Origin of the sequence: Marinomonas sp. 5E14-1, from assembly GCF_039939215.1 — a bacterium.
In the GTDB taxonomy this organism is placed as follows: domain Bacteria; phylum Pseudomonadota; class Gammaproteobacteria; order Pseudomonadales; family Marinomonadaceae; genus Marinomonas.
In genome coordinates, this window is record NZ_JBDXMW010000003.1 from 173,015 (window position 1) to 230,685 (window position 57,671).

The following is a 57,671-nucleotide window of genomic DNA, read 5'->3' on the forward strand; positions in this document are numbered from 1 at the left end:
AAAGCCTCTAGTGTGTAGAGGCTTTTCTTTTAAATCTGAGCATCTAACCTAACCCTTTCAAGCATCTAAAATCTACTTTTGCGTTATTTCAAAAATACACTAAGGCCAGAAGCATCGAACCTAATATTAGTCGATATATAAAAAATGGAAAAAAGCCAACTTTGTTAAGCCATTTTAAGAAAAGATAAATACACAAGTAAGCACTGATCGCAGACAAAATCACACCAGAGCTAATACTCACCCATTCAACTTCCGCCCCCAACGACAATAACTCAAGCAACTTCATACTTCCGGCCGCGAGAATCAAAGGTATCGATAATAGAAAAGAAAAACGTGCCGAGCATTCTCGACTAAAGCCAAGAAAGCGAGCGGCTGTCATAGTGATACCGGAACGAGACGTACCTGGAATCAGAGCCAATGCTTGAGCCAAACCTATGTATATTACACTCTTAAGGCAAAAGTCATGCTCTACTTTATTACTTGAGCCATAACTGTCAGAAAGCCATAGAAGAGCACCAAATCCAATCGTGGTATAACCAATGACTTCAACTGAGCGTAAATGCTGACTAATAAAATCACCGAATATCAATCCAGCCAAACAAGCAGGTATTGTTGCAAGAACAACCCACCAAGCCAAACGACTATCCAATGTAGATGTCCCGCTCTTAATAGACAAACACCATGCAATCGTAATTTGCACTAGGTCTTTCCGAAAGTACGCAACAATCGCAATAAGAGTTCCAACATGCACAGCCACATCAAAAGCCAGACCTTGGTCTTGCCAGTTCAGTAACTGGGCTGGAAGAATCAAATGAGCAGAACTTGAGATAGGCAAAAACTCAGTAAGACCCTGAATTAATGATAAAAAGACAATTTGATACCACAACATAAAGCTATCGTTTCCCGATACGAGGCGCCTGCTTTTCCCAAGTGATTTCATCCCTTAGGTAGGTTGGAATAGCGTCATAAGAAGACACTGTTTCACCGTTTTGGAAGGCCATCATCCCAAGTTCAGCAATACAAGCTGCACGAGGCGAAAAGTCTGTCAGTATATGCTCTGGAGCTTTAGGCAATCGCTTACTTAAAGTCTCCTCATAACACCAACCAGACCCCACACCATTAAATTCCATTTCAAACTCTGACAACAAATCAGGCTTTACTACCTGTTCGTTAACTCGAGTTTCTAATTGATACTGCCCATCCGTTTTATTAACGAAATAACCACCTAAATAAATTTCACCCATTCGAGCATCCAGAGCAGCAAGCCAATGGTTTTGACCTGTTTTCTGGAAAGCTTCTAACGATAAAGCCGCAAGGGTAGAGACAGGTATGGCAGGTAAATCCGCACCAAAAGCGAGCCCTTGCACCACTCCGGCACTTATTCGAAGTCCAGTGAATGATCCTGGACCACGACCAAAAGCAATGCCATCCAGATCAGACAAAGACATTCCAGCTTGGGAAAGAATCTGATCCACCATAGGTAAGATCAAATCATTATGAAGGCGAGGTGCCATGCGAAAATCTTCTAACACAACACCATCAATATTCAACGCCACAGAACAAGCTGGCGTTGACGTATCTAATGCTAAAATCGCCGTCATTGAATGGTTAAGCCTTTAAAGAGGTTAGCAAACTTTGTTTGATCTCATTTAAATCACCCACACCGTTTACTTTCACAAATTTAGGTGCTGTTGCACTGTCTGCTTTTAGCCAGTCTTGATAGTAACCAATCAATGGTGCCGTTTGGTCATGATAAACACCTAGGCGCTTACGAACCGTTTCTTCAGTGTCATCAACACGTTGAACAAGTTCATCTCCTGTTACATCATCTTTGCCTTCTACTTTAGGTGGATTGTAGATGACATGATAAGTACGTCCAGATGCTTCATGAACTCGACGACCACTCATACGTTTTACAATTTCTTCATCTGCAACATCAATCTCAACAACGTAATCGATACTTACGCCTGCTTCTTTCAACGCATCGGCTTGCGGAATTGTGCGAGGAAAGCCATCAAATAAGGCACCTTTTGCACAGTCATCTTGAGTCAAGCGCTCTTTTACCAAACCAATAATAATATCATCGGAAACAAGTTGACCTGCATCCATAACTGCTTTGGCTTTCAAGCCCATTTCGCTTCCTGCTTTTACCGCTGCACGCAACATATCTCCTGTAGAGATTTGCGGAATACCAAACTCTTCTGTAATGAATTGAGCTTGAGTACCTTTACCAGCGCCTGGCGCACCTAATAATATTACTCGCATAAAAAGTCTCCAAAGACAGCATAAACTGATTTGCAACTATGATTGATTCGTCACTTTAAAGCTAAAAAAGCGTCAAAGTGACGTGCTCAAGCCAATAATTGCATACTAAAAATTGAATGGCCGACAAGCATACCCAAGCAGCCCTTCAATATGCAAATTTACGCGTCGTTTTTTATTGTTTTATTACTCATATTGAGTGTTTCTCGAACAAATATAACCTTTAACCCGTGTTTTGCATTCCACTGGCAATACCTGCCATAGTAATCATTAGAGCCTTGTTTACCTCAGCGTTGTTGTCATCTTTGCGGCTGCGATACAAAAGCTCTGCTTGCAAATAATGCAGCGGATCAATGTAAGGGTTTCGTACATCAATAGATTGACGAATGGTTTTGTTATCTTCGATCAGTCTTTCTTGCTTCTTCAGCATTTTCACAAGCTCACTAACCTGCTTCAGTTTGCCTCGCAATAAACGACCTAAACCTTGTAACTCTTCATTCACCAAACGCTTCTCATAGTACTCAGCTATTTCAGGCTCAGCTTTCGCTAGAACCATATCTAACATGTCCAAATACGCACCAAAGAAAGGCCATTTCTGATGCATCTCACGCAGTTTCTCTAAGTTGCCAGATTCAACCACTTGTTGAATAGCGCTTTCAGCCCCCAACCAAGCAGGTAGCATCAATCGAATCTGCATCCATGCGAAAATCCAAGGAATCGCACGTAGACTCTCCACACCGCCATCGGAACGACGACGAGCAGGGCGTGAACCTAAAGGAAGCTTAGCCAATTCTTGTTCTGGTGTTGTTGCTCTGAAATATGGAACAAAATCTTCATGGCCGCGAATAATAGAACGATATTGGTTCATCCCCACTTCCGCCATTTCATCCATAATCGCACGCCACTCATCTTTTGGTGGCTCAGCTGGAATCAAAGACGCTTCCATTACTGCAGAGCAATACAGCTCTAAAGAACGTACAGCGATATCAGGAATACCGAATTTGAAACGAATCATTTCACCTTGTTCAGTCACGCGAATCGCACCATTAACAGAACCTGGAGGTTGGGACAGAATCGCCACATGTGCTGGGCCACCGCCACGACCAACGGTACCACCGCGACCATGGAACAAGGTCAAATGGACATCATGCTTTTTGCAAAGCTTAGTCAACGCTTCTTGTGCTCTGTACTGTCCCCACGTCGCCGCAATCTGGCCTGCATCTTTTGCTGAGTCTGAATAGCCAATCATAACTTCTTGATGACCGTTAATATAAGACTTGTACCAAGGGATCGAGAACAGCTGCTCAATAGTTGGCTCTGCATTGTCTAAATCCGCCAAAGTCTCAAACAAAGGCACAATCCGCATCGGGAAAGTCACACCCGACTCTTTCAGCATTAGCGCAACGGCCAACACATCAGACGGTGAACTCGCCATAGAAATAACATAGGAACCAAAGGAATTTTGCTGACCTTGGGCAATCATCTTGAAAGTATCAAGAACCTCTTTCACCTCATCTGTCGTAGCCCAATCCATCGGCAACAATGGGCGCTTAGAATTTAACTCTGTTAACAGAAAAGCTTGGCGTGATGCTTCATCCCATTCAGCATAGTCGCCAAGCCCATAAAAACGAGTGATCGCAGATAAAGCGTCAATATGTCGTCCAGCGTCTTGACGAACATCAAGTCGAACCAAAGTAGCGCCAAAAGTCGCTGCGCAACGAATCAAATCTAACAATGAGCCGTTAGCAATCACCTTCATGCCACAATCTAAAAGAGACTGATAACATAGAGTCAAATCATCAACCACTTCCTGAATATCAAGGAAAACATCGTCATCAGTAACAGGCTGCCCATCTAAACACGCTTTCGCCCAGTTTTTGGTTGCTATCATCTTGTTTTCTAGATAGCGAATCACTTCACGATATGGCTGAGTACTGTCGCCCACTCGTGCACGCAATGCATCGCTGCACTGAGTCATGGAAAATTCAGCACGCAATACCGCTAAGTCTTTAATGTAAAGATCCGCAGCCATCCAACGCGCCAACAAAGCCACTTCTCTCGTCACTTTATGGGTCACATTTGGGTTACCGTCTCTGTCGCCCCCCATCCAAGTAGCAAAATGAATAGGCGCTAAATCAAGGGGTAAATTGTTTTTTGAGACCGCACTAAATTGTTCGTCAAGCTGCCTAAAGAAGCGTGGCACCGCTTGCCACAAAGACTGCTCAATAACGGCAAAACCCCATTTCGCTTCATCTACTGGAGTTGGTCGTTCTTCACGGATTTCATCTGTGTGCCAAGCTTGAGTAATGATTTCTTTAAGGCGTCGAATATGCTTCGTTTCTTCTAAAGGTAAGATATTATCTTTGTCTAATGCTTCCAATTCGCTTGAAATATTATCGTATTTACGGATCAAGGAACGGCGCACAACTTCAGTAGGGTGTGCCGTTAAAACCAATTCAATGGATTGAGATTTTAACGATTCGAGCATTTGCTCTGGTGTGAAGTTTTTATCAGAAAGTCGTTTGAGCAGGTCGCCTATTGGGTTCTGATAAACTCCTAAACTTTCATTGGTTCTACGGCGGTGAACACGATGGTATTGTTCAGCAATATTGGATAAGTTTAAGAATTGGTTAAACGCCCTAGCAACAGGCACAATTTCTTCATCATCTAATGCTTCTAACGCTCCAATTAGGGCTGCGGAGTCACCTGATTGACGGCCATCTTTAGACAGCATTCGAATGTTTTCTACTTTTTTCAGAAAGTCATCACCCAGGTGATTGCTCATGCTCTCGCCAAGACAATCTCCTAGCAACCTAACATTCTCACGTAATGACGCTTGTCGATCACTCACTTCACCCTCCTAAACAGTACTGATAGTGCCTGTAATTAAAGTATTTCCTGTACATAGTACGATAAGCAAGTCTATAAACCTTCTCTTTTCGCTTGCTCCCAATAACGGTCTAATTCTTCTAAAGAAAATTCCGTTAAATTTTTATTCTGTGCGGACACAATGTCTTCTATTCTGCTAAAACGGCGGCGGAATTTAACATTCGTTTTATTTAATGCTACATCGGGTGAAACATTAAGGTGTCGTGCTAAGTTACTGACAGCAAACAACACATCACCCATTTCTTCTTCCGTATGTGATTTATCATTTTCTCGGATGGCCTCTTCTAACTCATCCAATTCTTCGCGAATTTTCTCAAAAACAGGCGTTATATTGGGCCAATCAAAACCAAAGCCAGCCACTTTCTTCTGTATTTTTACCGCTTGCATTAAGGCTGGCATGGAAGCCGGAATATCATCTAATATTGAATTTGGAACGTCTTTGTTTGGTGATTGCTGCTTTTCTCGAACTTTAATTTGTTGCCATTGCTGTGCAATTTCGTGCTCTGTTAATGTTGTTTTTTCACCAAAGCGCGACATATCACCATCAGGAAAAATATGAGGGTGACGTCTTACCATTTTTTGAGTAATCCCATCCGCAATATCATCGAAGGTAAATCGTCCCTCCTCATTACCTATTTGCCCATAAAAAATTACTTGAAATAATAGGTCACCTAATTCTTCTTTGAGGTGGTCAAAGTCTTCTCTTTCTATAGCGTCTAACACCTCATACGCTTCTTCTAATGTATAAGGTGCCAGACTTTTGTAGTTCTGCTTTTTATCCCAATCACAACCAAATTCAGGATCTCTAAGACAAACCATCAAATGCTGAAGTCGTGCAAGTGCGTCGCTCAAAAATCCCTCTCCCTAAACACATCCAATACGTTAGGTAATTGATTAATACGGTGCAACAAGCGGCTTAAAGCACTCAGCTCACTTACTTCGATAGTGAATCGAATTTGGGCTGTATGGCTCTCTTTTGTTGATAGTGTATTCATCGAAAGCAAGTTAACTTTCTCATTCGCCAATAAGCTTGTGATGTCATTCAACAAACCCGTTCTATCATAAGCTTCCACCTGAATATTAACAGGGTACTGGTTACCTAGTTCTTCGCCCCAACTCACATTAACAATACGTTCTGGCTCATCCAAACCAAGCTGAACGATATTGATACAGTCTTGACGATGCACAGAAGCGCCTCGCCCTTGGGTAATGTATCCGATCACATCGTCACCAGGTATTGGTGTACAACATTTTGCCATGTGAGTCAGTAACTTACCGACACCTAGAATGTGTATATCATTATCTGAAGATTTATGAAGGCTTTTCTTCAATCGAATCGGGCGAACTGGCGCAACATCACCATCAATGCCATAGAGTTCATCAATTGCTCTAAGCACGCGAGCCAATTGAATATCACCAGCCCCCAAAGAAACAAACACATCGCTAGCACTTGAGAAGCTAAAACGAGAAGCAATTTTTTGGAAATCAATGCGACTGTCGTCTATTCCAAGTCGTTTCAGTTGCTTGTCTAGCAACAACTTACCTGCTTCTAGATTTTTCTCTCTGTCTTCTTTTCTAAACCAGTTTTGAATATTGGCTCTGGCACGGCTTGTTTGAACATAACCTAAAGTTGGATGTAACCAATCTCGACTTGGCCCACCTTCTTTAGTGGTTAAAATTTCAACCTTGTCGCCTGTTTTAAGATGGGTAACTAAGGTAATGATTTTGCCGTTCACCTTGGCGCCACGACAACGATGACCAATCTCAGTATGAACTCGATATGCAAAATCCACTGGCGTCGAATTAACAGGCAAGTCAACCACATGGCCATCTGGAGTAAATACATAGATACGATCTTGCTCAATGTCGCTGCGAACCTGCTCAGATAAAGACTCTAAATCGTTCTGAACTTCATGGAAGTCCAAGATGGTTCTTAGCCACTGCAGCTTCTCTTCATAGCTGCTGCTATTGGAGCTTAAATCCGTCCCTTTATATTTCCAATGAGCACACACACCAAGTTCGGCGTCTTCATGCATTTTGTGGGTACGAATTTGAATTTCTAACGCTCGACCTTGAGGACCAACAACAGCAGTGTGTAACGACTGGTAACCATTAGTCTTTGGATTACTAATGTAGTCGTCAAATTCTTGTGGAATAGGACGCCATAAGTTATGAACGACCCCTAAAACCCCATAACATTGCATTGGTTCATCGACCAAAATACGCACAGCCCGCACATCATAAACTTCATCGAAGCCAATATTCTTACGCTTCATTTTGCGCCAAATACTGTAAATATGCTTTGCTCTCCCCATTAGGTCCGCATGGATATTAATGCCTTTTAAACGCTCATCTAACATATTAATCACGTCATCTATGTATTGCTGACGGTCTAAGCGTTTCTCATCTAGCCAAGAGGCAATGCGTTTGTAATCAGAAGGGTACAGGTAACGAAAAGAAAGGTCTTCAAGCTCCCATTTAATATGACCAATTCCCAAACGATGAGCCAAAGGTGCATAAACACTCTGAACTTCTAAAGCAACGGCAACTCGGCGTTCTTCATCTTGATGCTTTGCCTCTTTGATTGCACAGGCACGCTCTGCCAATTTGATGAGCACAACACGCACATCATCAATAATCGACACAAGCATTTTACGTAAAGATTCTAATTGGTTTTCACTACTACCGAGGACTTCTGCAGCGGTATCTGCAGTAAGGTTTTTAGACACTTCCCCCATGCGTATAACGCCTTCAACAAGAGAAGCCACCTTACGACCAAACATTTCTGTAACTCGAGTCAAAGGAAGCTGGTCTTCTCGAACGGCACGATATAAAGCGGCAGCGACTAAGGAGTCTTGATCAGCACGAAAACCAGAGAGGATTTCAACCATCTCAAGCCCCGCGCGAAAAGTGCTTGCCTGTGGCCCCCAATATGAAGGTCGAGAGGCTTGTGACTCAGCTTGACGAGCTAACTCACAAGCCATGCGTAACGGCACTCGTGTACTGTCGTCAATTAAATGGGAAAAGTGCCCCATCCAAGCATCAATATCTACATTACCATCATCTAAAACAGGGTGATCTTTTCTTACCGTAACCATGTATCCGCCCCTCGAATTACTTCTTTCTTTGCAGTAACATCATCGTCTCAACGTGCGAGGTCTGAGGAAACATATCCATTAAACTAACACGCAATACACGATATCCCTTCGTAACTAAGTATTCTGCATCTCTCGCTAAAGTGGAAGCATTGCAAGAAACATACAATATTTGCATAGGTTTAATTTTTATTATCGTATCTAAAAATTCAAAGGCACCAGCACGAGGCGGGTCCAATAAAATTTTTGTCACCTTATCTTTAATAAACTTTTTAGCGATCGGTTGAGTTAAATCCGCTGCCACAAATGACACATTATCCAAGCCATTAAGCTCAGCATTATTTTGCGCCGCTTGTACCATAGCCTCTTGTACCTCAACACCAATCACGGATTTAGCTCGTTTCGCTAAAGGCAAAGAAAAATTCCCCACACCACAAAACAGATCTAAAATCACATCTTCTTGAGTAAGATTAAGCCATTCTATCGCCTGCGCTACCATTTTCTGGTTCATCATCGTATTCACTTGAATAAAGTCCTGAGGATGATAATTAAAGCGCATGCTATCTAAATCGTAATAACGCATGTCTTCTAATTCAACACACGCTTTGGTCTCTTTTGGTGCTTGCCAATATAAAACAATATCTTCAGATTTTGCCCAGGTTTGCCATTGAGCGGTTAGCGAGTCAGCAATTGCAATCGTGAGTCGAAACAATACCGACACACCTTTTGAGTCTTCTAATAACTCTATATGACCTAGTGATTTTACCAACTCATTATTAGGCAAAGTCGCTGTCAATGAAGAAAATACAGCCTGTAAAGGCTCTGTGAGGACGACACATTGTTCAATAGCGATAATTTCTTTTGAGGCTTTAGCGCGGAACCCTAACCCACCACTTTTATAATCGATGGCGATCCTGGCGCGACGTCTATAGCCCTCTCCTTTATCCACCAAAATATGCATATCTTCATCAGACATAACATTACGCAACTGGCCTTTAAGCCAAGTCGACTTAGCAGAAACTTGCTCTTGCCAAGATAAATGTTGAAAACTGCATCCACCACATTCAAAAAAATGCTGACAAGAAGGGTCTATTCTGTATTGGCTAGGCTCAATTACTTCAGATAATTTAGCTTCGTCGAAGTGTCGACCAGTTTTTGTGATTTGAGCACTCACCGCTTCACCTGGTAAAGCGCCATCAATAAAAACGACCTTACCATTCAAACGAGCAACACCTTTGGCTTCATGGGTTAAACCATCAATATGAAAGGTTTGGAGTGGCCCTATTGGCTGGGCTTTTGGTTGGCGGCGTGAATGTGTTCTTCTTCTCAAAGGAGACTCTCTTTTTCAGAGGTTACGATTTATTGCGGGACATTCTATCGCATCTGTCTGTAGATCAACATGCTTACAGTTGCCCTCAATTCATTCCTGCAGAGTGAGGGCAAAGCAAGTTAACTCTTTGATTCGAAAACACCTGTTGATAAATATCGATCACCTCGATCGCATATAATCGCAACAATAACCGCATTATTCACTTTCTCTGATAACGCCAACGCCATAGCGACAGAGCCACCAGAAGACACACCACAGAAAACCCCTTCCTCTGTTGCTAAGCGGCGCATAGTTATTTCCGCATCACTTTGAGCAACATCCATAACAGTATCAACCCGGGTTTCGTCAAAAATAGCCGGCAAATAATCCTTATTCCAACGACGAATACCAGGAATACTGGCGCCATCTTGTGGTTGCAAACCAACAATTTGAATGTCTTTATTTTGTTCTTTAAGGTACTTCGAAACTCCCATGATGGTGCCAGTAGTTCCCATAGAACTAACAAAGTGTGTCACTGTACCTTGTGTTTGCTGCCAAATTTCAGGACCTGTTGTAAGGTAGTGAGCGCTGGGATTATCTTGGTTCGCAAACTGATTCAACACAATACCAACGCCTTGGTCTTGCATCTCTTGAGCAAGGTCTCTCGCTCGTTCCATGCCTTCTTCTTTGCTAACCAAATGTAAAACCGCACCATAAGCCGACATCGCAGACTTGCGCTCCTGACTCATATTATCAGGCATAATCAAATGCATTTTATAACCTTTAATCGCAGCCACCATTGCCAGAGCAATCCCTGTGTTTCCGCTTGTAGCTTCAATCAAACTGTCTCCTGGCTTAATATCGCCTCGTAATTCAGCCTGATAAATCATATTTAAAGCAGGTCGATCTTTTACTGAACCTGCTGGGTTTTGCCCTTCCAACTTTAAAAGAATAGTATTGCTCGAGTTCGGGTTAATACGCTGCAAACGAACCAAAGGAGTCTGTCCGATTAAGGACTCAATAGTAGGATATTCGATCATAAAAAAACTTCATTGACATTGATGACATAGGGAATGACACTTAACACATGCTACCTATTTAAAAACACTTATGCCAAACAGTACAATAAGAAAGCGTTATAAACTTAGTGTTTAATTCGTATTTAAGATAAAAAACATGAATATCACGGTTTTCTCTATCTTGGTGCGGTTAGTCTTCATACAAAACACCTATGATTAATTCATCACACAGATTCTTGATATTATGAAATTATCAGCTCAACTAAGTGTAAGTAACAAACTATTTTGGGCACTGTTCACTCCTGCGTTTGTTGTCTCTCTACTTGCCTGTTTCTTCCTACTCTCCTCACGCTTTAGTGACTTAGATCAAAACTTATATGAACGCACAGAACACATAACAGAGCAGGTTGCCACCACCAGTGAATATGCTATCGTTTTTTCCGATGAAAGAATGATTCATAGAACCCTACAAAACGCTTTGAGTCATGAAGATATTAGCAGTATTCAAATATTTGACAGTGAACAACACATCATCGCTGAATTAGGTAAATCACCCACTTTACAAGACAGTGCGTTTTCAGCCGAAGCTGATCGCATAACCGAATACGGTGAATATCTAGAATCCATAAGACAGATTTACTACTCCAATAATACACTGGATAGCACCTTACCTTCCCAAGCGACTCTTTTTGAGCCTCAAAATCAGCGAAACTTAATCGGCTGGGTGAGAATTGAAGCAAGCAAATCCGTTGCCCAAATCAAGAAATACCAATACGCAAGCATCATTATCTTTATCCTAATCGCCTACAACATTCTGATGGCTGTAGGCGCTTTTCGAATTTCAAGAAAACTATCTCAACCAATCAATAAGCTTTCTAGTGCCTTAAACCGATTAGTCAAAGGGCAGTTTTCTACTGTGAAACTAATAAAACTTCCTGCTGAATACAGTGACCTTCAAAAAGACTTATTAGATTTAACAGAACGTTTAGAAAACCACACAGAAGAACTAATTACAGGCATAGATCAAGCAACAGAAGACATCCGCCGCAGCATGGACAGCATGGAAGAAAAAAGCGCTCAACTTCATATTGCTAACCGTGAAGCCACCGAATCCAACCGTTTAAAATCACAGTTTCTTGCAAATATCAGCCATGAAGTACGCACCCCTCTAAACGCTATTTTGGGCTACACAAAGACATTACAGAAAGAAATAAGAGAACCTCAACAAAAGCTGTATGTGGATACAATCCAACAATCTACTAACAGTCTGCTCGCTATTATTGGGGATATTTTAGACTTCTCAAAAATTGAAGCTGGCAAGCTGAGTTTAGAAAGCAATCATTTCAACCTTAAATCCTTAATTGACGAGATATATCAAACACTTAGCATCAATGTGCTTTCCAAAGAAAAACACATTGATCTTGTACCTGAGTTCGGTGAAAACATACCTGAATGGTTTATCGGCGATAGAATAAGAGTCCGACAGATTCTGACAAACCTCATTGGTAACGCCATCAAGTTTACCCATCAAGGATCCATTCGCACAAAAGTATCTCTTCTGTCTGAGCACGAAGAAAACATGATGCTGTCCTTTCAAGTCATTGATACCGGAATAGGTATACCTGAGCAAAAAATAAACCGCTTATTCAAGCCATTTTCTCAGATAGATACTAGCACCACTCGACAATTTGGTGGCACAGGTTTGGGATTGGTCATTACGAAAAAACTTGTAGAGCAGATGAATGGAAGAATCGAAGTCAGTAGCGACCCAAGAATAGGCTCTACATTCCGCTTTACCTTGTGCTTAAAGGTATCACCCAAAGCCACAATCACTTATGAACCGCTGAACCGCCATGTCATCTTATTAGAACCTAGCACAACTTATCGTGGCTATATCAACAAATACCTCCAAGATATTGGTGTAGGCTGCTCTTCTTGCTCAGATCTAGAACAAGTCATTACTCTCATCAACAAACAGCACGATCAAACAGACGCCATTTTATTAAGTGTCACATCAGACGCCCAAAGCATTGCAGAGGCAAAAGAATTAATCCTTTATTCTTCTCAACAATATGGCATTCCTTGCATATTGATGATTCAACCGCCAGGCCAAATTTCTCATTACACAGACCTAAAAAACGTCTGCAAAGACATTTTACTCAAACCTGTCAGCCAAAGCAGACTGTATACTGTACTGCAAAATGTGGATCACACAGTCCTCATAGAAGCACCTGCTCCAGAAGTGCAAATGGAGAAACTGGAAGGCATAAAGATTTTGGCTGTGGACGACAGTCCAATTAACCTTCAATTACTAAAGCATTGGCTCACTCCAAAAGGATTGGAAGTATCAATTGCTTACAGTGGCCATCAAGCTATCGAAATGGCAACACAAGATAAATACGACATTATTTTCATGGACATTCAAATGCCGGAAATGGATGGTATGGAAACTACTCAACAATTACGCCTTTTAGAAAGCTATAAAGACACACCGATCATCGCTTTAACCGCTCACGCTTTAGAATCAGAACAACAGCAAATCCTTGCTAGTGGTATGAATGCCTATTTGACCAAGCCAGTTGACGAAGAAGTCTTACTCAACACCATTGAAACATGGCATACAAATACAGACTCATTCCAAGATCAAGTCGATGAAAAAATGCAAAACATCTTCTCCCTAGAGAAAGCCCTTAATATTGTGGATGGCAGAGCAGACATCGCAAAAGAAATGTTCGACATGCTGGCCAACTCATTGGAGGCTGAGAAAAAGCTCATCAAGCATCATCTAGAAAATCAAGACACCGGCAAACTGATTGAAGTGATCCACCGAATACATGGCGCATCAAAATACACAGGAACGATTAACTTAGCGCGCCATGCAGGCTTTTTAGAAACACACTTAAAGGAATTAGGGCTCGAAGAAATAGAGGGCGTTGTGGAAGATTTCATGGAAGCGATAGAAGAACTGGTCAGCCATCGCAAACTCATTGCTTGGCCTCAGCCTTTAGACTCTAATATCACAAACGCTTGAGCGTAGGCTTTCTCATCCGTCAAACTCAAATGCCAAGTAACAGGGAAATCGAAGCGGGCAAGTATACTGTCATCAACCATCAAAACCGGCTGACCTGAAGGCAAATTATTGATAGAAAAATGTTGAAAACTAACGCCTGAGCCTATACCTGTACCTAACGCTTTTACTGCCGCCTCTTTTGCTGCGAAGCGTTTGGCAACAAAGGCATTCGCTTGGTCTACATGATGAATACCAGACCAACGCTGCTTTTCCTCTTCCGTTAAAATACGGTCAATAAAACGCTCTCCCAAACGCTCAACAGATTGAGCAATTCGAGCAATATCAACCAAGTCTGTTCCAATACCAATAATCAAACTGACTCTCCTTTAAAGGTCAAAAGTGCTCATAGGGACCGAAAGATGGGCACGCCTAAATGACGTTCACCTTGAAAAGGCTGTTGAGGCAATAAACGCCTAGATGTGATAGGTTTCCCATTTAACAGGCCATCAAGCCAGTTGCGATGCAACTCTTTCGCAAGACTTAACACTTGTTTGTCTGTCCACTGACCTGAATGATAATTCAATGCGACCTGTCCTTCGACAAACAACACAGGAGTTTGCTTAGGTATATCGCCATAATAGGGTCGCAGGCCAAGCTTATAATTAAACTGGTACATTTGCCCAGCCTCTACCGCTTCCCCTCTTCCAGTAGAAGACATATCAATGGCCATGCCAAGATCTGAAAACAGTCCGACCTCAAAACGCCGTAGCAAAGGCGCAATGGGCGCTCCTGTGTGCAAACTCTCAATCAGCCAACGATAAAGCGTAAACACATCTGGCAACGGCAAATTAAGCGGTAAAAGCTTTACCAATAATTCATGAGCATAAAACGCCGCATACAAAGGTAAACCCTCAAGAGAAAACGCCGATTTAACCGCTTCTAAGCTTTTGATGGTTTTCAGGTCACTGCGGCCAACATAATCCATTTCGTAACACAAAAAAGACCCAGGAATCACCCGAGCCTCTTTTTTTGGTAAACGCCATACTCCTCGAACTAACCCTTGTTCATAAGTAAGCACATCCAACAAAATCTTGCTGTCTTGGAATGGGCGAGTATGAATCACATACGCAGCAGCGCGCATCGCAATTACTCTTCCTGATAACCTAAGCTTGCTAATGCACGAGTATCATCAGACCAACCAGCTCTCACCTTGATCCAAAGGTTCAGCATGACTTTATGCTGAAACAAGTTCTCCATATCAATGCGCGCCTCTTTGCCAATCAATTTAATTTTCTCGCCACGCTCACCAATAATAATGCGTTTTTGGCCATTACGCTCAACAAGAATCAAAGCACTGATATGTATCGCTGACTCTTCGTAAGTAAACTCTTCAATTTGAACGGCTACTTCGTAAGGCACTTCTTGCCCAAGTTGACGAGTGATTTTTTCACGCACGATTTCCGCAGCCAAAAAGCGAGAGCTTCGATTAGTAATCTGATCTTCTGGGTAAAACTGAGTACCTTCTGGTATGTAGCCTTCCACCAATCGTTCTAGTCTGTCGAGGTTATCATTACGCAACGCTGAAATCGGTACAATTTGAGCAAAGTTCATGCGGTCTGATAAATTTGCCAAACGAGGTAATAAGTCTTCTTTCTGATCCAGTTGATCGACTTTATTTACCACCAAGACCACAGGGCATCGAGCATTTTTTACCTTCTGGAGAACAGATTCATCTTCTTCAGTCCAGCGGTCTGCATCAATTACAAACAACACCACATCTACATCTTTTAATGCGGCCGCAGCGGTTTTGTTCATAATGCGGTTGATGGTTTTGCTTTCGCCTAGGTGTAATCCAGGTGTATCTACGTAGATGGCTTGAACATGCCCTTCTGTTTTTACACCTAAAATTTGATCTCGTGTTGTCTGCGGCTTACGCGAAGTAATAGATAACTTTTGACCTAAAATATGGTTCAATAAAGTAGACTTACCAACATTAGGACGCCCAACAATGGCAATGTACCCACAATGGGTAATCTCAACTTCAACCTCAGACATCTTTCTTTTCCAGTTTTTTTAAGGCTTTGGCTGCAGCATTTTGCTCTGCAATTCTTCGGCTATTACCTTTACCTTCGATAACGCCCTCGTAGGCTTCAATCTGACAATTAACATAAAATGTTTGGTCATGAGGCTCTCCATCAATCTTCACCACCTCATACTGAGGCAAACCATATTTACGTGCCTGTAAATACTCTTGAAGACGGGTTTTTGCATCTTTGGTGACAACCTTTAATGACGTTGCATCTAGACGCTCTTTATACCAATCCAAAATATGTTGACGACAAACGTCCATTCCCGCGTCCAGATAAATAGCACCTATGATGCCTTCCACTGCATCAGCAAGAATCGAATCCCGTCTGAAACCACCGCTTTTTAATTCACCTGCTCCCAGCTTCAAAAAGTCACCCAATTGAAACTCTCGCGCTAACTCAGCCAGTGTATCTCCTTTTACCAGAGAGGCACGTAAGCGGCTAAGCTCCCCTTCTTTCGCTTTTGGGAAGCGATGAAAAAGGTCTTCTGCAATAACGTAATTAAGAATAGAGTCACCTAAGAACTCGAGGCGTTCATTATTCTTCCCACCAAAGCTACGGTGTGTAAGTGCTAATTCTAGCAATCCAAGATCCGCAAAAAAGTAACCTATGCGGCGACTCAACTTCTGATACAGTGAGCTCAAAATTTCTCCAAAAAATACTTATTCAATCAAACCATTGTTTTTAAAGCTTGGAATACTGAAAAAGTCATCCCAATGCAGCCACACATAAAAAGCACGGCCTTTCATATTTTCTTCTGGTACAAATCCCCAAAATCGACTGTCAGCACTATTGTCTCTGTTATCACCCATCACAAAGTAATGACCTTCAGGCACAACCCATTCACCTTCATGAGGCGTAAAGCGATAACTATTGTATATCTTATGTTGCGCATCACTCAGGGTTTCATCAAACACTTCAACCGGCTCTCCGCTTGAGTTCAAAGAAACAGATAATTTGGCCAATAGAGTCTTACTGATCTTTTCGCCGTTTACTGTTAATTCTTTATTTCGGTAAGCGACTTTATCACCAGGTAAACCAACTAATCGTTTAATATAATTCAAGCTTGGGTCTTGTGGGTATTTAAAAACCACAACATCTCCACGCTCAGGCTCATTAGTAGGAAGGATTGTAGAATTCAGTACAGGTAACCTGACACCGTATTCGAATTTATTCACAAGAATGAAGTCACCTATTTTCAATGTCGGCAGCATAGAGCCAGATGGAATCTGAAAAGGCTCCACCACGAAAGAACGCAGACCAAAAATAACAGCAATAATAACAAAGTAGGATTTAACTTCTGTTACAAGCTTAGGCGTCTGAGCCAGTGTTTGTTTAACGTCTTTACTAATCGCATTACGAACTTCCTGTGTCATTTCCGCTAATGCCAATTTACGCTTCGGCAAATAAACAATTCTATCGTAAACCCAAACCGCACCAGTCACCAAAAAAGCAATGACTAAAATTAGTTCGAAATCAAAACCCATTACATCTCTCCATCACGGGACAAAACAAACTTGTGCCGGCGTCACTATTAATATCTAGTTATCAATTTGCAAAGCAGCCAAGAAAGCGGATTGAGGCACTTCCACATTACCCACCTGCTTCATTCGCTTTTTACCTTCTTTCTGCTTCTGCAAAAGCTTCTTCTTACGACTCACATCACCGCCGTAACACTTAGCGATAACGTTTTTACGTAAAGCCTTTACTGTAGTACGTGAAATAATTTTAGCACCCACTGCACCTTGTATAGCTACATCAAACATTTGACGAGGAATTAAGTCTTTCATTTTTTCACATAAAGCACGCCCTTTATATTGCACGTTATCTTTATGCATAATAAGAGCAAGCGCATCAACACGCTCACCATTGATAAGAATATCCAAACGACATAAAGGCGCTGGACTAAAGTGACTAAAGCTGTAATCCAAAGACGCAAAACCGCGGCTACAAGATTTAAGCTTATCGAAGAAGTCCATAACCACTTCATTCATTGGCAATTCATAGCGCAATTGAACTTGCTGACCTACGTACTGCATGTCTTTTTGCAATCCGCGTTTTTCTACACACAAGGTAATCACATTACCAAGGTATTCTTGCGGAACCAGAATATTAGCTTCAACAATTGGCTCACGCATTTCTCTGATACTGCCGGGATCTGGCATTTTTGAAGGGCTATCAACGTTAATAACATCACCATTGTTCATCTCAACTTCAAACACTACCGTTGGCGCAGTTGTAATCAGATCTAAATCGTATTCACGTTCCAGGCGCTCTTGTATAATCTCCATGTGTAACATACCTAAGAAACCACAACGGAAACCAAAACCTAACGCATCTGAACTTTCTGGTTCAAAAAACAGAGATGCATCATTCAAAGTAAGCTTATCAAGAGCAACACGAAAATCTTCGTAGTCATCAGAACTTACAGGAAATAAACCTGCATATACCTGAGGCTTTACCTTTTGGAAACCAGCAAGCTGCTCTACATCAGGCGTAGAAGAGTGAGTAATGGTGTCACCCACTGGCGCACCATGAATATCTTTAATACCAGCAACAACATAACCCACTTCGCCGGCTTTCAAGATACCCGTTTCTTTACGTTTTGGTGTGAATATGCCAGCCATATCAACAGGGTGAATCTGTTTCGTGGATTTGATAAAAATCTTATCTTTCTTGCGTAAAGTACCTTGTTTAATTCGCACCAGAGACACAACACCAAGGTAATTATCAAACCATGAGTCGATAATCAAAGCTTGTAAAGGTGCATCTACGTCACCTTCTGGTGGTGGGATCGTAGCAACTAATCGTTCTAATACATCATCTACGCCCATACCTGTTTTGGCAGAACAGGTCACCGCGTCCATTGCATCGATACCAATGATTTCTTCAATTTCTTCACAAACACGTTCTGGCTCGGCCTGAGGTAAATCGATCTTATTCAATACTGGCATAACCTCAAGACCTTGCTCGATCGCCGTATAACAGTTCGCAACAGACTGAGCTTCAACACCCTGGGCTGCATCGACCACCAGCAAAGCGCCCTCACAAGCAGCAAGAGAACGAGACACCTCATAAGAGAAATCCACATGTCCAGGAGTGTCGATGAAGTTTAACTGATAAGTTTGACCGTCTTTTGCGTGATAATCCAAAGTCACACTTTGTGCTTTGATAGTAATGCCTCGTTCACGCTCTATATCCATAGAGTCAAGAACCTGAGCAGACATCTCACGCTCACTCAAGCCTTCACACGTTTGAATAAAACGGTCTGCTAAAGTGGATTTACCATGGTCAATGTGTGCAATAATTGAGAAGTTGCGTATGTGCTTGAGATTGTTAGACATTTTTTACTCTAAATATGTCGTTCTAAGAAGCCACGCACCCATAAATGTACCGACTTTTAGAAAAGACTAAGAAAACAGTGAAAATAATTTTCGGGATTATACAGGGAGTTCGAAGGAGTTGATAGACTAGAAAGTTCTTAAGAAAATGTAAAAAAGCCCCTTTATTCTTGAGGCTTTGTAGAAAGTCTAGAAGCATAGCAAAACTTAAGGAAGAATGACCCCTTTCTCTTTCAACACTCGCTCGACCGTATCCACCGTTGCTTGAGTATGAGCGTCGATTTCCAAGTTCACTCTGCTACCCAATGAAAGATGGCCAAAGGTTGTCAATCGTAGGGTTTCTGGTATCAAAGACACTTCAATCCAATCATCACCAATATCACTGATAGTTAGACTGGAGCCATTCAATCCAACATACCCTTTATTGAATAAATAACGTCGAGCGTCCACTTCTTTTTGACGATCTGTAGTAAAACGAATATGAACCGTCTCTTCCACTTTTTCGATACAAGAAACACTAACCGTCGTCATAATATGACCAGACATAACATGCCCGCCTACTTCATCCCCCATTTTAGCAGCGCGTTCAAAATTAACGCTATCACCAACCTGCAAAAGACCAATATTAGTCAAGGCCAATGTTGTATCAATAACATCAAAAGTAAGCACATCATGAGCGATTTCAGAAACAGTCAAACACACGCCATTAATAGCAACACTCGCTCCCAGCTGTTGCCCTAACATGACGTCAGCAGGAAATGTGACTTCTAAGCGTTTATTACGTCCAAGACTCTGAATGGCTTGAACTGTTGCTGTACCTTGTACAATACCCGTAAACATGAAAACCTCATTTATAGATCAAAATATGAGCTAGGTTAGCCAAATAAAATATGGAAAAACAAAGAGAGAAGAAGAATTAACCAATCTTACGCAAAAGGACAGGATACCTAGCTTAGCGAAAGTTATCACACTTCCACCAATAGGGTTATCCACAAGTTGCGGGGATAACAATACAAAAATAGAAGCTCATAAAGTAAACACTCAAATTAATCTAGTTTATAAAGGTATTGACGTCGCTGTGGTTATCCCATTCTTGTATCCCATCGAGCAATGCTTGCTCCATAAAGCCATCTTGCTTCATTTCCTGTAAAGCGCTGGCAATATGGTACTTCAGCGCCCCTTGATTACAAGGCGACTGCTTTGAAATCGTTAAATATAAACCTTCACTGCTAACATAAGGTTCAACAGAAATCAGTAAATTTGCCAACTTCATTTGATTTGCATAGGCCATAGCAGGGCTTTTTTCGTAAAGAACATAATCAACACGGTGAGCAGCCAACATCTCTAAAGCTTGCGATAAGCTCGCCACAGTCAATATATTCAAATGACGCAAAGCGTATTTATCAAACTCCTGACCAAAGCTGTTATTAATAACAGTCACACCCCATTTCCCTTCTAAATCTTCTTTTTTATTGAAGGGAAATCTCTTGTCCATATGCTGCCAAACAACACTCGTTGTATTCAGCATTACAGGCGTAAAATAATCCATATAATTGGCGCGCTCGTTGGTATAAAAAGCACCAGCCATAAGATCAACATTACCATTCTTAACATCAGTCTGAGCACGAGACCAAGGCCCAACATGCATCAATTTAATAGGAATATGAATGCGGCGGCTAATTTCATCAATGATCAGTCGATTCACGCCCAATAGTTCATTAGATGAATGATCTTTACGCCATAAGAAAGGAGGGTATTCTGAGTTGCCCGACGCCGTCAGCGAGGTACACTGAACATCGGAAGCTATTTGAATCTCGGCTAACGCCAATTCAATTTTGAAAATACTCGCAGATAGAAGCAAAAGTACAAGATGTTTGCGTAACCACATAAAATGTCATTCCCAAAGCACGACTAATAAAATATAAATACTCTTTTTAAAACTGAAAAATAGCGTACTTATAAAAACAATTACGTCATCCCTCCCCTCATAGTTGAACTAATCCACAACTACTCTAACGCTTCCCTTTTGTAGACTTTTTTATATTCCACCCATTAATATAAGAAACAAACTAAAAAAACAAGAATCAATATCATTTTGACTACATCAACTTAATATTAAAAAGGCCACAAGCAAGAACTGCTGCTTTTCGGTTCCGTTCCTAAAATAAAACTCAATGTAGCTTTATCATCACAACGATCTGCCGCCACCTCAAATTTGTCATCCAACACATTAAAACGCGCCGCGCCACTTGGCAAATCGCTCGGCAAAGACCTAGAGTTCACATTCTTGGCAAAGTCGATCCACACTTTCTGAGCACCACTACTCCCGGTAATACTTAATGGAACATTGTCATCATCGCCAAGCCAAATAGTGGAAGCGTAATCGCCAGTGATCCCGACATACCAGCTGTCCTTTTGCTGGTTAGTGGTTCCTGTTTTGGCCGCAAAGTTTAAGTTAGGGAAAAACGCTTGTGCCGCACGCGCCGTTCCAATTTTTGGCGTTTTTGTCATGCCGTCTAACGTGACAGCCAAAACAGCATCAGTAAAAGGCACTTCTGTATCTTGATTAAAACGCTTCATTAACTGATCGTTTTGATCCATTACGGCCAGAACAATCCCTAACTCACTGCTTCTACCTTGAGAAGCAATTGGCTGATACAAACGGGACACTTCGAATGGAGAAAGTTCAAGAGCACCAAGAGCGGTTGCCGGATGCATAGTAAATGGGCGTTTCACTCCCAACTGCCTTAATGTGTCCCCTACTCGATCAAAACCAATATCTTGCGCGACAGCAACGGTTGCTAAGTTATAAGATTTCGCCATAGCTTCATAGAGATGAACCACGCCATGAGTTCTACGATCATAATTCTCTGGCTCCCAGATTTGTCCACCGACCTGAAAACGTAATCGCTTATCTTCCACTTGCGTCCACCAGGTATAACGTCCCGTTGCCAAAGCAGCTAAATACAAAGGAGGTTTCACCAATGAGCCTATTGGCCTAACAGCGCCCAACGCACGGTTAAAGCCTGTGTAGTAATCACCACTTGAACCAACAACCGCTCTCACTTGGCCAGACAATCTATCCGTCACCACCATCGCACCTTGAAGGCCTTTTAACTTAGGATCACGTCTTTCTAAGCTCGATACTTGACGCTGCATGGCCAAACTCGCCTCACGCTGAGCTCGAATATCGACACCTGTGTAAATCTTCAGGTTCTTTGTAGCCAAAGTCGTTTCATCAAAGTCACGGGACAACTGCATTGCAACAAGATCTAAATAATCCCCGTAAACAGATCGTGACTTTTGTTTCTTCGCCAAACGGATAGGTTGATTGATTAGGCTGTTGTAATCAGCGTTGGTTAAGCGCCCCTGCTCTTGCAAAACAGCAAGCACTGTATTTCGTCTCGCTTTTGCACGATTTGGAGAGCGCTCAGGGTTATAAAGTGATGGGCCTTTTACCATACCAACAAGGAGAGCAAACTCATCGATATTCAACTCATTAACAGGTCGCCCGAAAAAATGCTGGCTGGCCGCAGCAAAACCATGCAAAGCACTGCTGCCTAACTGAGCCAAATACACTTCATTGATGTAAGCCGTAATAATCGCTTCTTTGGAATAGTGGTATTCAAGCAACAAACTCATCACCACTTCCGTTAATTTACGCGTATAAGTTCTCTCGGAACTCAAATACATATTTTTAACCAGCTGCTGAGTAAGCGTAGAACCACCTTGACGACGCGAACCGTGCGTTAAATTCACAACAACCGCGCGGGCAATACCTGTTAAAGAAATCCCCCAGTGCTGGTAAAACTCTCGGTCTTCCACAGCGATAAGAATAGCGATTAAAGGCGCTGGTATTTCATCGTATTTCAATATCTGACGGCTTTCTGTGTTACCGCCATATAAAAAGCCTATTCGTTGAGGCTCTATCCGTGCTTCTTCTATTTGATCACCATTCAGTGCTTGAATGACCAAACGACCATTATCAAAAGAGAAGATACGACGTTGACTTTCATGAAAACCAAGATGATCAATATAGGAGCGTAAATGCGCACTAACTTTGGTTTGACTCCGAGCCGCCCAACCGACTTTTTGGCTGTTGCGCCCAAAACGATATCCTGTTTCTTCTAGCAAGTTCTCGAGATCCTGTTTCTTCCAAGGCGCACCACTTTTAAGAATAACTGGTGCACTGTAAACCTCAGAAGGGACTTGCCATTTTTGCCCTTCGAAACGACTCACGACTTGATCATTTAACCACCATACCCAAATGGCAAATGGAATACTCGCAATTAAGGCGACAATCATGCCCCATTTGAAACAGAAACGAATCATCCTCCTTAGTAACGAAGGTTTTGAGGTCTTTTTTTTAGATTTGGAAGGCTTACGAGAAGACTTTCGCGGAGATTTTACAGGAGTTTTTTTGCTCATAGGCTGTAAGTATAAGGAGCTTAAAGCAGGCAAGCAATCTACAAAATAGAACTAACTCAATTCTTGCATATTGACTCATTCTTCTTAGCGCTTTAGAGTCTTCCGTCACGGAAAATTTATACATCTGACATTTTCCTGAACTTTACCAATGAGAATCCGTAATAAAATTAAAAAGGAACGAAACTTTTTTCCTTTTTTAATCAAGGCAATTTACTTTAACGGATCAATATAACTAATTATAAAAAGTACGGTCATCACGTGTTTAAGAAGCATTTAATTCCTAACGCGCATAACCTCCCAGAAGGTAGAGCGTTAAATATAAAAGTAGCAGAGAACGACTTCCTTATTACTAAACATCAAGGTCGTATTATTGCCTATGAGAATCTTTGCCCACATCAAAACAGACAATTAAATTGGTCTTCAGAAGAAGTCTTGGACGAGGATGGTGATTACCTAAAATGCCATCATCATGGCGCGCTATTTTCACCAAAAGATGGTGCTTGTATCACTGGCCCATGCCAAGGTAGCCAGCTAAAAAAAGCCACCATAGGTATAGAGCAAGGTGAATGCTATCTCCTCTTTGCTTAGTTCACATATCATGATTCAAAAAGACTAGCTGACTAAAATATGAGAGTAAAAGCGACCTCAAAGAAGCATAATTTTTTAAGAAAGATAAAATTCACTCTTTTGTTTATTGTCTCTTTAGGCGGGAGCATTCTTCCCTCTCAGGCGCGATCGGATTCTTTGCATTTGGCTGTCGCCTCCAATTTCATATCGCCAATCAAACAACTTGCGCAAGACTTTGAACAAGAAACAGGACATTCCATCGCTTTGTCCTTCGGTTCTTCAGGTAAGCTCTTCGCTCAAATCCAAAACCATGCGCCTTACGATATTTTCCTCTCCGCGGATGAAAATAAGCCACAGGCACTGATCACCAAACAGCTTGCCATTGCAGACAGCCTAGCGATTTATGCTAAAGGGCAATTGGTTCTTTGGTCGCAAACCCCGATTCCGAAAAATAACCTGAAAGAAGCACTATTAAATGCACGCCGAATCGCAATGGCAAACCCTAGACTCGCCCCTTATGGAAAAGCAGCAGAGGAAAGTCTGCGCAACTTAAGCTTTTGGGATAACATCCAAAACAAATTAGTGCTAGGCGAAAATATAGGGCAAACTTATCAGTTTACCTACTCGAAAAACGCAGATATTGGATTCGTTGCCTTGTCGCAAGTCTTGTCAGGCGACAAGAATGAGTATGTACTCAAACTACCAAAGTCGCTCTATAATGATATAAATCAAGCCGCTGTGACTTTATCTAGAACACAAAAACCTGTATTGGCAGCCTCTTTTATGGCATTTTTAATGCGTGCGGATAACCAAGCTAAAATTGTTGGATCTGGTTACGCTAACAAAGTAACCAATTAAACCAAGGTTATATCCACCACTCTATGTGCCCTAGCACGCAACACCATTAGGCTAATCAAAAATGCAGCTTAGCTCAGAAGACATTGACGCAATATGGCTAACATTAAAGCTCGCTAGCTTAGTGACCTTCTTACTTATTATTATAAGTACACCAGTTGCTTGGTGGTTAGCCCGCACTGGTTCTTGGCTGAAAGGCCCAGTTAATGCCGTTGTTGCCATGCCTTTGGTACTTCCTCCCACCGTTTTGGGCTTTTACTTATTGCTATTTTTAGGCCCAGAAGGTCCGGCAGGAACCCTATTAAGCACATTAGGAATCTCCCCTTTACCGTTCAGCTTTTCAGGCCTTGTTATTGCTTCAATGATCTATTCCTTACCCTTTGTCGTTCAGCCAATTCAAAACGCTTTCCTTGCAATTAACAACAAAACTCTGGAAGCGGCAGCAACATTGCGCTCATCACCTTGGGATTGTTTTTTGTATGTGGTACTCCCTTTGGCAAAACCCGGTTATATCAGCGCGGCTATTTTAGGCTTTGCCCACACTGTGGGTGAATTTGGCGTGGTCTTGATGATAGGCGGCAATATTCCAAAAGAAACGCGAGTCATTTCTGTACAAATTTACGACCATGTCGAAGCACTCGCTTATGAGCAAGCCCACAGTTTGGCTCTCATGATGGTAGCTTTTGCCTTTATTGTGCTTACTTTTTTATACACTGTTCAAAAGCGTCAAAAAAACAAATCGGTTATAGGCAATATCTTATGACCCCAGAACCTATGATAAACGACAAGCAAGCACTAAAAGTCCAAATTAAGCACCAGCAGCATGCCTCGAACTTCGCTTTGGAAATAGACACTTGTCTTCCGAACACCGGAGTCACTGTGATTTTTGGGCCATCTGGCTCTGGCAAAACCACATTGCTACGTTGCATTGCTGGACTAGAAAGAAGCCAACAGAGTCAAATCAGTCTAAACAATGACGCCTGGGAAAATAGCGACACATCCTTGCCTGCATACAAGCGACCAATCGGTTACGTCTTCCAAGAAGCAAATCTCCTCCCGCACCTAACCGCAAAAGAAAACCTACAGTTTGCTATTCGAAGAGCAGATAAAAGCTATTCAATCATCACCTATGATGAAGTGGTTAATTTACTGGAAATTGCACCGATTTTGTCCCAATACCCAGCCCAACTGTCTGGAGGAGAGCGACAACGTGTCGCCATTGCAAGAGCATTATTAATTCAACCCAAACTTCTTCTTATGGACGAGCCTTTAGCCGCTTTGGACAATCGCCTAAAGCAAGAAATCCTTCCTTATCTAGAACGCCTTTGCTATAAAACAAACATCCCAATTCTCTATGTCAGTCACTCTTTAGATGAAGTCATTCGCCTGGCCGACTATATGCTTGTATTAGAAAAAGGCAGAGTTCAAGAAGAAGGTGAAACACAGTCCTTACTAAGCAAATTAGGCACATCATTCTCCAGCCATCAAGACGCCAGTGCCCTTATATCAGGTCAGATAACTCAGCAATCTGATGAATGGGGGCTTTCATGGCTTAGCTTTGGAGAGCACACCATAATGATCAAACAAGGGAGCGAGCAAATCGGCGACCAATTGCGTGTCAGGATACAATCAAGAGATGTCAGCCTTTCCTTAAGCAATCAGGATGACTCCAGTATTCTCAATCGTTTATCGGTCACATTAGATGATATGGTTGAAGATACACTAGAACCAAACATGATGATGGTACGCCTCCTAGCTGGAGACACACCAATTTTAGCCAGAGTAACTGCCTTGTCTGCACATAAATTAAGACTAGAAAAAGGTCAGTCTTTAATAGCACAGATCAAGTCTGTGGCTTTACTGAGATAGCATTTCCTAAATAGAAACTGGCTATTCAACGTCTCAAATCTCTCGTGACAACTCATTCAAAAAAGCGCCCATGAAAATCTCACGCCTTTTACCTTCCTGCTGGGCAGACGCTGTTTGTAAGGTCTCGGTGATGTTAAATAGTTTCGTATAGAAATGATCGATAGAGTAATTTGCATCATCTGGTGTCCTTGTTTCACAAAAAGGATCATCAAGAGAATACAAGGCCCGATTTAATGAACCACTCACTTGCATGCAACGAGCAACGCCCACAGCACCTAGCGCATCCAAACGATCTGCATCTTGTACAATTTTTGCCTCAATACTTTCAGGGGTAATTTGTGCACTAAAACTATGAGCACAAATAGCATGGTGTATCTCAGCGTAATACTCAGATGGATAGTCAATAGACTTCAGAAACTCAATCGCCTTGTCACCAGCCAATTGCGAAGCCAAATGGCGCTGTGGATGATTCTTCGGTAAGTTAGTGCAATCATGCAACCAAGCGGCAGGAACCACTACGGCTAACTCAGCCTTCTCTTCTATTGCCAATCGCTTTGCGACTTTTACTACTCGCAGAATATGATTCAAATCGTGCGCCGCATCTGATGCATTTAGTGACTCAAGAAATATTCGACATAGAGACTCAAGCTCAATCAACTGTGTATCAGTCATGTTTATTCCAAATAGTCTATTCAAACTAAATGAGATGAAACATATCAAATATCACTGAAAAAAAGTAATAAAAAGCAGACGAAAGATTATATTAAAACCAACTGTAAACCAATTAAACCCGACCCAGCAAACTAATTTTCATTGAATAAAAAGTGGTTATACTTACGCGCAAGTTTTACTAGGATTATGCTATGCCAATACTGATTGCAGTCACTCTTCTTTAGGCCTTTTCACTTAGCTTGATAGGCGTTTACTTAGCAGGTCAAGTTGATGCTTGGTTCTCTGTTTTAATGCGAGTAGCTCTTGCTACTTTAATCTTTTCCCCCTTCCTTAAGCTTCGCCAAATTGATAATAAGGTCGCCTTAAAACTGATGATATGCGGTGCGTTACAGCTCGGTATTATGTACGGGATTTATTATCAGTCTTTCTTATATTTATCGGTTCCTGAGGTACTTCTATTTACCGTAATGACGCCTCTTTACGCCACTTTGATCAATGACATCCTAAGCCGTCGTATTAATTTTGGCTTTGCAACCAGTGCCTTAATTGCTAATTGCTATTGCTGATGCAATTACTATTCGCTACCAAGGCATCGATGAAGGCTTCATTAAAGGTTTACTGATTGTTCAAGGCGCGAATATCTGTTTTGCTGCTGGACAAGTAGGTTACAAACGAGTCATAGAAAAACAACATCCAGACTTAGCACAACGCACTGTGTTTGGTTGGTTCTTCCTTGGTGCATTGGCCGTTGTGGTTCCTTGCTACCTTCTTTTAAGCAACCCAGAAAAATCACCAATAACCAGCACACAATGGGATATTTTAATCTATCTAGGCATTGTAGCTTCTGGTCTGGGGCATTTCGCTTGGAATAAGGGCGCAACCTTGGTTGATGTTGGTACGTTAGCAGTAGCTAACAACTTACTTATCCCTGCAGGAATAATAGTGAATGTGCTTTTTTTGGAATAGAGACGCAGATATTCTACGCCTAACAATCGGTGGAGGAATCATCATCTTAGCTTTGTGGATTAACGATAAATTCAATCACAAGCTGTCTAAAGCAAAAGCTCCAACTTAATTTATAATAGCGAGTGAAAGCGTATTTTATCTAACTGAATGCGCTTTCGTTTTATAGCAACAATGAGCAACATCACTTTTCCCCCCCAAAAAAAGACTACCCTCATTCCAGCCTTTTATTTCATTCCCCCCCCCACAAAGCAACTAAACTTCAGAAGCGCAACAACTTAAAGACAAAATGAAAACTTCTGATATAATTCGACAAAAAACTAATATAAAAAATATATATTGATAAGTATTCTTTAATACAATGCTTCTTGGATACTGCACAGTTAAATTAGGTTGATAAAAATTTATGATTAATTCAAGACAACACAAGCTCAATCATAAATTACTCCTACGCATTGTAGAATTAACCATCTCCACCTTGATTATTTCTCTAACGATCAGACCTCTTCTATTTGATATCCATCACTATTTTCTCTGGGTATCTGGATTCGACTTAATTATCGTAAGCTCACTTTACCTCATCATCAGAACTCAAAAGTTTGCAAAGTGGGAAATCACCATAGCCTTAGTTACAGCGATATTTCTGTTACTGCCCATTTTAGCGCTATCAGGAGGTGTAAATAGTCAGATCGCCTACTTCTTACCTCTTATGCCAGTCATGTCAGCGTTATTGGGCGGCCGTTTAGAGTCTCTAGTCATAGGATTTTTACTGGTTATTATTGTCCTGACGTTCACCTACTACAGCGAACATATTATTGATTTGAGCGACGAAATATACACTCATGAAAAGTCTTATAGTCGTGGTTTTTGGCTAATTATTACTGTTATTTTCAGTATGTTTTTTGGCCGTTTTTTCTCGCAAAAACACACTGAATTAACAGATCAGTTGAAAGATGAAAACCTACACGATCATCTGACAGGATTGCTCAATAGACGAGGTTTAGAACTGCATTTTGACAAGGCACTAGAATCGGTTTCTGAGACATCTCCCTTAACCTTAATGCTAATTGATGTGGATTACTTCAAAAAAATCAATGATGAACATGGTCACGATGTGGGAGATGCTTGTTTAGTCGAAGTTGCTTCCACACTCAAAGAAAGCCTCAGAAAGAATGACATTATCGCTCGTTTTGGAGGCGAAGAGTTTATTATCGCACTTCCTAATACATTTAAAATTGAGGCAACAGTGATTGCAGAAAATATCAGACAAACTATTTCTGAAGGCGTTTATAGTTCACTCAAGTTACCTCTGACTATTACACTAGGTCTCACAGAAACAACCCAAGAGAATGATCTGATATTGAAAGTAATCAAACGAGCAGATAAGGCACTTTATAGAGGTAAAGACAAAGGCCGCAATCGATTAGAGTGGTCTAAATAAGAATTGTTAAAACTTTACTTGGACAGACCTCTTGCATTTCTAACAAGGCACTATTACCCAAGCAATGATAGGGTTTTCATAACCATCTTCGCGCTTATATTCTCGATAACCTGCCGATTTGGCTGCGCCAATTAGATATGTGTTATCTTTTAATTTAATCACTGTTGCTGTCGCACCTTTTTCTTCCAATTCCACTAAATCAATAGAAGGTAAAAACGTATCTCCCACAACATATTCCTCTGAAGTGCTGGCAATCACTAAACCTTGCTCTGTTGTAAACAAAGCTTTAGAACCCATTTTTATTTCACCGTTTTCTCGTGGTAAAACATCATTAAGAATAGCGGAGAACTCAACACTGGAATCGAAGACAATGCCAATCCCCCCGATAATCGTATTATGGTCCTTTACATCACGTAATGCGGCATTATAAATATAAGTAGATTCTCCTTGATAAGAATCGAAAGCAACAAATGGTGACACGGAATATTCATATATTGAATCATGTTGAAATACGGATTGAGCACCTGAGTTACTTTCTATAGGTTGACCAATTTTTTCGTTATATTGATCGCCTGAAAACGCCACATAATGCCCCTGTTTATCATAGACATACAAGGTATGATAGACGGTATAAAGAGAGTGTATTTTACTTAAAGTCTGTTCGATGCTTTCTCTATCTATTTTTGAAGCGGACAGAGCTGTACGCAATAAACTACTTAATCCCCACCAACGACAATCATTCGCTCGTTCAAATAAATTACGATCCATAATATCTACAGCCAAACTTGCTTGTAAACGTATGGCATTTAATTGCGCTGAAATAATAGTCGAAAATAAAGATTCGATGGAATGGTCAAATATATTGTCTATATCTTGGCCAATTTTTTTAATTGCCTCTAAAACAGGCATGAACTCTACCGCATCCTCTCGTGCTGCTGTGATAATACCATTTAACACAATTAATTGAAGATCATCATTAATCAGCACTGATTGACGACGAATACCAAACAAATCGGCTGAAATAAGGCCTGTAAAATCATTCAATAAGCCTGTTTGATGTTTTTTATTGTCTACACCATTATCACCTTCCATTTGATCAAGAGGTAACAAAGACGCCATATGCCAATTCTCTGGCCCAGCATAATCTTGATAAGCCTGTCCTTTTGCACATATTTCAATCATCTTTCTACCATTGAATGTGATCATTCTTGGGGCTGTTTCTAGAGAAAGCTTTGGCACATCGCCCAAATTGCTAAATTCAGGAGCAAAAATCATTTCTCCCGCACCATTAAGAAGCGCAAAGTGACTATCTTCATCTTCTAACAAAAGTCGATCAACAATACCCTCTAACTCATTTTGAAAACGGAAACAAAGAACAATAACACCGACTACCATGCCTCCATCAAGTACGGCATTAGCGTATAAAAGATGGTTCTCCGAATCTCCTATTAATTGGGTTTTACCAAAGTATTCAACATAATCATCTGGTTCATTTATTGCCTGCCTAATAATAGAATCCTGTATTTTTTCTATTCGATTAGGCTGACTCAATTGAAAAATCAACTCACCATCAGGTGTTAACAACATTGCATCTTGATAAACCGAATAAATATTTATATAAGCTCTCAAACGATGCTCAATAAAAGCCCTATCTTCTTCATTTATTTGAGTGTTTTTTAAAAATTGAACAACATCATAGTCTGTTGATAAGAAACCTATGTCTGCGGTTCGCTCAAATAAGTTACGAATTAATACATCAATGGCCATCTGACAGCGCGAGGTATTTTGGAGAAGGGTTTTACGTACCTGCTCATTGATTAAACTTTCAATCAGTCGGTCTTGCAAATTATTGAATTGCCCAAGTGTGTTATCCATATCTTGCAAAATCGTTGAGGCAACTTCAAAACTGTTTATCTTTCCAATAAGCGCTATTTTTTCCCACCAAGTACTTAGTGACTTTAACCCTTGATCATAACGATCAATATTTTTAATCACACGTTTCATGGTTTCCTGATGAGAAGAAAGAAAAGCATCCACTATTTTGCACCTACAGCTAGATAAAGATATTTCACTACAGCAAAGAACACACCAAAACCCCCGTCAATTAGAAAGTTTCTTTAAAAAAACCATAACAATGATAAATGTTAATCGAACAGTAATTAATAGTGAAAAATAACGAACCAAATTCATAACATAAACAATAAAAAAGAGGCGTTTTTCGCGCCCCTTTTTCTTTCGCGTATCACCAAAAAATTAAACTTTAAATTTATCACTAATACTTTTAATTGCTTGTGCCTGCTCTTCTAATAAAGACATTTGTTCTGTTGTTTGGCTTGATTCATATCCGATGTTTTCAGCAAGCTCAGCAATACCCACAACATTTTTAGCGATATCCGTTGCCACTTCTGATTGCTGATAAGCCGCCGTTGAAACCTGCACATTCATTTGAGTCAGATTCTTAATCGATTCCGTGCTGGAATGAATAATCTCACTGATTTTCGCCATGGCCTCAACAACCATTTCACGGCGCTGGAGAGAACCATGCATATCTTCTGTTGCCTTTAATGCACTGGCTTGCAACTTCTCTAGAATGTCCTTAATTTCAACCGTACTTTGCTGACTACGTTGCGCCAAACCTCGGACCTCATCCGCAACAACCGCAAAACCTCGTCCCTGTTCACCCGCTCTTGCGGCTTCAATAGCAGCGTTCAAAGCCAGCAAGTTAGTTTGTTCAGAAATACCTTGAATCACTCCTAACGCTGTATTGATTTCGTCAACATTTCCACCCAGTACATGAATAGATTCTTCAACCGTGTTCAATACAGAGCTCAACTCATCTAATTGACGGCTCGACAATTGAACTTGCTGCAAGACCTCTTGAATCTCAAGCTCTGTATTTTCCGCAGAGCGTTTAGTCGATTCAGCATTTCCAGCGATCTCATTAGAGTTTGCCTTCATTTCTTCGATAGCACTTGCAACCAGATTTGTCTCGTTAATTTGTCGGTCTGATACTTGCGCTAACTTTTCCCTTTGCTCGTTTGACTTTACTGAGATTGATAACAAGCTGTCACTAGAACTTTTTAGGTAACTAATATCTATCGCCATGCTATCTAAGAAAGCGTTAAAGTCTGTCGAGATATTATTCAAAATATCGATGGAGCTTGCTGGTAGCTTTTTCGTTAGATCACCTTGCCCACCAGCGAGCTTTTTCACTGCATCGCCCAATTTTGCCAACGGACCTAAAACAGTTTGAGTAGATAAAAGCACAATGGCAGTCAACACACCGAAAACAACAGCTAAGATACCAAACGCAAACCATTGGCTCTCTTGTTGAATTCCACCTACAGAATCCTGAATATTAGACACAATTTTTTCAGCACCATCGATGTAAAAACCTGTTCCAATAACCAGATCCCACTTCTGAACATAAACCCCGTAACCATATTTTTTACTTGATTCTGTCTCACCCGGCTTAGGAAAATAAAATTGGCTAAAGCCATCCTCTTTCATTGCCGAATTGATAATATCTTGAATTAACAAATTTCCTTGAGAGTCTTTTAAATCAAACAAATTAACATTGATTTTTGCTCCTGCGCCATGCATCAGCCTCATACCATCCGTAGCGTAAGCATATAAATAGCCGTTCCCGCCATCGTACTTATAGGTATTTAAAAGCGCCAACCCTGCTGCCATCCCTTCTTTGCCAGGTTTATTAATTTCTGGTTGGATGATACTGATAGCAGAATCCAAAACAGTCACAAGACGATTTTTTTCTGTTTCAATTGTTGCATTTTCAACCAATCTAGAAACACCATCATTAACTCTATTTAATGTATTCATTTGAGTGATAGCGCTAATCAAAGCGATTAACAAAAAAGGCCCAAACGACAGAAGGTAAATTCTCAATTTGAGTGACTTAAACATATAAAAATTCCTTACAATTACAATAAAACATAGCTCATCTAAATTAAGTTGCGGCAAGTTCCCCTATGAGGACCGTCTCACACTAACGTAAAGATAGCAGAGGAAAGTAACCTCTCCTAGCAATGTAGTAAAAAATACCTTTCCAGAAAGCAGATTAGTGTGAGTCAGAAAACACCAGACACTCATATTTTAAAACTGAGGCATAACTTAGAGCGGCTAATATACTTATCCAAAAAGCTGACCACAAATAAGAATTGTTCTTTCAAATTCTCACACACAAAAAGCGACAGAGTCTCTATTGACCATGAAAATGTCATTTATATGCAATCAACCCTATCGAAAAGTACCAACAAGTATTAAAATCTGCGCAAATCCCCTACCCCTTCGTTAAGGATCTTTAATGACTTTGTCGACCAGTCAGTCAAGCAATGTCGTAGTTGTTAGTAACTCTTCAGATAACCCATTCGCTATTGATGTTGCATATGCAATGGGTCAATACGATGACATTGCTGATTTAATCAGTATGAAGCAATTCATGAACTCTGAATTCTGCCCTAGATTTATTTCAGATGAAGCCGACTTCGAAAACATAGGCCGTAAGCTAAAAGATAAATCCGTCATTATCGTCAGTACTGGCAGCCACATTAAAAGCCGCCAAGAACTGGCAATGGCGAATTTGATTATTGCTCGTGCAGCTAAAGAGAATGGCGCTGCTCGCGTTATTCTAGTAGAGCCAGATTTGTTCTACAGCGCACAAGATCGCGGCCCTCATAAAAGCCTAGGTGAAACCAACTTCGAACGAGATATTAACGATATTAAGAAGTTCGACGGCCAACCGTTTACGGCCAAGCTTTACGCTCAAATGCTGAAACTGTCAGGTGTAGACACTGTGATGACCATTCACAATCACTCTGATTCCGTACAGAAGATTTTTACAGAAGTGTTTGAAGGGGACTTCCACAACCTCATTCCCTATGAGATTTACGCTCATTACTTGCTGAATTCAGACATTTTGCATTACGGCGAAGATGGCGAAGGCTTAGTTCTTTGCGCACCAGACAAAGGCGCTCGAGACTTTGTAAAAGAAATGTTTAACCGTCTTGGCTTGAGCAAAGCCAAGTTCATCATGCTAGATAAAGAACGTACCGCTGAACGTAAAGTAGAAATAACACTTCACAAAGAAAGCGAACACACGTTTGATGGTTTAGATGGCGCAAGTATTATCTTATTCGATGACATGGTTCGTACCGGCTCAACAGTCGTTAAATCTTGCCAATTTTTGAAGCAAATTAACCCACAACGTATGGTATTTGCTGTATCTCATTTTTACGCCAGTGATGAAGGTCGAGAAAGAATGGCACACCCAGCCTTAGGTGAAATCTTAACCTTGAATACACTACCAACCATTTTAAACCGAGATGAGCAAGGTAGACTACGTAAGAAAATGGTCGTTCTGAAAGTAGAGAAATGGCTAGCTCAAGAACTATGCAATATTCTTGATCTACCAAATACTCAGGAGCCGAATCCATACAAAATCGATATGTCTTCTAAGAACCCTCGCTTTAAACGCAAAATTTGGTTCAGTGAAGAGCTACACGAGCTTCAACCAAAATAAAAAAACGCCCAGTCACTCCAACAGGTGACTGGGCGTTTTATATTTATCATTAAGACTTAAAAGCCTTCTATCACGCACGAAACGACAATAAAAGTATGTCTTTTATTTTTCGCTCTAACTCCACACCAGCCACTTCAAAATCCTCGCGCTCAACCTTGTATAAAAATGGCTGAACACTCCTTAGCTTTTTAATTGCTTTTGGATCTTCTGCTAGTAATACGGCTACATAGGAAAAAGCATCATAGTAAGAGAACGCCTGTTCACGCAAAGCATTCAAGTAAGAATCGACTGTACCTTCACCAAAAACTTGCTTAATCGCTGTAATAGCTCCAAAGACAGCAACACCTTCACAAAGCGCGGGTACTTTCTGCTCTCCAGAACCTAGAGGATAAAGACCCCTGACCATTTCTTGAACCAAATCCGCCAATAGCATGACATCATTTGTGAAGCTTCTTGCAGGCATTTGAACCTTATAACGATAAGGTTCGTCAGCACATTCAAACACCACTGTCGGCTTGGTAATATTATCCAGTACATCAAAGCCATCAAACTTTGCTTCCGCTACAGCCTCACCAAAAAGAAACTCAACAGCAGGCAACCAAGCCATACGAAGCTTTTCTAATTTTTCGACCTGTATAGATTGAGAATCTGCCACAACCTTTTCCTTCTCTCTACTTTTATTAGGCCGAACCTTACCATAACCACGCTCCCCAAGCAGATAAAATTCAGTTGCTTATCAAATGTAACCCCTCTTTCTGAGACTAGAAGGCATCATTTAATTTACGCTCAACTTAGATATGTTAGAATCATTGACCATACCAGCCGCAAGAGCGGTGGTTTAAGGAAAGCCTTTTTTACAATTAAGCTTTCATTACTCATTATTATTTAGGAGATTAAACCATGCGTCTTAATACGCTTAAAATCGGATTAGCGGCATTGTTTGCAGCTTTACCTGCTCTTGCCTTGGCTCACGCTGGTCACGAACACTCTTCCAGTTTCATGACTGGTTTTATGCACCCTATCGGTGGTCTTGACCATTTATTGGCTATGTTGGCAGTTGGTATTTGGGCTGCAAATCTCGGTGGTCGTGCTTTGTTTACCGTACCTTTGGCGTTCGTTGGCGCTATGTTAATTGGTGGCGGCATGGCTGTTGCTGGAATACAGGTTCCATTTATTGAACAAGGCATTTTGTTATCTGTTATCTTGATGGGCGCTCTATTAGTTGGTAGCACTCGCTTCCCAACGGCAGCTTGTGCTCTAGTGGCTGGCTCATTTGCTTTGTTTCATGGTGCTGCTCACGGCTTGGAAATGCCGTTGAATGCAAATGGCGCTTTGTACGCATTAGGTTTTGCTTCTGCAACTGCTCTATTGCACCTTATTGGTCTTGGCTTTGGTAGTCTCATTGCTCGTTTACAAATAAACGTTGCAACACGCATTACTGGTGGTGTTATTGCGCTGACAGGTTTGTTCCTAGCAATCGCATAATTTCTATGAAGCGCCATAAAATACATTTTTCTATACAAAAGCTTTATGGCGCTTCATATTTGTAATAATCAAGTTATTAAACTTCGCAACCACGTCATTCAACTTACAAAAGTTTCCATTAAACCTTTATCCTCTTAACATTCATGACATCTACTTACAAAATATGAAATATTAGTACAAGGTTTATAGCTATCATTTACGTATAAATTTTAAACAAATTTAAAGCAGGGACTGGATTGAAAGAATTAAAAACAACAAAGTTGTTTGCTATTTTTATTGCATGCACTGCTTTTATTAGCATTGTGGCATTAGGTGGGTATTGGACTCATTCAATAAATAAAACAGCAATCAACCAACAGACTTCCACATTGAGTAGCCTATCTCGTTCGCAAGCTGCTTATTTGGAGCGTCGTTTATCTACTGCTTTTACTGCAACCCAAATTTTAGCCTATGAAATAGAACATCATAATGGGTCATTTGATTGGTTTGATGAATACTCAGAAACACTTTTAAATTCAATTGACGGTATTGAAAGCTTACAGCTCGCTCAAGACGCCATTATCAATAAAATATTTCCTTTAGAAGGGAATGAAACGGCTATTGGTCTTAACATCCTATCCAATACGCAATATAAAGAAGAAGCTCTATCTGCCATTAAGGCCCGTAAACGCATTAGTGTTGGACCTGTGAAGCTTGTACAAGGCGGCATTGCTGTCATAAGTCGTACGCCTGTCTATCTTTATAGAGGCACTCAAAGAGAAATTTTTTGGGGGTTCGCTTCCGCTGTTATTAATCTCAACAAGTTAATTGAAGCAACTCAACTCAAAGAACTGATTAATGAAGGCTACAGATACAATCTCTCAAGAATTAACATCATTTCTGGCCAAGAAGTTATATTATCGCAATCCGAGCAACCTCTTACAGAAGTTCAAGCCTCTGCTGACCTTATTATTCCTGCTGGCCAATGGAAGCTTACCATCAGCAAACAAATGGAAGAGCAACTACTCAATAGAAATATAACAGGTTATTCTATTAGCCTTTTAATGGCCATCATCATTGCCATTGGACTGTATCTAATATTGATACAGCCCCAGCGCCTCAGAATCTTGGTTAAAGAAAAAACAAAAGAATTAGAAGAGCTTGCTTACAAAGACCCTTTAACTGGTTTACCAAATCGTCGCTACTTACAAAATTATTTACCAGATGCTCTATATAAAATTCAAAAGCATCAAAAGACCTCTGCTTTTATCTATTTTGATTTAGATAACTTTAAGCGCATAAACGACACCCTTGGACATGATGTAGGAGATCAAATCCTAGCTATAGTGGCAAACCATCTCAACAAACTAAAAAGCGACTCTAGCCTAGTTATACGTTTAGGTGGTGATGAATTCGGAATCATTCTGAACAATATTCAGAGCTATGAAGAAGCGGCAGAGTACGCAAACACAATATTAGACAATATAAAGGAACCCATTGTTATTAATAACAATAAGTTCACGCTAACAACATCACTTGGCATTGCCATGATCCCAGAACACGGGCATGACCTTGTCACTATAATGCAAAACTCTGATATGGCATTATACCAAGCCAAACTAGAAGGTAAAAACCAATATGCTTTTTACAACGAAAGCATGAGAATGAATACTTATGCACAAATGCAAAATGAATATGATTTAGACCAAGCAATACGGGAAAATGAGTTTGAGCTATATTACCAGCCCCAGTTCGACCTAAATACAAACAAAGTATGCGCAGCCGAAGCATTGATTCGCTGGAATCACCCAGAAAAAGGACTGGTTTTTCCAGATCACTTTATTCCTCTTGCCGAGAACTCAGGAAAAATCGTTGAGCTAGGCTACTGGATTTTAGAAAATGCCATCGCTTACCAAGCCAAACGCAAGCGTGATGGACAACCAGAAATTTTACTGCATATTAATTTATCTTCTAAGCAGATTTCTGACTCTAACCTTATTCAATTTGTCCAAGAATTACTTCTAAAATATCAAGTGCCAGCATCTTCTCTTGGCTTTGAGATTACAGAAACATTGATACTTGAAGATCTAAAACTAGCTAAAATCGTTCTGCAAACCTTCAAAAACATGGGGATATGCATTGCTATTGATGATTTTGGCACAGGCTATTCATCGCTTGCACAACTTAAGCACTTACCAGTTAACTTACTCAAGATTGATCGCAGCTTTGTCATGGATTTGGAACATGACATTAACGATAAAAAAATCATCGAAGCCATTATCGCCATGGCACATAAACTACACATAAAAGTGTTAGCTGAAGGGATAGAGACTAAATCACAATGGGAGATGCTTGAGTCTTTCCATTGCAATTTAGGTCAAGGCTATTATGTCAGTAAAGCCGTGTCTGGGTCTGATTTTTACAAGATCCCTCTAACAATAAAGCACCAAACATCTAATATCTCTATTTAATTGCACTTTATTAAAGTAACAAATCTTAAAAAGCCCCAAGTACAAATGTACTTAGGGCTTTTTAAGATTATCTAACACCTATATTAAGACGCTAAACAAATCGCACGTCCATGATTATGAGATTCAACAAGCTCTTTATGCAAACTGCAAATCGCTTTTTCATAGTCTTCTTCATCAACGACAAATTGCATATCTACTTGGCGCATAGATTGGTGCATAGCCAAGACATTAACCTCTTGCTCTGCAATCGCTTTTACTGCTTTTGCCAACATACCAGTCGTCTTCATGTCACTACCAATCGCAGACACAATCGCCACTTTACGTTGGGTGATCTCGGCACCTTCAAAGCGCTCTTGTAGAACCTGCATAACACGCTTTAGGATTTTTAAGTTAATCGCTAAATAGTTTGTTATGGTGTTAGCGTTAATATCTTTAGCAATAATATGGACATTAAACTGGCTCAGCACTTTAAGAATCGCCATATCAAATTTATCGATATCGCCCGCCATTTCTTGATCAAATATTTCAACCGCAAACACTCCTCGACAACCAGCGATGATCTCAACACAAGGCGCATCACTAACATAATCACCTGTGATTAAAGTGCCAGTGTGATCTGGTTCGAAGGTATTTTTAACACGAAGAGAAATATTGCTCTGACGCAAGCCTTTAGCCGCTTTAGGGTGAATCGCTTCCATTCCAAGGTTAGCAAGCTGATCCGCTACATCATAGTTAGTACGACCAATTGGCACCGCTTTGGTTTCGCCAACCAAACGAGGGTCCGCACTGCTCAAGTGAAATTCTTTGTGAATCACCGCTTCGCGTGCTTCTGTTAAGACGGCAATACGACTAAAGGTCATTTCACTGTAACCGCGGTCGAATGTAGACATTAGGCCAGTCTCACTATGAGCATAGCCCGTAGCAATAGGTAACTCTTTATGCAAATCAACATCTTTAAATGCATCAACAATACGCTCATCAAGCGACATTTGACTTGGACTGTTCCAGCCAGTCAAATCAACAAAAACAGCATTCACACCGTCTCGCTTTAATAAATGCGCAGTATTCCACGCACTGTGTGCTTCACCAATACTTGCTAGCATTTCTCGTACTGTTGCAAGATGCTCGCTAATTGAGAAGTGTCCATGCTGACAAAGACGATATAAGTCTTCAAGACACTCTTGAGCATCTTTTAAACGCTCAAGTAAAAAAGCATCCGCTTGATCGCGTAACTCGCCCGCATCAAACAGGCTATGGTTGATCTCAAGCATGGCTGTGCGCACTTCTTCTAATGCTGGCAACCAATGGTTCTGCTGACGATCATAAGCAAACAAAGCATATACACCAGCGTCACCTGTTTTCTTATGTTCCAACAATTTATCTGTCATGCCAGCATAAGCAGACACCACAAAAATTCGCTGATACATACTATGTGCTTGAGTCGGTTTAAAAATGATATTATCTCTAACCGAACGGTAATCGCTCATAGACGTACCGCCGATCTTTTCAACTGTGTGCTGTCCCATTACTTACCCAACTCTTAAAAGGTCTAGAAGCGAAAAAATACGTTATTCGCTCAGAATAAAAAATGATCGCTATAGTGTCATAATAGTGCAAAAAACTTAAGCACTTTTGTATGAATTGCACTCAAATAGTCCAAATTTTTCTTCTAGAATTTCATACGCCCCTTCGGCATGATGAACTTCCTTTCCGGTAATTGGTGAATCAATCACGCAAGCCAACTTCAACTATTTAAACGCTCTTAATGTATGAGTGTCATGCTTATCTAAAGCATACTCAACACTCGATTTGATCGAATATTTCTGTCCAGTTTCACTGCTTTCACCTTCAATGCAATACACAGATTCAAGGTGGTTTTGATAATGCATGTCGAAGTCTTTACCTTCAGAAGTCATCGTAATATGAAAAGAAAAACCTGTTACCTTCTTTTAATAAAAGTCGAGTATTTTTCGAATTTTGCTCTATAAAAGCACGCCTGTTGGTTAACAGACGTGTTCTTATCGTTAATCTTTAAAATGTCATACCTGCCGCGCCACAGTGATGCGAGTTCCCCGTAATAGACAACGCGCCTAATCTACAACCGTGAAAGCCATTGGTAAGACAGTATTGGCTATCGGTGCATTAGACACGATTGTGGCTTTGGTCGCAGGTTTGGCTATTTTCCCAATCATTTTTGCCAACAATATGGATCCAGCTGCAGGACCAGGGTTGATGTTTATGTCCTTGCCTGTGGCGTTCGGACAAATGCCTTTCGGTCAATTATTCGGTGTATTGTTCTTTGTCTTGGTCGGTATTGCCGCTTGGACTTCAGCCATTTCTCTATTAGAGCCAACCGTTGCTTTCTTGGTTGAAAAATTTGAAATGAAACGTACTTCCGCGTCTATTCTTCTTGGTTCAGGTGTGTGGGCGTTAGGCTTAGCTTGCTTAGGATCATTCAATGTCATCTCCGATGTTACTTTTTTCGGTAAGAATACATTTGATTTATTAGACTATATTACTGCCAACATAATGTTGCCATTAGGCGGCATCTTGATCGCATTGTTTGCCGGCTGGGTAGTAAAAGACAAGTTTGCTCAGGACGAGCTAGAACTATCAGACACAGTATTTAAACTTTGGAAAATTTCGATGAAATTTACAGCGCCAGTTGCTGTCGCTATTGTTTTATATTTCCTTCTGTTCCCTATGTCTTGATTTGAGTTCTTCATCACCCACTAAAGTTCTCTTTAGTGGGTGTTTTGAAGATTCCAGATCACTCAATAAACCTACATAGATCTTAAAGCGTAACTCTCTCCTGCAGATTGAAATGTCTTAGTAATAGCCGCTTCAGCGTCTGAATAAAATGACTGAGCATTTGACCCTTTTGCTTCTTTTAGTTTTTGAAATTTATTCCAAAATACTTCGTGGAAGTAAAACGCCACAGTATTAATTGCTGGCTCCACAATAGCAACCAAGCCACCAACAATAAAGCTTCCTGTAATCAAGTAAGCCACAGTGAAGGCAATTGAAAAGTGCATAACAGCGAATGTAATAGTTTTAATCATTTGAATCTCCTCGTTTAATTCAATAAAGATATTAAATGAGAAAACAAAATAACCAAAATGTATTATTAGTATTTATCTGATAGTTTTTTATTAAATGCGTTTTATAAAGCTGCTTACCCCTTCTAACGCTTTGGAATACACTTCCACATCACCTTGCATGGTTATATTTAATTCATGGGCAGCCAGCCAGAAACCTGCGCCTACTGCTGTAACAGGCTTTTCCCATTGCTGCATTTGTGAGATGAGATCCAACGACTTCGAAGCCTGTTCGTTTTCGCAAAATACCAATATAGATTGCACATCAACACCTTCAACTAGGTGAGACCAATCATCTGCTTGCTGAGCGTTTGGCACAACTCGACAAGATATTCCCTTATCTAACAACATAGCAGCTGCCATATAACACCAAAGCACTCGCCGAGACATCAAACCTGTAATCAACACCTTAGGCGAACGCTTTACTTGGGATCGAAAATTATTTGTTCGTGCAACCAGACACGACAGAATAACGGACTCGCAGAATACTAATGCCGCTCCTTTGCCTAACTTTTCAAAACTGGGCAGCAACCAGTCTCGCACAGCAATGTCTGCGGGATACTGCGAAAATACCTGCTGATAAAGCTGCTCTATTTTTTCCTCTTGAAAGCCTTGCGATGCTTTTAACAAAGACGTCTGCCTATCTAACCACTCACTTGATGGCGAAACACCCTCAACGGCCGTTCCTTGGTCTAACAAAGCACGCACCTTACTTACCGCAACACCTTGCTGAATCCAACGCAGTATCCCTTCCACACGCTGCACATCGCCTTGGTCATAAAGGCGATGACCTTTCTTTGTTCGTTTTGGTTTCAATAACCCATAACGACGTTCCCAAGCACGTAAAGTGACTGAGTTCACACCGGTCTTCAAAGACAACTCTCTAATAGGGAAGTAAGAAGAACAGTCTAAAACAAGAGATTCATCCAACACATCTGATGCGTCGACATTAGCCACTTCTTCATTCTGGCTTGATTGACTCATATTCATTTCCAATAAATATCAACACTAAAAACAGAGATAAACACAATAAAACCCATTGTGACCTAAACTTATTCAACAGGCAAAAACTATACAAATATTTTTTTGTACAATAAATTTGCCTTTATTGTACAAGTTTCTATATTGTATAAGAAAGACATCAAAGAGAGCGGAGCAATATCATTATGAGCACACAGACAAGAGACAAGAGTGAAGCGCCCATCTTTGATATTGCCATTGTTGGTGCAGGCCTAGCCGGAAGCTTATCTGCTCATCTATTATCAGAATCTGGCTACAAGGTATGCGTTATAGAAAAAGGCCGTGGAAGCGGTGGTCGAGCAAGCAGCAAAAGAATCGCGGACGACATCAGCTGTGATCTAGGCACCCCTTTTATCTATGCACATCAACCAGAGTCAAAAGAAATATTGGAAAAGCTAGTAAAAGAAAATATTGCAACGCCGTGGAAACAATGTAGCAAGCCAGATGCCCAAGCCTTTGTTGGTGTACCAAAAATGAGTGCAATTACTCGTCATTGGCTAAGTCAATCGACATTTATTACGGAAACACGAATCCATCATATAGAGCAGGTTCACAGTGATAACAACCAACCAACTTGGTTGCTAAGAGACGATAAATACCAAAAAGTGGTTCATGCTAAAAAAATCATCATCACGGCACCAGCACCACAAGCCGCGATGATATTGGCCACCCATGCTGATTTAACCGTTCTATTGTTAAGAGCAAATCAAGCAAGCAAAACATCTCAGCCACAATGGGCCATGTGGTTAGAAGCAAGCAGCAGCGAACTGAATGCTTTAATCGAATTCAATCAAGGCCCTATTGCTCGCATGATAAAAGATAACCATAAACCTATGCGTAAAGGCGACGATACTGACCGCTGGGTTATTCAAGCTGATACAAAATGGACAAGTGAGCATCTCGACTCAGATAAAGAAAAAATCACTCAGACACTTCTTCAAGCATTTTCAGAGCATACAGAACAGAGAGCGATAAAACATGGCCAGCCACATAGATGGTTATTAAGCCGATTTGAACAAAACAAAGATAATCAACCTTTTGCCTGGTCACCCGAACACAATATTGGATTGGCTGGCGATTGGTTATTTCAAGGCGATGCTGAAGGTGCCATTTTAAGCGCCTTCTTCCTCACAAATGCAATAAAAGACAACCGTTGAACTATCCATTTATTTTTAGTTAACAACTCATCTTTTGGAGAATAAACATGCCATTATTTCATACACCAGATCAGCTAGAACAAAAAATACCAGTTGGAATCAGCGCTTGCTTGTTAGGAGACAATGTCCGTTTTAATGGCGGACACAGCAACTCAGACTATTGCAATAAAATACTGACTGACTATTTTGAGTACCAAAAATTTTGCCCAGAAGTAGCGGCTGGATTTGGCACGCCTCGCCCAACATTGCGCTTAGAAGGTGATCCAAATGACCCTAGAATGGTCTTCACAAAACAAACAGACAAAAACGTCTCAGATGTTTTTATGTCCAGCTCAAGCGCATACCTTGAAAAGCTCTCTCACCTTGATGGCTACATTGTGATGAAAAACTCACCAAGCTGTGGCTTAGAGCGAATTAAGGTGTACCAAGAAAATGGGCATCCTCATATGCAAAGAAGTGCCGGCCTTTTCACTAAAGAGCTGCAAAAACGCTACCCACTTTTGCCAATCGAAGAAGACGGCCGCCTGAATGATTCAAAGTTAAGAGAGAACTTTTTGCTTCGAGTATTTACCCACCATGACTTCCGTCACAGTGTCGGCGAATCAACTAAAATGAGAGACCTAATAGCATTTCATAGCCGATACAAATACATGGTGATGGCACATTCTCAACCAGTATATCGCCAACTTGGCCGCCTACTTTCTGGGAACGACCCAAGACCAGTGAGCGAATTAAGAAACGCGTACTTTGAAAGATTAATGACAACATTATCTAAACCAGCACAGCGCAAAAATCACTGTAACGTATTGATGCATTTAATTGGTTATCTAAAACATGCTGTCGATGTTTCGGTACGAAAAGACATTATCAATGTGGTCGAACAGTATCGACGTGGAGAAGTGAATCTAGCGACACCAATGACGCTACTTCAACATTATTTAAAGCATTACGGCAGCGAATACATCAACCAACAAAGCTACTTTACTCCGTACCCAACGCCATTAGGTATTCGCAACACTATTTAGTAAAGCATCGAATAGCAGGACTCAGACACCGAATGAAAATTGAACACCTAGTTTGGCTAAGGAACGATCTCCGCAGCATAGATAATCCAGCGCTTTACCATGCATCCAAGCAAGGTAAAGTAGCTGTTGTTATTGCAATCACACCGCAACAATGGAAAGAGCATAACGAATCTGATGCAAAAACAGGCTTGCGAGCAGGCTTGATTCAAGCACTAAGTGAGTCTTTTGCTGCGCTTGGAATTACATTACATCTCATTCATGCCGAAAATTTTTCACAGCTTCCAGATAAAATAACGGAGCTCTGCTTAGAAAATGGCATCAAGCACCTTTGGTTCAACCATGATTTACCTGTGCATGAACAACAAAGAGACCAAGCCGTTTTTGAAGCACTAAAAGAACACAATATTGCGGCACATATTCAACCTGCAGACTTGATTGCTCCTCAAGCTGTATTAAGCCAACAAGGCACACCCTTTAAAGTCTTCACGCCTTTTTTTAAACGCTGGGTTACGCTATTAGCTCAACAAGACATCACACCATTTCCAGCCCCTGAGCCTCAATCCGATCCGATAGAACCTATCTTACTAGACTTTAATTGGAGCAAACCATTCAGGGAAGATTTATGGCCAGCAGACCAAGACATTGCCAAACAACGTCTTTGGCAGTTTTGCCATCATAAAGAGCGCCATTATCAAAATGGCAGAGATTACCCGATACAGCCCGCTACCAGCACCATCTCGCCTTACCTCGCATTAGGTGCATTAGGACCAAGACAATGTTTAGAAGCTATTTTTTATACGTGTGACCAAGAAGAAAGAGATTGGCAAGACAGCATTTGGTTAAAAGAACTGGCGTGGCGAGACTTTTATCGTCAGCTAATGGGACACTTCCCTTTGCTGTCCATGAATCAACCATTTAAACCAGACACCAATCTATTACGTTGGCGAAACGATCAAGATGAGTTTCACGCATGGTGCGAAGGCAGAACAGGATTCCCTATCGTAGATGCCGCCATGAGACAGCTCAATCAGACTGGTTGGATGCATAATCGCCTTAGAATGATCACAGCAAGCTTTCTTACCAAGTTGCTTTTTGCTGATTGGCGAAAAGGCGAAGCGTATTTTATGAACAAGCTGATTGACGGTGAATTTTCAGCAAATAATGGCGGCTGGCAATGGAGTGCATCAACTGGATGTGATGCTGTACCTTATTTCCGAGTTTTTAACCCAACAAGGCAATCTGAAACTTACGATAAAACAGGGGAATTCATTAAACGCTTTGTACCAGAACTCGCCGAACTAGACTCAAAATCCATACATAATCCGAGTTCAGAACAAAGAGCCAAATATCATTACCCAGAACCTATTGTGGATTATAAATCTGCTAGATTGGCTGCTATTACTGCCTTTGACGAGTTAAAAAACCTTCCATAACCCCCTTTTGGTCTAGAGGAAAAACACGCGACAACAAAGTTTTTCCTCTAGACCTTTCTAATACCGAAAACCCTATCTATACTTTGAACTCTAATAGACTTAAACTTAGCGCGATAAACGCTTTCGAAAAGCAATTTCTACAACACTTTCTGGACCCTCTTATCGTTATGTCTGATTCACAACACCTACATGATGTACTTGTTAATTTACGACGCATTATCCGAGCAACGGATTTGCAATCAAAGCGCGTTGTTAAAGCCTGCGGCCTAACCATTCCACAAATTATGGTGCTGCGCTCTATTGAAGAGCTTGGTGACGTAACTGTAAGACGTATTTCAGACAGCGTTTCGTTAAGTCAGGCAACTGTTACAACTATCTTAAATCGTTTAGAAGACAGAAAATTCGTAGAGCGAGTAAGAGCACAAAAAGACAAACGCATTGTTAATGCTCGATTAACAAATTTAGGGCAAGACATACTGAAAACAGCACCACCATTGTTACATGAGAAATTCATTGATGAATTTGAGTCATTAGACGACTGGGAACAAACTCAAGTACTTTCTTCGTTACAACGTATAGCAGTTATGATGGATGCAGAATCTCTGGATGCGGCCCCTTTACTCGTTATTAATTCTCCTAATGCGTAATCATTACAAAGCGTTAATAAAAGGCATTTGAATAACATTCTCCATTAGTATAAGAGTCTAAAAAAGATACTTTTTTGGATTTTCATACTAAAAGCGTCATTTTTTTGCCTTATTTTACAATAAGCCCCTCTGAACCCTCTTCTTATCTAATCACTTTTTTCATTGGTCTATAATTAAAATGCTTTTAAATACTAGGTTTCAAAGAAGCCTTACTCGTTTTTCCGTGATTTGTCAGACGATTAGATTTGATGTATAAATATTAGATCTATAAAGTAATTGCAATTAAATCAATCTCGTTACAATACCCAAAGGAACCAAATCATGTATATAAAGACTCTTTCTGCACTGACGATAATGCTTTCAGCATCATCAGCTTTTGCTGCAAGTGAAAGTTGCGGTGATTTAACGATTGCTGATATGAGCTGGAACTCAGCGACATTAATCGCCAACATTGATAGCCTTATCCTTACAGAAGGTTACAACTGTAATGTTGAATTAGTACCGGGTGATACGAACGCAACAGGCGCATCTATCATTGAGCGAGGCGAGCCAGATATCGCACCAGAATTATGGTCAAATGCTCTAGCGTCAGCACTTCAAAAAGGTGTTGCAGACAAGCGTATTCGTATTGCGGGTCAATCTTTATCTGATGGCGGAGAAGAAGGTTTTTGGATTCCAAAATACTTAGTTGATGAAAATCCAGCTCTTTCATCAATGGAAGAAATTTTAAAACACCCTGAACTATTTAAGCATCCAGAAGATGACTCTTTAGGCGCTTTATATAATTGCCCTGCTGGCTGGAACTGCCAGATATCTACAGGTCACTTATTTGAAGCGTTTAATATGGAAGAGCGCGGATTTGATTTGATTGATCCTGGTTCTGGCGCAGGTCTTTCAGGCTCCATTGCTAAAGCCTATGAGCGTAAAGAAGGCTGGTTAGGTTACTACTGGGCTCCAACCGCCGTTTTAGGTAAATACGAAATGGTAAAAGTAGATTTCGGTTCTGACGTCAACTTAGAACACTACCAAACCTGTCTTACTCAAGAATACTGTGAAGACCCACAACCTAGTATGTACCCACCAGCACCAGTTGATACTGTAACAACTGAAGCTTTAGCTACTGAAAAGCCTGAGATTTACGATTATTTAACTAAACGTTCTTTCACTAATGCAAAAATGAATGCATTACTCGCTTGGATGGAAAGCAATCAAGCTCAAGGTGACTATGCCGCTGAATATTTTCTGAAAAATAATGAAGCAATGTGGACAACTTGGGTTTCTGCTGATGCCGCTAAAAAGATAAAAGCCGCTCTTAACTAAAAAAGTATATCTAGACCATAAGCACTAGAACCTAAAGTAAGAGGCTCTAGTGCTTTGTTAAATCCTTAATAAAATACAAGGTCCCTACAAAAATGGCAGACAGTTCTTGGTTTACCAGCTTCCCAGAATTAGGCAGGAAAGATCTAACAGCCTTTAAAAGGACATTAGACGGTGCCTATCGTGAATTCTCTCGTAATTATGGTGAGTTAATCGAAGGTTTTTTCGACCCATTGCTCACTTTTTTAATTTGGTTTGAAAAACTATTACTAGCCTCTCCTTGGTGGCTAACCATTGGAGTAGTTATCGCTATTGTATATAGCGCAACTCGTTCATGGAAACTCTGTACTGGTGTATTTGCCTCCTTAATTGCCATTGGCATTTTTGGTATGTGGGACGACACCATGCGTACTTTAAGTATTATTACTGTCTGTACCCTACTCTCTATTATTATCGGTGTGCCTACTGGCATTCTCATGTCCCGCTCAAATAAAATGCAATCAGCCATAACACCCATTTTAGATGTCATGCAGACCATGCCAGCTTTTGTCTACCTTATTCCTGTAGTTATGCTGCTCGGCATTGGTAAAATCCCTGGGGTTATTGCCGTTATTATTTATGCCGTACCGCCTGTTATCCGTTTAACTAATTTAGGTATTCGCCTAGTAGATAAAGAAATAATGGAAGCAGCCACATCATTTGGAGCAACAAAAACACAAAAATTATTCGGTGTGCAATTACCACTAGCCATGCCAACGATTATGGCTGGTATAAACCAAACCATCATGATGGCATTGGCCATGGTGGTTGTCGCTTCTATGATTGGTGTAAAAGGCTTAGGGCAACCTGTTCTAAAATCCATTACTAACCAATACTTTACCTTAGGTTTACTAAATGGATTAGCTATTGTAGCGCTTGCTATTATTTTTGATCGAGTCTCTCAGGCTTATGCTAAACGCTCACAAAAACATCTAGGAAATCGTCATGACTAGTACAAATACAACTAACCAAACGACGAGACCTCTCATCGAAATAAACGGTTTATATAAAATCTTTGGCCCCAAAGAGCATAGTATTTTGCCTATGCTAGAAACAGGTAAAAACAAAAAGGACATACTAGCAGAGACAGGCCACACAGTTGGCCTTAGAGACATTAACCTTGACGTACATCAAGGTGAAATTTTTGTCATCATGGGACTTTCAGGGTCTGGCAAATCAACTCTCATACGTCACTTCAATCGACTTATTGACCCAACTTCTGGTCAAATAAAAGTTGAAGGTGATGACATTATGAAATTGTCTGAAGAAGAGTTAATTGAATTTAGGCGACATAAAATGTCCATGGTTTTCCAAAACTTCGGACTTTTACCACATCGCACTGTTTTGGAAAATGTTGCCTATGGATTACAGATTCAAAAAGTCGCGAAAAAAGAACGTTCTGAAAAAGCAAAAACTTGGCTTGAGACCGTAGGCTTAGCTGGTTATGAAGAGCAATACCCAGGACAACTTTCTGGTGGCCAGCAACAGCGCGTCGGATTAGCAAGAGCGTTATGTACAGACGCTGAAATACTTTTAATGGATGAAGCTTTTTCTGCTCTTGACCCTCTTATACGTAGCGAAATGCAAGGCCAACTACTTGAGCTTCAAGATACACTGCAAAAGACCATTATCTTTATTACTCACGATTTGGATGAAGCGTTACGAATTGGTGATCGAATTGCCATTCTAAACGATGGTGTATTGTCACAAATTGGTACACCAGTAGACATTCTGCTTAACCCTGCGGATGACTATGTTGAGGCCTTTGTAAAAGATGTGAACAGAGCTCGTGCCGTACCTGTCAAAACTATCATGCAACAGTCTGTTCCTCTTATAAAATCGCCAAATCTAGCCGATGCCATTGCCAAACTCCCAAGCCAAGGGTACGCCTTTTATCAGAATGAGTCTGGGTTCCATGGTGTTTTGACTCGTAAGAAACTTGAAGCGGCTATCAAGCAACGCCCGCAAGGCAACATCGAAGCAGAAGATGTGACAGAGATACCGAACCTAATGCCAGATATGCTTTTACAAGAAGCGCTATCTGATTCATTAAAATCCGATTACTCTCTACCTGTTTTGGATGAAGAAGGCCGATATGTTGGTGATCTAAGTTCAGAATCCTTAGCGGAAACACTTGAATATAGCGCTGAGTAATTAACTTAGGCTCTTTTGCTTTCACTAAAAAGAACTCAAAAAAAGCCGCACTCATTTTTCAAAATGAATGCGGTTTTTTTATATCTGCACAAAGCTTTGATTAATAAGCTTTATCGACCAAAATAAAAATCATAGCTTATTTTAAATCTAGAACGTCTTGCATGTCATACATGCCAGCCGCCTTACCTTCAAGCCAGCTTGCTGCGCGCACAGCGCCTTTTGCAAACGTCATTCGACTGCTCGCTTTGTGAGTAATTTCAATGCGTTCACCTTCTGTAGCAAACCACACTGTATGTTCACCCACTACATCGCCAGCACGAATGGTTTCAAAGCCAATCTCTTTTTGTGTACGAGCCCCTGTTTGCCCTTCACGACCATACACAGCGCATTCTTTTAAATCTCGACCTAATGCTTCCGCAACCACCTCCCCCATACGCAAAGCCGTGCCAGAAGGTGAATCAACTTTGTGACGGTGATGCGCTTCAACAATCTCTATATCGTAATCATCACCTAGAATCTCTGCAGCCGTTGCTAGTAGCTTAAGAGTCAAATTCACACCAACACTCATGTTTGGTGCAAAAACCACAGGAGTGTGAGCTGCAGCTTGATTCAAGAATGCTTTCTCTTCATCGTTCAAACCAGTCGTACCAACTACGATGGCTTTTTGATGCTTCACACAAAACGCAACATTTTCTAATGTCAGCGCAGGCGTCGTAAAATCGATAAGAACATCAAAGTCATCAACGCAATCAGCTAAGCTAGCAACAGCAGCAACACTTAGTTTGCCAATACCTGCGATTTCACCTGCATCAGCTCCCACTAAACTACTACCTGGTCTCAAAATAGCGGCACCTAAAGAAGCGCCTTCGACATCGTTAATGGCTGTAATCAAATACTTTCCCATGCGTCCAGACGCACCAATCACTGCTATTCGCATTATCTTGTCTTCCTCAAAAAATTTCGCAAACCATAACAAAAAACAACCTAAATCTCAGCCTTTAAAACTATTAAGATGATTTAGAAGGCATAAAAAAAGGAGCCAAAGCTCCTTTTTACGAAGAATCAACGATTAAAAAATTTCATTAGGTCTTAATTCTTCAATGACTTCCAAGTCAAACTCAATCACACCTTCTTCTGGCAAGTCATCTAAACTTTGACGAACTGCTGGTCGAGATTGATCGTTCTGTTTAATCACAATTTCCACTCGACGATTGGTTCCTCGATTCCTCACCGTGTCATTAGGCACAAGAGGGCGAGTATCTGCAAAACCTGTCACAGCAAAGCGCCCTTGATCTAGCTGACCTGTGGCAAAAAGCTCTTCCGCAACTGAGATAGCACGAGCTGAAGACAGCTGCCAATTCGAGCGGAATCGAACACTATCAATCGGTATATTATCTGTGTGCCCTTCTACTGAAATCGTCCCTTGAATTCCAACCAATACATCACGTATTAAGTCGATAACTGGAATAAAATCATAATTCAACTCTGCCGATCCAGAGTCAAAAGAGCCCTGATCTTTAATTCGAATCGTAATAGTTTCTTCTTGAGTTTCTATCTCAATCGTACCTTTCGAAATTTCTTCTCGTAGCACAGAAGCAATTTGCTGAGCATCTTCTTCTGTTTCTTGAATTTTCTGCTCTCGTTCTATATCCGCTTGAGATTTATTGACATAAGTAACCTCTGAAGGCTGCCCAGAATCTTCCTGCTGATTCAGCTCTGCCGTATCCGGCTTACAAAGTACTTCTAAAGTATGCTCTGGAATAGAATCTACTTTTTGTCTAACCTCATTAATTGGCGTTGGCTCTGGCCGACCTGGACTAAATTCCAAAGCGATAACAGACGTTCCCATAGGAATCGCATCAGCCTCCACTTCTCTTTGCACACCAAAAGCGTATTTTAATGAGCCTGCTAACTGTTTAAACTTGATGACATCCATTTCTGCGAATGACAATAGAAGTACAAAGAAGCACAGTAATAACGACATGAGATCAGCAAAGGTTCCCATGTAAGCAGGCAAACCCTCTATACATTCAGGGCAATCTGATTCTTCTTCATCACTCATTATAAAATCCACTTACAACTAACATGATTTATAACTCACACTACTCACGTGCAATTCGCTTCCCTTCCGCCAAATAAGACTTCAATGTATCATCAAGCACACGAGGGTTTTGACCTGATTGAATGGCAAGCAAAGCATCTAATATCAACTTCTGACAGGTTAATTCTTCATCAGCACGGGCATTAAGCTTCGCCTGAATCGGTAGACACACCATGTTTGCCACCATGGCGCCATAAAGAGTGGTTAAGAGCGCAATCGCCATGGCAGGTCCAATAGAACTTGGATCCGATAAGTTCGCCAACATTTGCACCAAACCAACCAAGGTTCCTATCATCCCCATCGCTGGAGCCACATCACCAAAAGCTTTAAAGATTTTGGCGCCGCTACTATGACGGTTGTACGCTTGGCTCATTTCTTTACTAAGTTGATTTTTAACTACTGTACTATCATGACCATCCACCAGCATTTGTATGCCAGTAGATAAAAAAGGATGACTAACCTCTTTTCCCTCTAGAGACAGTAACCCGCCCTTACGAGCTTCATCAGCTAATCCGTAAATTTCATCAATCAATGTGTCCATTGGAACACTTTTGAACATGAACGCTTTACCTGCAACTTTACCAGCGCCAAGAAATTGCCCCAGTGGATATTGCATTAAAGTCACCAAACTTGATCCAACCAATACAATAAGTATTGAAGTGGTATCAATAAACATCCCTGCCGACCCACCCAAAAAAATGGCAGCTCCAACAACTACAAAAGACCCTATAAGTCCTAATAACGTTGCGATATCCACACACGTCTCCCAACAAAAAGCTATAATGCGATCAATATATTAATATGATTCTATACGAAAGAAACACTAACCATGACATCTTCTTGCGTATTTTTTGTAATTTTCATTAACTCTCTCTTAAAAAGTGAGTATCTTTCCATTAGAAAATGTCATTTTATCAAGAGTAACTTCCATGTCTCGAAAAACTAATGTCCGCCATTTCGAAGAAAATCTAAAAGAATTGGACAACATCGTCGCTCAACTTGAGTCTAATCAACTTTCTCTTGAAGAGTCTCTAAAAGCCTTTGAAAAAGGTGTTAAACTGAGTCAAGACTGTCAGTCTGTTCTCACCCAAGCAGAACAAAAAGTTCAAATTTTGCTTGAGAAACAAGATGGTGAGCATTTAGAAACATTTGATCCGGAAACTAATTCGTGACTTTAGACAATTTTTCACAGTACGCTCGCCATCGAGTAGACAGCTACCTTGCTCAACATCTAAATGAATACAAGCCCGCGACGCATTTACAAGACGCCATGGCGTACAGCTTATTTAATGGCGGCAAACGTATTCGCCCTATGCTGACATATGCCGCCGCTTCATTATTTGGTGATATAAACGACCTGACAGACGCCAGTGCCGCAGCGATTGAATCCATTCATGCTTATTCTTTAATCCATGATGATTTGCCAGCCATGGACGATGACGACTTACGTAGGGGCAAACCAACCTCTCATATAAAATATGACGAAGCAACCGCCATCCTCGCAGGTGATGCTCTGCAAACCTTTGCTTTTGAGTTATTAAGCCAAGCCAAGCACAAGGACGCGACTTTACAGCTACAGCTCATTCAAGAATTAACGCAATCTTCTGGACGTCATGGCATGGTAACAGGCCAAATGATCGACCTTGCCAGTGTTGGGAAAAATATTGATGTTCAGGCTTTAGAAGAAATGCATCAACATAAAACAGGCGCTCTCATTCGTGCAAGCGTCCGTATGGGAGCCATCAGCACAGGAGCGACAACGCCAGCAGACTTTACAGCATTAGACACGTATGCCAATGCAATTGGCCTCGCTTTTCAGGTTCAAGATGACATCATAGACATCACCAGTGATACCTCCACATTGGGCAAAACACAGTTTTCTGACGAAGATGCTAACAAACCTACTTACCCTAAACTACTCGGTTTACAGGGCGCCCAAGAACTGGCGAAGAGCTTACATGATCAAGCCGTCACCTCAATTTCACCTTTTGGTGATGCGGCACAGCCGTTAATTGAATTGGCAAACTATATTATTGGCCGCAACCACTGATATACTTACCCGCTTTTTAACGATCGCGTTTTTAAATTAACAGAGTGTGACCTAACCTGTGCCAATGTTTGAAGAAATACCAACAACACGACCTGACACGCCTTTACTGGATCAAGCCAACATTCCGGCCAATCTGCGTGCTTTGAGTAAAGAGCAACTGCCACAGCTTGTACGTGAACTGCGAGAATTCATGCTATACAGCGTCGGACAAACTGGTGGTCACTTTGGTGCAGGCCTTGGTGTGGTTGAGCTTACTGTCGCTCTACATTATCTGTATAACACACCAGAAGATCGCATTGTTTGGGATGTAGGCCATCAAGCTTACCCACATAAAATCCTCACAGGCCGTCGTGAAGCACTCCTTAATATTCGCCAAGAAAATGGTATCTCTGGCTTCCCGAAACGAGACGAAAGTGAATACGATACCTTTGGTGTAGGTCACTCAAGCACATCTATTGGAGCCGCGTTAGGCATGTCGCTCGCCGCTCGACAACTTAAAACTGGTCGTAAAACGGTTGCCGTGATTGGGGATGGCGCTATGTCTGCAGGCATGGCATTCGAAGCACTTAATCACGCTGGCGATGCAAAAGCCGACATGCTCGTTATCTTGAACGATAACGAAATGTCTATATCCAAACCTGTTGGTGCGCTTTCTAGCTATTTTGCTCGTATCTGGGCCAGTAAAACTTATGACCATATTCGCAAAAGCGGTCAGAAAGTTTTTTCCGGTTTGCCTTCTGCATTAGAGTTGGCTCGAAAAGCTGAAGAACATATGAAAGGCATGGTGTCGCCAGGCATGATGTTTGAAGAATTGGGCTTTAATTACATCGGCCCAATCGATGGTCACGACTTGGATCATCTTTTAACCACCATCGCCAATCTAAAAGATCGATCCGGCCCACAGTTTCTTCACGTGATCACAAAGAAAGGCAAAGGCTTTGAACCGGCTGAAGGTGATCCTATTGGCTATCACGCCATCAATAAGATCGAGCCTGACCCAAAACCAAGACAAGAAAAAAGCAACTTACCTAAATATTGCAATGTGTTTGGGCAATGGGTTTGCGATGCTGCCGAGAATGACAGCAAACTGGTTGCCATTACGCCAGCGATGAAGGAAGGCTCCGACTTAATTGCTTTCGCTGAGCGCTTTCCAGACCGATACTTTGATGTTGCCATTGCAGAGCAGCACGCAGTGACCTTGGCAGCTGGTATGGCGTGCGATGGATTAAAACCCGTCGTTGCAATTTACTCTACCTTCTTGCAACGGGCTTACGATCAGCTGATTCATGATGTGGCTTTACAAAACCTTGATGTGTTGTTTGCCATTGATCGTGCTGGCTTAGTAGGTGAAGACGGGCCGACACATGCTGGCGTCTATGATTTGAGCTATTTACGCTGCATTCCAAACATGATTGTTATGGCGCCATCGGACGAAGATGAATGCCGAAAAATGCTACAAACAGGTTATCAATATGAAGGGCCTGCAGCGGTGCGTTATCCGCGTGGGACTGGCCCTGGAATCAAGCTCGAAGACAATCTAGACATTATTAATATTGGACAATCGCGTACATTACATACAGGTCAATCTGGTATTGTTATCTGCAGCTTTGGCCGTCCTACTTATGACGCCCTAGCAACCGCTAAAAATCTAGACACTACATTGATAGACATGCGTTTTGTGAAGCCGCTTGATGAGCAAGCCCTATTAGATCAACGAGACGCAAAACTCATAGTAACGGTTGAAGAAAACGCCATTATGGGCGGTGCTGGCTCTGCCGTCAGCGAGTTCTTACAAGCAAACAATATTAATGTACCGGTTCTTCATCTAGGTTTACCTGACCAATACGAAGAACATGCTAGCCATAGCGCCATGCTAAAACGCGTTGGCTTGGACTCTTCTGGCATAGAAGCATCTATTCGACAAAAGCTTACCAAATAAAGCCTTTCCAAGAGACCAAATTAGACACACAAGTTTCTATTTTGATCTCTTTCTTAGATTACCTTAATGTTTTTTCTGCTTCTTCTACCACCATTTTTACGCGATTAGGAATACGCTTCTAACTGTGAGTGCATAAGTACAAGGTTTCACTTACTGGCTCAACCAATCGATAAACTTTAATACTATTCGGTTTATTAAAAGCGCCATTGGTGAAATGTGTACAGACGTATTCGGCGCTGGCTGGGAAAAATTCCGTATTGCCTACCTTTCAACGGGCGACAGAGTTGGTGTTGAGATTTTTGAATTTAAAGGCCAATAAAACCCAGAAAACAATTTTGAATATTGGAAAACAGGTATCTTCCACTTTTGCGTACAAGACCCAAATATTGAAGAGTTAGCTGGCAAGGTTG

The 57,671-nt window shown here is 41.1% G+C and carries 50 protein-coding genes and 1 pseudogene (1 of these 51 cut by a window edge); 23 read left to right on the plus strand and 28 right to left on the minus strand.

The genetic code is table 11. The features are described 5' to 3' along the window. Positions 1-88 precede the first annotated feature (88 nt). The 8 genes from ABFY09_RS03820 to cysM form a co-directional block, all read right to left on the minus strand. A complete protein-coding gene (locus ABFY09_RS03820; RefSeq protein ID WP_347982968.1) occupies positions 89-889 on the minus strand; it encodes an undecaprenyl-diphosphate phosphatase in 801 nt (266 codons plus the stop codon). A gap of 4 nt (positions 890-893) precedes the next feature. Further along, a complete protein-coding gene (gene tsaB, locus ABFY09_RS03825) occupies positions 894-1,601 on the minus strand; it encodes a tRNA (adenosine(37)-N6)-threonylcarbamoyltransferase complex dimerization subunit type 1 TsaB (protein WP_347982969.1) in 708 nt (235 codons plus the stop codon). Positions 1,602-1,608: 7 nt separating this feature from the next. Next, on the minus strand, positions 1,609-2,265 hold the full coding sequence (gene adk, locus ABFY09_RS03830) for an adenylate kinase (protein ID WP_347982970.1): 657 nt from the start codon (positions 2,263-2,265) through the stop codon (positions 1,609-1,611). Positions 2,266-2,485: 220 nt separating this feature from the next. Next, positions 2,486-5,113 (minus strand): phosphoenolpyruvate carboxylase, encoded by a 2,628-nt coding sequence (ppc, locus tag ABFY09_RS03835; RefSeq protein ID WP_347982971.1) that lies wholly within the window; start codon positions 5,111-5,113, stop codon positions 2,486-2,488. Between the two features lie 71 nt (positions 5,114-5,184). Beyond that, a complete protein-coding gene (mazG, locus tag ABFY09_RS03840; protein ID WP_347982972.1) occupies positions 5,185-6,003 on the minus strand; it encodes a nucleoside triphosphate pyrophosphohydrolase in 819 nt (272 codons plus the stop codon). Beyond that, the gene (gene relA, locus ABFY09_RS03845) at positions 6,000-8,249 is read right to left on the minus strand and encodes a GTP diphosphokinase (protein ID WP_347982973.1); all 2,250 of its coding nucleotides are present in this window, start codon (positions 8,247-8,249) and stop codon (positions 6,000-6,002) included. Before relA ends, mazG begins: the two co-directional genes overlap by 4 nt. A gap of 16 nt (positions 8,250-8,265) precedes the next feature. Beyond that, positions 8,266-9,576, minus strand: a complete 1,311-nt coding sequence (gene rlmD / locus ABFY09_RS03850; RefSeq protein ID WP_347982974.1) for a 23S rRNA (uracil(1939)-C(5))-methyltransferase RlmD — start codon at positions 9,574-9,576, stop codon at positions 8,266-8,268. Positions 9,577-9,695: 119 nt separating this feature from the next. Beyond that, positions 9,696-10,595, minus strand: coding sequence for a cysteine synthase CysM (gene cysM, locus ABFY09_RS03855; protein ID WP_347982975.1), 900 nt, complete (start codon positions 10,593-10,595; stop codon positions 9,696-9,698). Between the two features lie 223 nt (positions 10,596-10,818). Here cysM and ABFY09_RS03860 point away from each other — a divergent pair, with 223 nt between their 5' ends. Continuing rightward, complete coding sequence (locus ABFY09_RS03860) at positions 10,819-13,605, plus strand: response regulator (RefSeq protein ID WP_347982976.1); 2,787 nt, start codon at positions 10,819-10,821, stop codon at positions 13,603-13,605. On the opposite strand, the gene acpS is transcribed toward ABFY09_RS03860, so the two are convergent. From acpS to ABFY09_RS03905, 9 genes are all read right to left on the minus strand, one after another. Further along, positions 13,572-13,958, minus strand: coding sequence for a holo-ACP synthase (gene acpS / locus ABFY09_RS03865; protein WP_347982977.1), 387 nt, complete (start codon positions 13,956-13,958; stop codon positions 13,572-13,574). The two genes, ABFY09_RS03860 and acpS, sit on opposite strands and share 34 nt — an antisense overlap. Positions 13,959-13,987: 29 nt before the next feature. After that, complete coding sequence (locus ABFY09_RS03870; protein ID WP_347982978.1) at positions 13,988-14,725, minus strand: DNA repair protein RecO C-terminal domain-containing protein; 738 nt, start codon at positions 14,723-14,725, stop codon at positions 13,988-13,990. A gap of 5 nt (positions 14,726-14,730) precedes the next feature. After that, positions 14,731-15,639 carry a GTPase Era gene (era, locus tag ABFY09_RS03875; RefSeq protein WP_347982979.1) on the minus strand — a complete coding sequence of 303 codons (909 nt, stop codon included), beginning with the start codon at positions 15,637-15,639 and terminating at the stop codon, positions 14,731-14,733. After that, positions 15,632-16,315, minus strand: coding sequence for a ribonuclease III (rnc, locus tag ABFY09_RS03880; RefSeq protein ID WP_347982980.1), 684 nt, complete (start codon positions 16,313-16,315; stop codon positions 15,632-15,634). The genes era and rnc overlap by 8 nt, the downstream gene beginning before the upstream one ends. A gap of 18 nt (positions 16,316-16,333) precedes the next feature. Continuing rightward, entirely contained in the window at positions 16,334-17,158 is an 825-nt protein-coding gene (gene lepB / locus ABFY09_RS03885) for a signal peptidase I (RefSeq protein WP_347982981.1), read from the minus strand. Positions 17,159-17,212: 54 nt separating this feature from the next. Next, the gene (lepA, locus tag ABFY09_RS03890; RefSeq protein ID WP_347982982.1) at positions 17,213-19,015 is read right to left on the minus strand and encodes a translation elongation factor 4; all 1,803 of its coding nucleotides are present in this window, start codon (positions 19,013-19,015) and stop codon (positions 17,213-17,215) included. Positions 19,016-19,219: 204 nt separating this feature from the next. Then, positions 19,220-19,852, minus strand: coding sequence for a riboflavin synthase subunit alpha (locus ABFY09_RS03895; protein ID WP_347982983.1), 633 nt, complete (start codon positions 19,850-19,852; stop codon positions 19,220-19,222). A gap of 211 nt (positions 19,853-20,063) precedes the next feature. Beyond that, positions 20,064-20,900 carry a transporter substrate-binding domain-containing protein gene (locus ABFY09_RS03900; RefSeq protein ID WP_347982984.1) on the minus strand — a complete coding sequence of 279 codons (837 nt, stop codon included), beginning with the start codon at positions 20,898-20,900 and terminating at the stop codon, positions 20,064-20,066. Between the two features lie 227 nt (positions 20,901-21,127). Further along, positions 21,128-23,344, minus strand: a complete 2,217-nt coding sequence (locus ABFY09_RS03905; RefSeq protein WP_347982985.1) for a transglycosylase domain-containing protein — start codon at positions 23,342-23,344, stop codon at positions 21,128-21,130. Positions 23,345-23,698: 354 nt separating this feature from the next. On the opposite strand from ABFY09_RS03905, the gene ABFY09_RS03910 reads away from it, so the two are divergent. The 4 genes from ABFY09_RS03910 to modC all read left to right on the plus strand — a co-directional run bounded on the left by ABFY09_RS03910 (position 23,699) and on the right by modC (position 26,731). Beyond that, the gene (locus ABFY09_RS03910) at positions 23,699-24,028 is read left to right on the plus strand and encodes a Rieske 2Fe-2S domain-containing protein (RefSeq protein WP_347982986.1); all 330 of its coding nucleotides are present in this window, start codon (positions 23,699-23,701) and stop codon (positions 24,026-24,028) included. 99 nt (positions 24,029-24,127) lie between these two features. Continuing rightward, a complete protein-coding gene (gene modA, locus ABFY09_RS03915; RefSeq protein WP_347982987.1) occupies positions 24,128-24,865 on the plus strand; it encodes a molybdate ABC transporter substrate-binding protein in 738 nt (245 codons plus the stop codon). Between the two features lie 61 nt (positions 24,866-24,926). Further along, positions 24,927-25,625, plus strand: a complete 699-nt coding sequence (gene modB / locus ABFY09_RS03920) for a molybdate ABC transporter permease subunit (RefSeq protein WP_347982988.1) — start codon at positions 24,927-24,929, stop codon at positions 25,623-25,625. Further along, on the plus strand, positions 25,622-26,731 hold the full coding sequence (modC, locus tag ABFY09_RS03925; protein WP_347982989.1) for a molybdenum ABC transporter ATP-binding protein: 1,110 nt from the start codon (positions 25,622-25,624) through the stop codon (positions 26,729-26,731). The genes modB and modC overlap by 4 nt, the downstream gene beginning before the upstream one ends. A 33-nt stretch (positions 26,732-26,764) precedes the next feature. Here the strand turns inward: modC and ABFY09_RS03930 are convergent, their stop codons facing one another. Further along, on the minus strand, positions 26,765-27,403 hold the full coding sequence (locus ABFY09_RS03930; RefSeq protein ID WP_347982990.1) for an HD domain-containing protein: 639 nt from the start codon (positions 27,401-27,403) through the stop codon (positions 26,765-26,767). Between the two features lie 239 nt (positions 27,404-27,642). On the opposite strand from ABFY09_RS03930, the gene ABFY09_RS03935 reads away from it, so the two are divergent. The 3 genes from ABFY09_RS03935 to ABFY09_RS03945 all read left to right on the plus strand — a co-directional run bounded on the left by ABFY09_RS03935 (position 27,643) and on the right by ABFY09_RS03945 (position 29,807). Continuing rightward, positions 27,643-27,969 (plus strand): EamA family transporter, encoded by a 327-nt coding sequence (locus ABFY09_RS03935; RefSeq protein WP_347982991.1) that lies wholly within the window; start codon positions 27,643-27,645, stop codon positions 27,967-27,969. Then, entirely contained in the window at positions 27,950-28,369 is a 420-nt protein-coding gene (locus ABFY09_RS03940) for an EamA family transporter (protein WP_347982992.1), read from the plus strand. The genes ABFY09_RS03935 and ABFY09_RS03940 overlap by 20 nt, the downstream gene beginning before the upstream one ends. A 403-nt stretch (positions 28,370-28,772) precedes the next feature. Continuing rightward, entirely contained in the window at positions 28,773-29,807 is a 1,035-nt protein-coding gene (locus ABFY09_RS03945; RefSeq protein ID WP_347982993.1) for a GGDEF domain-containing protein, read from the plus strand. Between the two features lie 39 nt (positions 29,808-29,846). Here ABFY09_RS03945 and ABFY09_RS03950 read toward each other — a convergent pair whose 3' ends face one another. Continuing rightward, on the minus strand, positions 29,847-31,844 hold the full coding sequence (locus ABFY09_RS03950) for a cache domain-containing protein (RefSeq protein WP_347982994.1): 1,998 nt from the start codon (positions 31,842-31,844) through the stop codon (positions 29,847-29,849). 216 nt (positions 31,845-32,060) lie between these two features. Beyond that, positions 32,061-33,731, minus strand: coding sequence for a methyl-accepting chemotaxis protein (locus ABFY09_RS03955; protein ID WP_347982995.1), 1,671 nt, complete (start codon positions 33,729-33,731; stop codon positions 32,061-32,063). 400 nt (positions 33,732-34,131) lie between these two features. On the opposite strand from ABFY09_RS03955, the gene ABFY09_RS03960 reads away from it, so the two are divergent. After that, positions 34,132-35,346 (plus strand): phosphoribosyltransferase family protein, encoded by a 1,215-nt coding sequence (locus ABFY09_RS03960; RefSeq protein WP_347982996.1) that lies wholly within the window; start codon positions 34,132-34,134, stop codon positions 35,344-35,346. A gap of 70 nt (positions 35,347-35,416) precedes the next feature. On the opposite strand, the gene ABFY09_RS03965 is transcribed toward ABFY09_RS03960, so the two are convergent. Beyond that, positions 35,417-36,001, minus strand: coding sequence for a hypothetical protein (locus ABFY09_RS03965; protein ID WP_347982997.1), 585 nt, complete (start codon positions 35,999-36,001; stop codon positions 35,417-35,419). A gap of 245 nt (positions 36,002-36,246) precedes the next feature. Here ABFY09_RS03965 and ABFY09_RS03970 point away from each other — a divergent pair, with 245 nt between their 5' ends. Together ABFY09_RS03970 and ABFY09_RS03975 are read left to right on the plus strand one after the other, a co-directional pair. Beyond that, the gene (locus ABFY09_RS03970; protein WP_347982998.1) at positions 36,247-36,831 is read left to right on the plus strand and encodes a HupE/UreJ family protein; all 585 of its coding nucleotides are present in this window, start codon (positions 36,247-36,249) and stop codon (positions 36,829-36,831) included. A gap of 236 nt (positions 36,832-37,067) precedes the next feature. Next, positions 37,068-39,281: an EAL domain-containing protein gene (locus ABFY09_RS03975; protein ID WP_347982999.1), complete on the plus strand. Its 2,214-nt coding sequence runs from the start codon at positions 37,068-37,070 to the stop codon at positions 39,279-39,281. 83 nt (positions 39,282-39,364) lie between these two features. Here the strand turns inward: ABFY09_RS03975 and ABFY09_RS03980 are convergent, their stop codons facing one another. Then, the gene (locus ABFY09_RS03980) at positions 39,365-40,807 is read right to left on the minus strand and encodes an aspartate kinase (RefSeq protein ID WP_347983000.1); all 1,443 of its coding nucleotides are present in this window, start codon (positions 40,805-40,807) and stop codon (positions 39,365-39,367) included. A 222-nt stretch (positions 40,808-41,029) separates the two neighbouring features. Continuing rightward, positions 41,030-41,170: an ectoine synthase gene (locus ABFY09_RS03985; protein WP_347983001.1), complete on the minus strand. Its 141-nt coding sequence runs from the start codon at positions 41,168-41,170 to the stop codon at positions 41,030-41,032. 214 nt (positions 41,171-41,384) lie between these two features. Between ABFY09_RS03985 and ABFY09_RS03990 the strand changes: the two genes are divergently transcribed. Then, on the plus strand, positions 41,385-41,993 hold the full coding sequence (locus ABFY09_RS03990) for a hypothetical protein (RefSeq protein WP_347983002.1): 609 nt from the start codon (positions 41,385-41,387) through the stop codon (positions 41,991-41,993). A 71-nt stretch (positions 41,994-42,064) separates the two neighbouring features. Here ABFY09_RS03990 and ABFY09_RS03995 read toward each other — a convergent pair whose 3' ends face one another. Both ABFY09_RS03995 and ABFY09_RS04000 read right to left on the minus strand, forming a co-directional pair. Continuing rightward, positions 42,065-42,343 carry a DUF2061 domain-containing protein gene (locus tag ABFY09_RS03995; protein WP_347983003.1) on the minus strand — a complete coding sequence of 93 codons (279 nt, stop codon included), beginning with the start codon at positions 42,341-42,343 and terminating at the stop codon, positions 42,065-42,067. A gap of 90 nt (positions 42,344-42,433) precedes the next feature. Then, positions 42,434-43,363: a MerR family transcriptional regulator gene (locus ABFY09_RS04000; RefSeq protein ID WP_347983004.1), complete on the minus strand. Its 930-nt coding sequence runs from the start codon at positions 43,361-43,363 to the stop codon at positions 42,434-42,436. Positions 43,364-43,545: 182 nt separating this feature from the next. Between ABFY09_RS04000 and ABFY09_RS04005 the strand changes: the two genes are divergently transcribed. The 7 genes from ABFY09_RS04005 to ABFY09_RS04035 all read left to right on the plus strand — a co-directional run bounded on the left by ABFY09_RS04005 (position 43,546) and on the right by ABFY09_RS04035 (position 51,171). Beyond that, positions 43,546-44,556 carry an FAD-dependent oxidoreductase gene (locus ABFY09_RS04005; protein ID WP_347983005.1) on the plus strand — a complete coding sequence of 337 codons (1,011 nt, stop codon included), beginning with the start codon at positions 43,546-43,548 and terminating at the stop codon, positions 44,554-44,556. A gap of 47 nt (positions 44,557-44,603) precedes the next feature. After that, complete coding sequence (locus ABFY09_RS04010) at positions 44,604-45,581, plus strand: DUF1722 domain-containing protein (protein ID WP_347983006.1); 978 nt, start codon at positions 44,604-44,606, stop codon at positions 45,579-45,581. A gap of 32 nt (positions 45,582-45,613) precedes the next feature. After that, positions 45,614-47,014: a deoxyribodipyrimidine photo-lyase gene (gene phrB, locus ABFY09_RS04015; protein WP_347983007.1), complete on the plus strand. Its 1,401-nt coding sequence runs from the start codon at positions 45,614-45,616 to the stop codon at positions 47,012-47,014. A gap of 167 nt (positions 47,015-47,181) precedes the next feature. Continuing rightward, positions 47,182-47,661, plus strand: coding sequence for a MarR family transcriptional regulator (locus ABFY09_RS04020; protein WP_347983008.1), 480 nt, complete (start codon positions 47,182-47,184; stop codon positions 47,659-47,661). Between the two features lie 321 nt (positions 47,662-47,982). After that, the gene (locus ABFY09_RS04025; protein WP_347983009.1) at positions 47,983-48,981 is read left to right on the plus strand and encodes an ABC transporter substrate-binding protein; all 999 of its coding nucleotides are present in this window, start codon (positions 47,983-47,985) and stop codon (positions 48,979-48,981) included. A 92-nt stretch (positions 48,982-49,073) separates the two neighbouring features. Continuing rightward, positions 49,074-49,970, plus strand: a complete 897-nt coding sequence (locus tag ABFY09_RS04030) for a proline/glycine betaine ABC transporter permease (protein ID WP_347983010.1) — start codon at positions 49,074-49,076, stop codon at positions 49,968-49,970. Then, complete coding sequence (locus ABFY09_RS04035; protein ID WP_347983011.1) at positions 49,963-51,171, plus strand: glycine betaine/L-proline ABC transporter ATP-binding protein; 1,209 nt, start codon at positions 49,963-49,965, stop codon at positions 51,169-51,171. Before ABFY09_RS04030 ends, ABFY09_RS04035 begins: the two co-directional genes overlap by 8 nt. A gap of 136 nt (positions 51,172-51,307) precedes the next feature. Here the strand turns inward: ABFY09_RS04035 and dapB are convergent, their stop codons facing one another. The 3 genes from dapB to pomA form a co-directional block, all read right to left on the minus strand. Next, positions 51,308-52,108 (minus strand): 4-hydroxy-tetrahydrodipicolinate reductase, encoded by an 801-nt coding sequence (gene dapB, locus ABFY09_RS04040; protein WP_347983012.1) that lies wholly within the window; start codon positions 52,106-52,108, stop codon positions 51,308-51,310. 132 nt (positions 52,109-52,240) lie between these two features. Continuing rightward, the gene (locus ABFY09_RS04045) at positions 52,241-53,233 is read right to left on the minus strand and encodes a flagellar motor protein MotB (RefSeq protein ID WP_347983013.1); all 993 of its coding nucleotides are present in this window, start codon (positions 53,231-53,233) and stop codon (positions 52,241-52,243) included. Positions 53,234-53,273: 40 nt separating this feature from the next. Further along, positions 53,274-54,029 (minus strand): flagellar motor protein PomA, encoded by a 756-nt coding sequence (gene pomA / locus ABFY09_RS04050; RefSeq protein ID WP_347983014.1) that lies wholly within the window; start codon positions 54,027-54,029, stop codon positions 53,274-53,276. Positions 54,030-54,201: 172 nt separating this feature from the next. Here pomA and ABFY09_RS04055 point away from each other — a divergent pair, with 172 nt between their 5' ends. From ABFY09_RS04055 to ABFY09_RS04070, 4 genes and pseudogenes are all read left to right on the plus strand, one after another. Continuing rightward, positions 54,202-54,444 (plus strand): exodeoxyribonuclease VII small subunit, encoded by a 243-nt coding sequence (locus tag ABFY09_RS04055; RefSeq protein ID WP_347983015.1) that lies wholly within the window; start codon positions 54,202-54,204, stop codon positions 54,442-54,444. Further along, positions 54,441-55,322 carry a farnesyl diphosphate synthase gene (locus ABFY09_RS04060; protein WP_347983016.1) on the plus strand — a complete coding sequence of 294 codons (882 nt, stop codon included), beginning with the start codon at positions 54,441-54,443 and terminating at the stop codon, positions 55,320-55,322. The genes ABFY09_RS04055 and ABFY09_RS04060 overlap by 4 nt, the downstream gene beginning before the upstream one ends. Before the next feature lie 64 nt (positions 55,323-55,386). Continuing rightward, positions 55,387-57,261 (plus strand): 1-deoxy-D-xylulose-5-phosphate synthase, encoded by a 1,875-nt coding sequence (gene dxs / locus ABFY09_RS04065; protein ID WP_347983065.1) that lies wholly within the window; start codon positions 55,387-55,389, stop codon positions 57,259-57,261. Between the two features lie 193 nt (positions 57,262-57,454). Next, positions 57,455-57,671, plus strand: a pseudogene (locus ABFY09_RS04070) (VOC family protein); its annotated part runs 151 nt beyond the window's last position; the annotation flags it as partial.

Excerpts from the sequence above, each read along its gene's own strand:
- ABFY09_RS03820 (WP_347982968.1), bottom strand. The coding sequence starts at position 889 with ATGTTGTGGTATCAAATTGTCTTTTTATCATTAATTCAGGGTCTTACT.
- tsaB (WP_347982969.1), bottom strand. The coding sequence starts at position 1,601 with ATGACGGCGATTTTAGCATTAGATACGTCAACGCCAGCTTGTTCTGTG.
- adk (WP_347982970.1), bottom strand. The coding sequence starts at position 2,265 with ATGCGAGTAATATTATTAGGTGCGCCAGGCGCTGGTAAAGGTACTCAA.
- relA (WP_347982973.1), bottom strand. The coding sequence starts at position 8,249 with ATGGTTACGGTAAGAAAAGATCACCCTGTTTTAGATGATGGTAATGTA.
- cysM (WP_347982975.1), bottom strand. The coding sequence starts at position 10,595 with ATGATCGAATATCCTACTATTGAGTCCTTAATCGGACAGACTCCTTTG.
- ABFY09_RS03860 (WP_347982976.1), top strand. The coding sequence starts at position 10,819 with ATGAAATTATCAGCTCAACTAAGTGTAAGTAACAAACTATTTTGGGCA.
- ABFY09_RS03870 (WP_347982978.1), bottom strand. The coding sequence starts at position 14,725 with ATGCGCGCTGCTGCGTATGTGATTCATACTCGCCCATTCCAAGACAGC.
- era (WP_347982979.1), bottom strand. The coding sequence starts at position 15,639 with ATGTCTGAGGTTGAAGTTGAGATTACCCATTGTGGGTACATTGCCATT.
- lepB (WP_347982981.1), bottom strand. The coding sequence starts at position 17,158 with ATGGGTTTTGATTTCGAACTAATTTTAGTCATTGCTTTTTTGGTGACT.
- lepA (WP_347982982.1), bottom strand. The coding sequence starts at position 19,015 with ATGTCTAACAATCTCAAGCACATACGCAACTTCTCAATTATTGCACAC.
- ABFY09_RS03895 (WP_347982983.1), bottom strand. The coding sequence starts at position 19,852 with ATGTTTACGGGTATTGTACAAGGTACAGCAACAGTTCAAGCCATTCAG.
- ABFY09_RS03900 (WP_347982984.1), bottom strand. The coding sequence starts at position 20,900 with ATGTGGTTACGCAAACATCTTGTACTTTTGCTTCTATCTGCGAGTATT.
- ABFY09_RS03905 (WP_347982985.1), bottom strand. The coding sequence starts at position 23,344 with ATGATTCGTTTCTGTTTCAAATGGGGCATGATTGTCGCCTTAATTGCG.
- modB (WP_347982988.1), top strand. The coding sequence starts at position 24,927 with ATGCAGCTTAGCTCAGAAGACATTGACGCAATATGGCTAACATTAAAG.
- modC (WP_347982989.1), top strand. The coding sequence starts at position 25,622 with ATGACCCCAGAACCTATGATAAACGACAAGCAAGCACTAAAAGTCCAA.
- ABFY09_RS03930 (WP_347982990.1), bottom strand. The coding sequence starts at position 27,403 with ATGACTGATACACAGTTGATTGAGCTTGAGTCTCTATGTCGAATATTT.
- ABFY09_RS03945 (WP_347982993.1), top strand. The coding sequence starts at position 28,773 with ATGATTAATTCAAGACAACACAAGCTCAATCATAAATTACTCCTACGC.
- ABFY09_RS03955 (WP_347982995.1), bottom strand. The coding sequence starts at position 33,731 with ATGTTTAAGTCACTCAAATTGAGAATTTACCTTCTGTCGTTTGGGCCT.
- ABFY09_RS03960 (WP_347982996.1), top strand. The coding sequence starts at position 34,132 with ATGACTTTGTCGACCAGTCAGTCAAGCAATGTCGTAGTTGTTAGTAAC.
- ABFY09_RS03970 (WP_347982998.1), top strand. The coding sequence starts at position 36,247 with ATGCGTCTTAATACGCTTAAAATCGGATTAGCGGCATTGTTTGCAGCT.
- ABFY09_RS03980 (WP_347983000.1), bottom strand. The coding sequence starts at position 40,807 with ATGGGACAGCACACAGTTGAAAAGATCGGCGGTACGTCTATGAGCGAT.
- ABFY09_RS03985 (WP_347983001.1), bottom strand. The coding sequence starts at position 41,170 with ATGCATTATCAAAACCACCTTGAATCTGTGTATTGCATTGAAGGTGAA.
- ABFY09_RS03995 (WP_347983003.1), bottom strand. The coding sequence starts at position 42,343 with ATGATTAAAACTATTACATTCGCTGTTATGCACTTTTCAATTGCCTTC.
- ABFY09_RS04000 (WP_347983004.1), bottom strand. The coding sequence starts at position 43,363 with ATGAGTCAATCAAGCCAGAATGAAGAAGTGGCTAATGTCGACGCATCA.
- ABFY09_RS04005 (WP_347983005.1), top strand. The coding sequence starts at position 43,546 with ATGAGCACACAGACAAGAGACAAGAGTGAAGCGCCCATCTTTGATATT.
- ABFY09_RS04010 (WP_347983006.1), top strand. The coding sequence starts at position 44,604 with ATGCCATTATTTCATACACCAGATCAGCTAGAACAAAAAATACCAGTT.
- phrB (WP_347983007.1), top strand. The coding sequence starts at position 45,614 with ATGAAAATTGAACACCTAGTTTGGCTAAGGAACGATCTCCGCAGCATA.
- ABFY09_RS04020 (WP_347983008.1), top strand. The coding sequence starts at position 47,182 with ATGTCTGATTCACAACACCTACATGATGTACTTGTTAATTTACGACGC.
- ABFY09_RS04025 (WP_347983009.1), top strand. The coding sequence starts at position 47,983 with ATGTATATAAAGACTCTTTCTGCACTGACGATAATGCTTTCAGCATCA.
- ABFY09_RS04030 (WP_347983010.1), top strand. The coding sequence starts at position 49,074 with ATGGCAGACAGTTCTTGGTTTACCAGCTTCCCAGAATTAGGCAGGAAA.
- ABFY09_RS04035 (WP_347983011.1), top strand. The coding sequence starts at position 49,963 with ATGACTAGTACAAATACAACTAACCAAACGACGAGACCTCTCATCGAA.
- dapB (WP_347983012.1), bottom strand. The coding sequence starts at position 52,108 with ATGCGAATAGCAGTGATTGGTGCGTCTGGACGCATGGGAAAGTATTTG.
- ABFY09_RS04045 (WP_347983013.1), bottom strand. The coding sequence starts at position 53,233 with ATGAGTGATGAAGAAGAATCAGATTGCCCTGAATGTATAGAGGGTTTG.
- ABFY09_RS04055 (WP_347983015.1), top strand. The coding sequence starts at position 54,202 with ATGTCTCGAAAAACTAATGTCCGCCATTTCGAAGAAAATCTAAAAGAA.
- dxs (WP_347983065.1), top strand. The coding sequence starts at position 55,387 with ATGTTTGAAGAAATACCAACAACACGACCTGACACGCCTTTACTGGAT.